Consider the following 54801-nt stretch of genomic DNA (forward strand, 5'->3'; position numbering starts at 1 on the left):
CGCGCAGCGACCAGCGCAGCGAACTGGTCGTCTTCATCACGCCGACGGTCGTCGGCGCACGTTGCGACCCCGCCGTGACGAGCGACGCCGATCCGGCACAAACGGGGCCGGAAGCCGACGGCGCAGGCTCGACAAGGCGGCCGCTTTGCCAGTAAGCTGCGCCACACACCAGCAAGATTCAAGCAGAGGAAGCCGTTGCAAGCGCGGGACCCACACGCAAACGTATTTTTCGTCGGCCTTATGGGAGCGGGTAAGACCACCGTGGGCCGTGCGGTCGCGCGCCGGCTCGACAGGACGTTCTTCGACTCCGACCACGAAATCGAGGCCCGCACGGGCGCCCGCATCCCGGTGATCTTCGAGATGGAGGGCGAGGCCGGCTTTCGCGACCGCGAATCGCAGGTGATCGCCGAGCTGACGCAGCGCGAGAACATCGTGCTGGCGACCGGCGGCGGCGCGGTGCTGCGCGCCGAAAATCGCGAATGCCTCAAAAACCACGGCATCGTCATCTATCTGCGCGCCAATCCGCACGATCTGTGGCTGCGCACGCGCAAGGACAAGAACCGCCCGCTGTTGCAGACCGACGATCCGAAAGCCCGCCTCGAAGCGCTGTACGAAGCGCGCGACCCGCTGTACCGCGAATGCGCGGATTTCATCATCGAGACGGGCCGCCCGTCGGTCAACGGCCTCGTCAACATGGTGCTGATGCAACTCGAACTCGCAGGCGTCATCGCCAAGCCGCTACAAGCATGATTACCGTCAACGTCGATCTGGGCGACCGCGCCTACCCGATTCACATTGGTGCCGGCCTGATTGGCCGCACCGAGCTGTTCGCTCCTCACATCAACGGTTCGTCGGTGACGATCGTCACGAACACGACCGTCGATCCGCTGTACGGCGATGCGCTGCGCGCCGCGCTCGCGCCGCTCGGCAAGCGCGTGTCCACCGTCGTCCTGCCGGACGGCGAGGCCTACAAGAACTGGGAAACGCTCAACCTGATCTTCGACGGGCTGCTCACCGAGCGTGCCGATCGCAAGACGACGCTGATCGCACTCGGCGGCGGCGTGATCGGTGACATGACCGGTTTCGCGGCTGCCTGCTACATGCGCGGCGTGCCGTTCATCCAGGTGCCCACGACGCTGCTGTCGCAGGTCGATTCGTCGGTCGGCGGCAAGACGGGCATCAATCATCCGCTCGGCAAGAACATGATCGGCGCGTTCTACCAGCCGCAGGCGGTCGTCGCCGATATCGGCGCGCTGGCGACGCTGCCCGATCGCGAGCTGGCGGCCGGCGTCGCCGAGGTCATCAAGACCGGCGCGATCGCCGATGCCGAATTCTTCGACTGGATCGAGGCCAACGTCGACGCGCTGAACCGCCGCGAGCCGGCCGCGCTCGTGCATGCGGTGAAGCGCTCGTGCGAGATCAAGGCGAGCGTGGTCGCCGCCGACGAGCGCGAAGGCGGCCTGCGCGCGATCCTGAACTTCGGCCATACGTTCGGTCATGCGATCGAGGCCGGGCTCGGCTACGGCGAATGGCTGCACGGCGAGGCGGTCGGCTGCGGGATGGTGATGGCGGGCGATCTGTCCGTGCGGCTCGGCCTGCTCGACGAAGCATCGCGGCAGCGGCTCGATGCGGTGATCGCCGCGGCCCGTCTGCCGGTGAGCGGGCCGGCGCTCGGCGAGGCGCGCTATATGGACCTGATGCGCGTCGACAAGAAGGCCGAGGCCGGCGCGATCAAGTTCATCCTGCTGAAGCGATTCGGCGATACGCTGATCGCGCCGGCACCCGACGAAGCCGTGTTCGCCACGCTGGCGAAGACCACCCGGTAACGGCGCTCCGGATGGCCCGGCGCCCCTGACATGGAGCACACGTGAGCGAGACATCCAGCAGCAAACCGATCGAAGCCGGCCGCGCATCCGTCGCGGCGCCGGCCGAGCCGCCGACGCTGGCGGCGCTGGAAGCCCATCTCGCTCCGTATGCCGCTCATGCGTCGCAGTCGCGTGGGCGCCGTCATGCCGAACAGCCGCCGGCGGCCCGCACCGAGTTCCAGCGCGACCGCGACCGCATCGTTCACTCGACCGCGTTCCGCCGGCTCGAATACAAGACCCAGGTGTTCGTCAATCACGAAGGCGACCTGTTCCGCACCCGTCTCACGCACAGCCTGGAAGTCGCGCAGATCGCGCGTTCGGTGGCGCGCAACCTGCGCCTGAACGAGGATCTCGTCGAAGCGATTTCGCTCGCGCACGATCTCGGCCATACGCCGTTCGGCCATGCCGGGCAGGACGCATTGAACGCGTGCATGCGCGAGCACGGCGGCTTCGAGCACAATCTGCAGAGCCTGGCCGTCGTCGACGAGCTCGAGGAACACTATGGCGCGTTCAACGGCCTGAACCTGTGCTTCGAGACGCGCGAAGGCATCCTCAAGCACTGCTCGCGCGAGAACGCGCGCAAACTCGGCGCGCTTGGCGAGCGCTTCCTGCAAGGCCGCCAGCCGTCGCTCGAAGCGCAGCTCGCGAACATCGCCGACGAAATCGCGTACAACAATCACGACGTCGACGACGGCCTGCGCTCCGGGCTGATCACGATCGAGCAGCTCGCCGAAGTCGAGCTGTGGCAGCGCCACTACGACGCCGCGCTCGCCGAGTTCCCGCATCTCGAAGGCCGCCGCCTCGTGCACGAGACGGTGCGCCGCATCATCAACACGCTGATCGTCGACCTGATCGACGAGACCACGCGCAATCTCGCCCGCGTCGCACCGGCCTCGCTCGACGACGTGCGCGCGGCGCCGCAGCTCGTCGCGCACAGCGAGCCCGTCGCCGCGCAGGCCGCCGCGCTCAAGCGCTTCCTGTTCAAGAACCTGTACCGCCACTACAAGGTGATGCGCATGGCCAACAAGGCGCAGCGCGTCGTCACCGGGCTGTTCGACGCGTTCATCGACGATCCGCGCCTGCTGCCGCCGCCGTACCAGTCGGACGATCCCGCGCAGCAGCCGCGGCTCGTCGCACACTACATCGCCGGCATGACCGACCGCTTCGCGCTGAAGGAATATCAGCGCCTGTTCGTCGTCAACGACAACTGACTGTCACAAACGATCACTAGACTTCGCCGGTTCAATGGCGATGGGAATGTTGCACACGCTGTTGGTAACGTTTTCATAGGAGAGAGGTCGATGAATAAGAAGCCTGCGGGGACCCTGGTTCGCTCGATCGCGCTCGGCGGCGCGTTGATGTTCGGGATGCAGCACGCGGCATGGGCCGCGACGGAAATCCAGTTCTGGCATGCGATGGAGTCGGCGCTCGGCGAGCGCGTGAACGAGCTCGCCGCGCAGTTCAACGCATCGCAGAGCGACTACAAGATCGTGCCGGTCTTCAAGGGCACCTACGACCAGGCGCTCGCGGCCGGCATCGCCGCGTATCGCAGCGGCAACGCGCCGGCGATCCTCCAGGTCTATGAAGTCGGTACCGCGACGATGATGCAGGCGAAGAAGGCCGTCGTGCCCGTCTACGACGTGTTCAAGCAGGCCGGCGTGCCGCTCGACGAAAAGGCGTTCGTGCCGACCATCGCCAGCTACTACAGCGACGCGAAGACGGGCCATCTGGTGTCGATGCCGTTCAACAGCTCGACGCCGGTGCTGTACTACAACAAGGACGCGTTCAAGAAGGCCGGGCTCGATCCGAACCAGCCGCCGAAGACCTGGGCCGACGTGCAGGCCGACGCGGAGAAGCTGCGCAAGTCCGGGATGTCCTGCGGCTTCACGACCGGCTGGCAGGGCTGGATCCAGCTCGAGAACTACAGCGCGTGGCATGCGCTGCCGTACGCGAGCCGCAACAACGGCTTCGACGGCGCCGACGCGGTGCTCGAATTCAACAAGCCGCAGCAGATCGCTCACATCGCGTTCCTGCAGCAGATGGTGAAGGACGGCACGTTCACGTATGCGGGCCGCAAGGACGAAGCGTCCGCGAAGTTCTACAGCGGCGACTGCGGGATCCTGACGACGTCGTCGGGCGCGCTCGCCAACGTGCAGAAGTTCGCCAAGTTCAACTACGGCACCGGCATGATGCCGTACGACGCGAACGTGAAGGGCGCGCCGCAGAACGCGATCATCGGCGGCGCGAGCCTGTGGGTGCTGGGCGGCAAGGACGCGGCCACCTACAAGGGCGTCGCGAAATTTCTCGCGTTCCTCGCGTCGCCGCCGATCGCCGCGAAGTGGCATCAGGAAACCGGCTATCTGCCGGTGACGACCGCCGCGTACGAGCTCACGCGCCAGCAGGGCTTCTATGCGAAGAACCCGAGCGCGGAAACGGCGATCAAGCAGATGATGAACAAGCCGCCGCTGCCTTACACGAAGGGGCTGCGGCTCGGCAACATGCCGCAGATCCGCACCGTCGTCGACGAGGAGCTCGAGCAGGTCTGGGCGCAGAAGAAGTCGCCGAAGGACGCGCTCGACTCGGCCGCATCGCGCGGCGACGAGCTGCTGCGCCGCTTCGAGAAGTCGGGCGGCTGAGCCCGCGTCGCGTTCGTGTCGCCGGCCGGCGCGTCGCAGTGGCGCGCGCGGGCGGCGGCACGGCCTCCTTTCCGCTTTGCCTGACCGGATCTCCGCGATGCAATCCCGTTCCAGTTTCGGCGCGAGCCTGCTGCCGTACCTGCTGATCGCGCCGCAGCTCGCGATCACCGCCGTATTCTTCCTGTGGCCGGCAGGCGTCGCGCTGTGGCAGTCGACGCAGATGCAGGACGCCTTCGGCACGTCGAGCGAATTCGTCGGCTTCGCGAATTTCACGCGTCTGTTCGCCGATCCGCTCTACGTCGACTCGTTCCGCACGACGCTGGTGTTCAGCACGCTCGTCACGGTGAGCGGGCTCGTCGTGTCGCTGCTGCTCGCCGCGTGCGCCGACCGCGTGATCCGCGGCGCGCGCGTGTACCGGACGCTGCTGATCTGGCCGTACGCCGTCGCGCCGACGATCGCGGCCGTGCTGTGGGCGTTCCTGTTCAATCCGAGCATCGGCCTCGTCACCTATGCGCTCGCCAAGGGCGGCATCGTCTGGAACCACGCGCTGAACGGCGGCCAGGCGATGTTCCTGGTCGTGCTCGCATCGGTGTGGAAGCAGGTCAGCTACAACTTCCTGTTCTTCTACGCGGGCCTGCAGGCGATTCCGCGCTCGCTGATCGAGGCGGCCGCGATCGACGGCGCCGGGCCGGTGCGGCGCTTCTTCAACATCGTGCTGCCGCTGCTGTCGCCGACCAGCTTCTTCCTGCTGGTCGTCAATCTCGTGTACGCGTTCTTCGACACGTTCCCGGTGATCGACGCGGCCACCGGCGGCGGCCCCGCGCAAAGCACGAAGACACTGATCTACAAGATCTTCACGGAAGGCTTCCAGGGCCTCGACATCGGCAGCTCGGGCGCGCAGTCGGTCGTGCTGATGATCATCGTCGTCGGCCTGACGGTGATCCAGTTCCGCTTCGTCGAACGCAGGGTGCAATACGCATGATCGAAAATCGCAAGGGCTTCGACCTGTTCTGCCACGCGGTGCTGCTCGCGGGCGTCGTCGTGATCGTGTTCCCGGTGTACGTCGCGTTCTGCGCGGCGACGATGAATGCGCAGGAAGTGTTCACGATCCCGCTGTCGCTGGTGCCGAGCACGCATCTGCTGGAGAACGTCGCGTACATCTGGAGCCACGGCAGCGGCGGCACGACCGCGCCGTTCGGCCGGCTGCTGGTGAACAGCTTCGTGATGGCGCTCGGGATCGCGGTCGGCAAGATCGCGGTGTCGATCCTGTCCGCGTACGCCATCGTCTATTTCCGCTTTCCGCTGCGCAACACCGCGTTCTGGCTGATCTTCGTCACGCTGATGCTGCCGGTCGAGGTGCGGATCTTCCCGACCGTGCAGGTCGTGTCGACGCTGCACCTGACCAACACCTACGCGGGGCTGTCGCTGCCGCTGATCGCGTCGGCGACCGCGACGTTCCTGTTCCGCCAGTTCTTCATGACGCTGCCCGACGAGCTGATGGACGCCGCGCGCATCGACGGCGCGGGGCCGCTGCGGTTTTTCTGGGACGTCGTGCTGCCGCTGTCGAAGACGAGCATCGCCGCGCTGTTCGTGATCACGTTCATCTACGGCTGGAACCAGTATCTGTGGCCGATCCTGATCACGACGGAGGCGTCGCTGTCGACGGCGGTGGTCGGCATCAAGACGATGATCGCGAGCGGCGACGCCGCAACCGAATGGCAATACGTGATGGCGGCGACGCTGCTGGCGATGATTCCGCCGCTCGTCGTCGTGCTGGCGATGCAGCGCTGGTTCGTGCGCGGCCTCGTCGATTCCGAAAAATGATCAACCTCCGGTAACCGGGAGAAGGACCAGGTATGGCTGCGCTGAGCTTGAAGGGCGTCAGGAAATCCTACGACGGCAAGCAGCACGTGCTGCACGGCATCGACGTGGAGATCGCCGACGGCGAATTCATCGTGCTGGTCGGCCCGTCGGGCTGCGGCAAGTCGACGCTGCTGCGGATGATCGCGGGGCTCGAGACGGTGACGGACGGCGAAATCGCGATCGGCGATCGCGTGGTCAACGCGCTGGAGCCGAAGGATCGCGACATCGCGATGGTGTTCCAGAACTACGCGCTGTATCCGCACATGACGGTCGCGCAGAACATGGGCTACGGGCTGAAGATTCGCGGCGTCGAGCGCGCGACGATCGACGAGCGGGTGGCCGCGGCGGCGAAGATCCTCGAGCTCGAGCCGCTGCTCGCGCGGCGGCCGCGCGAGCTGTCGGGCGGCCAGCGCCAGCGCGTCGCGATGGGGCGTGCGATCGTGCGCGAGCCGTCGGTGTTCCTGTTCGACGAGCCGCTGTCGAACCTCGACGCGAAGCTGCGCGTGCAGATGCGCCTGGAGATCCAGCGGCTGCATGCGCGGCTCGCGACCACGAGCGTGTACGTGACGCACGACCAGATCGAGGCGATGACGCTGGCGCAGCGCGTGATCGTGATGAACCGCGGCTACGCGGAGCAGATCGGCGCGCCGGTCGACGTGTACGAGAAGCCGGCGACGGTGTTCGTCGCCGGCTTCATCGGCTCGCCGGCGATGAATCTGATGCACGGCGCGCTGTCGGCGGACGGCGCGACGTTCACGGTCGCGGGCGGCGGCCCGGCGCTGCCGGTGGCCGGCGCACCGGGCGTCGGCACGACGATCGCCACCGGTCGCGACTGGGTGCTCGGCGTGCGGCCGGAGCATATGACGCCGCAGCCGGGCGTCGCCCAGGCGACGTTGCCGGTCGATTCGTGCGAGCTGCTCGGCGCGGACAACCTCGCGCACGGCCGCTGGGGCAACCACGACGTCGCGGTGCGGCTGCCGCACGCGGACCGTCCGGCGCGCGGCACCGCGCTGGCTGCGTCGCTGCCCGCGCATCGGCTGCACTTCTTTGATCCCGAAACCGGCCGGCGCGCCGGCTGACCCGACGAACCTCCGAACGAGCGACGAGGCTGACGATGACTTCCCGACCCGACTGGCCCTATCCGCGCGTCGTCGCCCATCGCGGCGGCGGCACGCTCGCGCCGGAGAACACGCTTGCCGCGCTCGACGAGGGCGCGCGGCGCGGCCACCGGATGGTCGAATTCGACGCGAAGCTGTCCGGCGACGACGTGACCTTCCTGCTGCACGACGACACGGTCGATCGCACGTCCGACGGAAGCGGGCCGGCGGCGGGCATGCGCTATGCGGCGCTGGCCGCGCTCGACGCCGGCGCGTGGTTCGACGCGCGCTTTGCCGGCGAGCGGATGCCGACGCTCGAGGCGGCGGCGGCGCGCTGCATGACGCTCGGGCTGGCCGCGAACGTCGAGATCAAGCCGTGCCCCGGCCGAGAAGCGGGCACCGGGCGGCGAGTGGCCGCCGATGCGGCGGCGTACTGGCACGGCGCCGCCGTGCCGCCGCTGCTGTCGTCGTTCTCGTTCGATGCACTGCGGCACGCGCGCGACGCGGCGCCCGCGCTGCCGCGCGGCATGCTGTACGAGCGCGTGCCCGACGACTGGCACGCGCAGGCCGTCGGCGCGCTCGACTGCACGTCGTTGCATGCGGACCACACGCAATTGAATGAGCCGCTCGTGCGGGCGATCAAGGCGGCCGGCCTGCGCATCCTGGTTTACACGGTGAACGACCTGGGCAGGGCGCGCGAGCTCGTGCGCTGGGGCGTCGACGCGATCTGCACCGACCGCATCGACCTGATCGGCCCGACGGCGCTCGACGACATCGTGTAAGCCCGCGCGAGCCGAATTCGTTTCGCGTTTCGCCAGCGTGCCTGACGCGAAAAAACGACGCCCCGGCGGTTTCCCGCCGGGGCGTTTTGCATCGTGGAGACGTTACGCTCGGAAAAATCCGCTACAAATTGCAGCAGGATTAACCATTCCCCAAATATTCGACTACGCTTAGAAGCGGTAGCCGACGTTCACGTACGTGACGATCGGGTTCAGCGCGATGCGAGCCTTCGACGTCTCGGTCAGCGTGCCGACCTGGGTGCGGCGGGCGGTCGTGAAGGTGGCGGTGACGCTCACCGGCACGTACGAGATCGACAGCCCGGCGAACCAGTGCTTCGTGAAGTTGTACGAGAAGCCGGCGTTGAACACGGGCGCCCACTGGTTGCTCGTGGTGGCGCTGGTCGGGCCGCCGAGCACGCCGTTCTCGAAGGTGCTGTTGGTGATCTTCGCGCCGGTGAACCAGACGTAGGTAGCGCCGACGCCGACGTACGGCCGGAACTTCGCGTTGGCGTCGTTGAAGTGGTAGCGCAGCAACACCGCCGGACTCCACTGGTATGCCCGGCCGAGCACGCCGAAGCGCGAGAACTGACCCTTGCCGGTGATGTCGAACTTCGGCGGTATGCCGAGAACGAATTCGGTGGAGATGTGGTCGGTAAGGAAGTAGCCGGATGCGAAGCCGAGCGTATCGGCGTCGTTGATGCCGGCGCCGGTGTTGGGAACGGATTGATTGACGGGCGTGCCGCCGACGCCGTACACGAACAGCGGGTCGCTGCTGTCTTGCGGTGACAGGTGGAACCAGCCGGTGCTGACGTAGAAATCACCTGCGGATTGTGCGTGTGCCGTGCCGCCTGCGGCCGCGAATGCGAGCGCAGCGGCCCCCGTAATGGCCAGTTTTCGTTTCATTGTGTCTCCTCCGATCAAAGGCGTGCTCATTATGACGACTGCGTTTAAAACCAAACAAGCTCGTAAGTTAGAGCTTTCTCCCTAGGATCCGCACGACCGTACGCTTTCGCGCCCCGCAGGGACAGGCATTCTACGCAAATGCGTAATTCGGACCCCAGGGTATTTCCTAACGCGTTCAAACGGACATTCAGCATGGCACGGTTAGCACGACTCTATGTTCCCGACCAGCCTCAGCACGTGATATTGCGCGGGCTGGATCAGCAACCCGCGTTCGTCGACGACCAGGACTACGAACTCTTCATCGATTGTCTGAAGGCGGCGGCACGCGATCACCATCTTTCGGTGCACGCGTACGTGCTGCTGCCGCGTCAGGTGCAGTTGCTCGTCACGCCGAGCGACGAGGCGAGCCTGCCGAAGGCGATGCAGGCCGTCGGCCGCCGCTACGTCGCGCACTTCAACCGGCGCTACTCGCGTCGCGGCACGTTGTGGGAAGGCCGCTACCGCGCGACGGTGATCGAAGGCGAGCGCTATTTCCTGCTCGCGAGCCGCGTGGTCGAGATGAGCCCGGTGCGCTCGCAGCTGGTGGCGACGGCCGACGCGTATCGATGGTCGAGCTACCGGCACCACGTGGGCCTGACCGTCGACAGCCTGATTACCGACCACCCGCTCTACTGGGCGCTCGGCAACACGCCGTTCGACCGTCAGCGCGCGTACAAGGAGCTGTGCGAACAACCGCTCGACGAGCGGCAGGCCGATCAGCTTCAGCAGGCGACGCTGAAAGGCTGGGTGCTCGGCGGCGACAACTACCGCGAGTGGGCCGCCCGCACCGCGAACCGGCGCGTGTCGCCGCTGCCGCGCGGACGCCCCAGAAAGGTGCGCGAAAACACGCCGCCGGCCCAGCAGTAGCGCCGGGGAGGCGGGCGGGGAGCGGCGCTGCGCGCGCCGCTTCTTTTTGCACCAAATCGTTACGGCCCCAATAAATAGGCACCACATCTGAGCATCTGTTTAATTGGGGTTCGATCATCCGGTTTTTGTTGCTATTCCCTTGATTCGTCGCGTATATTCCGAATTCCGGTGGCCCGGGCGCATGCAGCATGCCCAACCACCGTCGGCCGTGCCGTCTCCTGCCGGAGCGGGATCGACGGCAACAGAAAAATGGTTCAACGGCCCTCGAGGCCCCTTTACGACGGTGTCCCCATGAACGACCACCAGAAGCCGCTCGCCGCGGTGCCCGCCGCACAAGGTCTGTACGACCCGCAAAACGAACACGACGCCTGTGGCGTCGGCTTCGTCGCTCACATCAAGGGCAAGAAGAGCCACGAGATCATTCAGCAGGGCCTGAAGATCCTCGAGAACCTCGATCACCGGGGCGCCGTCGGCGCCGATCCGCTGATGGGCGACGGCGCGGGCATCCTGATCCAGATCCCGGACGCGTTCTATCGCGAGGAAATGTCGAAGCAGGGCGTGACGCTGCCGCCGGCCGGCGAATACGGGGTCGGCATGATCTTCCTGCCGAAGGAAAACGCGTCGCGCCTCGCCTGCGAGCAGGAGCTCGAGCGCACCGTGCGCGCCGAAGGCCAGGTCGTGCTCGGCTGGCGCGACGTGCCGGTCGACCATGCGATGCCGATCTCGCCGACCGTGAAGGCGAGCGAGCCGCTGATCCGCCAGATCTTCATCGGCCGCGGCAAGGACATCATGGTGACGGATGCGCTGGAGCGTAAGCTGTACGTGATCCGCAAGACCGCCAGCCACCGCATCCAGGCGCTGAAGCTCAAGCACGGCAAGGAATATTTCGTGCCGTCGATGTCGGCGCGCACCATCGTGTACAAGGGGCTGCTGCTCGCGGGCCAGGTCGGCGTGTATTACCGCGACCTGCAGGACGCGCGCGTCGTGTCGGCGCTCGCGCTCGTGCACCAGCGCTTCTCGACCAACACGTTCCCGGCCTGGGAACTCGCTCACCCGTACCGGATGATCGCGCACAACGGCGAGATCAACACCGTGAAGGGCAACGTGAACTGGCTGAACGCACGTACCGGCGCGATCGCGTCGCACGTGCTCGGCGACGATCTGCCGAAGCTGTGGCCGCTGATCTATCCGGGCCAGTCCGACACCGCATCGTTCGACAACTGTCTCGAACTGCTCGTGATGGCCGGCTATCCGCTCGTGCACGCAGTGATGATGATGATCCCGGAAGCATGGGAGCAGCACACGCTGATGGACGAGAACCGCCGCGCGTTCTACGAATACCACGCCGCGATGATGGAGCCGTGGGACGGCCCGGCCGCGATCGCGTTCACCGACGGCCGCCAGATCGGCGCGACGCTCGACCGCAACGGCCTGCGCCCGGCGCGCTACATCGTGACCGACGACGATCTCGTGATCATGGCGTCGGAAGCCGGCACGCTGCCGATCCCCGAATCGAAGATCGTCAAGAAGTGGCGCCTGCAGCCGGGCAAGATGTTCCTGATCGACATGGAGCACGGCCGCATCATCGACGACAAGGAGCTCAAGGACAACCTCGCGAACGCGAAGCCGTACAAGAGCTGGATCGACGCCGTGCGCATCAAGCTCGACGAAATCGAGCCGAAGGCCGAGGACGTGGCGGCCGGCCGCACGCAGGGCGCCGCGCTGCTCGACCGTCAGCAGGCGTTCGGCTATACGCAGGAAGACCTGAAGTTCCTGATGGCGCCGATGGCGGCGCAGGGTGAGGAAGCCGTCGGCTCGATGGGCAACGACTCGCCGCTCGCGGTGATGTCGAACAAGAACAAGACGCTCTATCACTACTTCAAGCAGCTGTTCGCGCAGGTCACGAACCCGCCGATCGATCCGATCCGCGAGAACATGGTGATGTCGCTCGTGTCGTTCATCGGCCCGAAGCCGAACCTGCTCGACACCAACAACATCAACCCGCCGATGCGTCTCGAAGTGTCGCAGCCGGTGCTCGACTTCAAGGACATCGCGAAGATCCGCGCGATCGACCAGTACACGGGCGGCAAGTTCAGCGCGTACGAGCTGAACATCTGCTATCCGGTCGCATGGGGCAAGGAAGGCATCGAGGCGCGTCTCGCGTCGCTTTGCGCCGAAGCCGTCGACGCGGTGAAGTCCGGCTACAACATGCTGATCGTGTCGGACCGCAAGACCGATGCCGACCACGTCGCGATTCCGGCGCTGCTCGCCACGTCGGCGATCCACACGCACCTCGTCCAGCAAGGGCTGCGCACGAGCACGGGCCTCGTCGTCGAGACGGGTTCCGCGCGCGAGACGCATCACTTCGCGCTGCTCGCCGGCTACGGCGCGGAAGCCGTGCACCCGTACCTCGCGATGGAAACGCTCGCGAAGATGGCCGAAGGCCTGCCGGGCGACCTGTCGCCGGAGAAGGCGATCTACAACTTCACGAAGGCGGTCGGCAAGGGCCTGCAGAAAGTGATGTCGAAGATGGGCATCTCGACGTACATGTCGTACACGGGCGCGCAGATCTTCGAAGCGCTCGGCCTGTCGAGCGACCTCGTCGAGAAGTACTTCAAGGGCACGGCATCGAAGGTCGGCGGCATCGGCCTGTTCGAAGTCGCGGAAGAAGCGATCCGCCTGCACCGCGATGCGTTCGGCGACAACCCGGTACTGCGCGACATGCTCGACGCGGGCGGCGAGTACGCCTACCGCGTGCGCGGCGAAGACCACATGTGGACGCCGGATTCGATCGCGAAGCTCCAGCACGCGACGCGCAGCAACTCGTACCAGACGTACAAGGAATACGCGCACCTGATCAACGACCAGACCAAGCGCCACATGACGTTGCGCGGCCTGTTCGAGTTCAAGGTCGACCCGACCCGTGCGATCCCGATCGACGACGTTGAGCCGGCGAAGGAAATCGTCAAGCGCTTCGCGACGGGCGCGATGTCGCTCGGCTCGATCAGCACCGAAGCGCACGCGACGCTCGCGATCGCGATGAACCGGATCGGCGGCAAGTCGAACACCGGCGAAGGCGGCGAGGACGACAAGCGCTACCGCAACGAACTGCGCGGCATTCCGATCAAGGCGGGCGAGACGCTGAAGTCGGTGATCGGCGACGAGATCGTCAGCGACATTCCGCTGAAGGACGGCGATTCGCTGCGCTCGAAGATCAAGCAGGTCGCGTCGGGCCGCTTCGGTGTCACCGCCGAGTACCTCGCGTCGGCCGACCAGATCCAGATCAAGATGGCGCAGGGCGCGAAGCCGGGCGAAGGCGGCCAGCTGCCGGGCCACAAGGTGTCCGAGTACATCGGCAAGCTGCGTTATTCGGTGCCGGGCGTCGGCCTGATCTCGCCGCCGCCGCACCACGACATCTACTCGATCGAGGATCTGGCGCAGCTGATCCACGACCTGAAGAACGTCAACCCGAGCTCGAGCATCTCGGTGAAGCTGGTGTCGGAAGTGGGCGTCGGCACGGTTGCGGCCGGTGTCGCGAAGGCGAAGGCCGACCACGTCGTGATCGCCGGCCATGACGGCGGCACCGGCGCGTCGCCGCTGTCGTCGGTCAAGCATGCGGGCACGCCGTGGGAACTCGGCCTCGCCGAAACGCAGCAGACGCTGGTGCTGAACCGCCTGCGCGGCCGCATCCGCGTGCAGGCCGACGGCCAGATGAAGACGGGCCGTGACGTCGTGATCGGCGCGCTGCTCGGTGCGGACGAATTCGGCTTCGCGACGGCGCCGCTGGTCGTCGAAGGCTGCATCATGATGCGCAAGTGCCATCTGAACACGTGCCCGGTCGGCGTCGCGACGCAGGATCCGGTGCTGCGCGCGAAGTTCAAGGGCCAGCCCGAGCACGTCGTGAACTACTTCTTCTTCGTCGCCGAGGAAGTGCGCGAGATCATGGCGCAGCTCGGCATCGCGAAGTTCGACGACCTGATCGGCCGCCCCGACCTGCTCGACACCCGCAAGGGCATCGAGCACTGGAAGGCGAAGGGCCTCGACTTCTCGCGCGTGTTCTATCAGCCGGAAGGCTGCGAGGACGTCGCTCGCCGCCACGTCGAAGGGCAGGACCACGGCCTCGAGCGCGCGCTCGACCACGTGCTGATCGAGAAGGCGAAGGCCGCGATCGAGAACGGCGAGCATGTGTCGTTCATCCAGCCGGTGCGCAACGTGAACCGGACGGTCGGCGCGATGCTGTCGGGCGTGATCGCGAAGAAGCACGGCCACGACGGCCTCGCCGACGATGCGGTGCACATCCAGCTGAAAGGCACGGCCGGCCAGAGCTTCGGCGCGTTCCTCGCGAAGGGCGTGACGCTCGACCTCGTCGGCGACGGCAACGACTACGTCGGCAAGGGCCTGTCGGGCGGCCGGATCATCATCCGTCCGACCAACGACTTCCGCGGCAAGTCCGAAGAGAACATCATCTGCGGCAACACGGTGATGTACGGCGCGCTCGAAGGCGAGGCATTCTTCCGCGGCGTCGCGGGCGAGCGCTTCTGCGTGCGCAACTCGGGCGCGACGGCGGTCGTCGAAGGCACGGGCGACCACGGCTGCGAATACATGACGGGCGGCACGGTGGTCGTGCTCGGCGAAACCGGGCGCAACTTCGCGGCCGGCATGTCGGGCGGCGTCGCGTACATCTACGATCCGGAAGGCACGTTCGCGGCGAAGTGCAACAAGGCGATGGTCGCGCTCGATCCGGTGCTGCAGCAGGCCGAGCAGGAGCGCACGGTCGATCGCGCGCTCTGGCACGCGGACACGACGGACGAAGCGCTGCTCAAGGGGCTCGTCGAGCGTCATTTCCAGTTCACGGGTTCGCCGCGCGCGAAGTCGCTGCTGGAAAACTGGGACGCGGCGCGCCGCCAGTTCGTGAAGGTGTTCCCGAACGAATACAAGCGCGCGCTGGGCGAGATCGGTGCGAAGAAGGCGGCGAAGCAAGCGCTGGCCGCCTGAGCGACGAACGACATAGCGAATGCCGCGCGCGCCTGACGGCTGCGCGCGGCTCCCCCACCCGATACACCGAACAGAAGAGCACCTTATGGGCAAGGCAACCGGTTTTCTGGAGTTCGAACGCCGCCACGAGGCGTACGAAGCACCGCTCACGCGCGTGAAGCACTACAAGGAATTCGTCGCGGCGCTGACCGACGCGGACGCGAAGGTCCAGGGCGCGCGCTGCATGGATTGCGGCATCCCGTTCTGCAACAACGGCTGCCCGGTCAACAACGTCATTCCGGACTTCAACGATCTCGTGTACCGCCAGGACTGGCAGCAGGCGATCGAAGTCCTGCATTCGACCAACAACTTCCCGGAGTTCACGGGCCGGATCTGCCCGGCGCCGTGCGAGGCGGCGTGCACGCTGGGGATCAACAACGATCCGGTCGGCATCAAGTCGATCGAGCACGCGATCATCGACAAGGCCTGGGCCGAAGGCTGGGTGAAGCCGCAGCCGGCCGAGCACAAGACGGGCAAGAAGGTCGCGGTCGTCGGCTCGGGCCCCGCGGGCCTCGCGGCCGCGCAGCAGCTCGCGCGCGCCGGCCATGACGTAACGGTGTTCGAGAAGAACGATCGCGTCGGCGGGCTGCTGCGTTACGGGATCCCCGACTTCAAGTTGGAGAAGTGGCTGATCGACCGCCGCATGCGCCAGATGGAAGCCGAAGGCGTGACGTTCCGCACCAGCGTGTTCATCGGCAAGGAGCCGCTGCCCGAGTCGATCGGCAACCTCGCGAAGGAAACCATTTCGCCGGACACGCTGAAGGAAGAATTCGACGCGGTCGTGATCGCGGGCGGTTCGGAAACGCCGCGCGACCTGCCGGTGCCGGGCCGCGAGCTCGCCGGCGTCCATTTCGCGATGGACTTCCTGCCGCAGCAGAACCGCGTGAACGCCGGCGACAAGCTCACCGACCAGCTGCTCGCGAAGGGCAAGCACGTGATCGTGATCGGCGGCGGCGATACGGGTTCGGACTGCGTCGGCACGTCGAACCGTCACGGCGCGAAGCAGGTCACGCAGTTCGAACTGCTGCCGCAGCCGCCGGAAGAGGAGAACAAGCCGCTCGTGTGGCCGTACTGGCCGATCAAGCTGCGCACGTCGTCGTCGCACGAGGAAGGCTGCGAGCGCGATTGGGCGGTCGCGACGAAGCGCCTCGAAGGCAAGAACGGCAAGGTCGAGAAGCTGATCGCGGTGCGCGTCGAGTGGAAGGACGGCAAGATGCAGGAAGTGCCGGGCTCCGAGTTCGAGATGAAGGCCGACCTCGTGCTGCTCGCAATGGGCTTCACGCAGCCGGCGGCGCCGGTGCTCGACGCGTTCGGCGTCGCGAAGGACGCGCGCGGCAATGCGCGTGCTGCCACCGAAGGCGAGCGCTCGTACTACACGTCGGTCGACAAGGTGTTCGCGGCCGGCGACATGCGCCGCGGCCAGTCGCTCGTCGTGTGGGCGATCCGCGAAGGCCGCCAGTGCGCGCGCTCGGTCGATGCGTACCTGATGGGGCATTCGGAACTGCCGCGCTGATTTCGGCCGCGAGCAGGTTTCGACGAGACGGGCGTCCGCGAGGGCGCCCGTTTTTTTATGGCAGCCGACCGCCCGTGGTGCGCGGTCGCATCGTGCGCGTCGACGCATCTTCGCGATGCGTCGCCTAATCTGATCACATCGGGTCGCGATGTCATGCGAGCGCCGATCGTTTCCGTTTGCGGTTTTCGGGCGGGCTGCCCGATCCGATCATGTCGTCCCGACGGCGGCGTTCGCGCGGCCGGCGCATATGACCGAGCCCTGTAGAAGGATTGAGGATGAGCGCATCCGTGCCTGGTCTGTTCAACGCCGCCTACGGGATCGTGCCGGCGATGGCGGTCGTCAACTTCGTTGCGAGCCTCGCGCCCGGCAAGCATGCGCGTGCCGCGTGGGGAGACTATCGCCGGCAGCGCATCGCTAAGCCGGCGTTCGCGCGCCACACGATCCCGGCACGCGCATGCGTGCTGCCGGCCGGCGCCGATGCGCTGGCCGACCCGCGCGTCGCGGCGCGCGAATCATGAACGGCGACCGGCTCCGTGCATTCGTCGCGCTGATGCCCGATCGGGCATCGAGCGACGCGCTGCATGCGTTGCCGGTCACGCGCGGCGCACGCCGCACGCCGGCGGCCCAACTTCACGTGACGCTTGCATTCATCGGCGCGATCGAGCGCCCGCGGTGCGACCTGCTGGCCGCGCGTCTGCCGGCGCTCGCGGCCGCCCACGCGCTGCCGCTGCAGCCGGTCGAGCGGATCGCATGGTGGCCGAGCCTGCCGCGCGCCAGGCTGATCGTGGCCGAACTCGCGGCCGATCCCGCGTGCGCGGCGCTGAACGCGGCGTTGTCTGCGGTGTTGCGCGAGCTCGGCGTGCCGGCCGATCACCGGCCGTTCCGGCCGCACGTGACGCTCGCACGGCTGCCGCGCGACGCGGACGGGCAGCCCGCGCATGGCGGCGCGATCGGCCGGCCGCTCGCGCTGCGCTTCGACGCGCTGACGTTGTTCGAAAGCCGGTTGTCGCACGAAGGCGTGTCGCATGTGCCGATCGTGTCGGCGCCGATCGCGGCTGCGGGCGGGTAGGGCAGAAGGGACGGCGAGCCGGTGCAGCGCGCCGGCTCGTTGCTTCGCTGCATAACGAGTGCAGCGCTAGTCAGGAATGCCGCGCCATGCAGGAGCGCAGCGTTACAGGGCGCTACGCGGCAACCTTGTCGTCGTCGTTCACGCGCTCGACGTTGATCGTGCCGACGTGGAACTCAGCCAGCGCCTCGCGATGCGCGATGCTGACGATCGCCGCTTTCGGCAGCCGTTCGGCGAACAAGTGATAGAGCCGCGCTTCGTTGTCGGCGTCGAGCGCGCTCGTCGCTTCGTCGAGGAACAGGAAGTCGGGCTTGTGCAGCAGCACGCGCGCACCCGCGAGCCGCTGCTGTTCGCCCGGCGACAGCACGCGCGTCCAGTGGCCGGTTTCGTCCAGACGGTCGACGTAGCCTTCGAGGTGGCACGCGCGCAGCGCGTCGCGGCATGCGTCGTCGGTGAAGGCATCGGGCGCGGCCGGATAGGTGAGTGCGGCCTTCAGCGTGCCGATCGGCAGATAGCTCGTCTGCGGCACGAACATCATCCGCGCGCCGACCGGCGCGTCGATCGCGCCGTCGCCGAACGGCCAAAGGCCCGCGAGCGCGCGCATGAAGGTGCTCTTGCCGGAACCCGACTTGCCGACCACCAGCCAGCGCGAGCCCGGCTCGATCGTCACGTTGCCGATGTTCGCGAGCGCGGTGCCGTTCGGCAGCGCGAGCTTCAGCGACGACGTCGACAGCTTCGCCGCATCGACGTAGTGCAGGTTGATGCCGCCATGCTCGGTCGCGGGCGACAGGCTTTCCTTCAGATGCGACGTGCCCATCACGCGCTTGAATTCGCGCAGACGGTTGACGGTCGCGCGCCATTCGACGAGGGTGCCGTAGCTGTTGATGAACCACGAGAACGAATCGCTGACGGTGTTGAACGCGGACGAGATCTGCATCAGCACGCCGAACGAGAAGGCACCCGCGAAATAGCGCGGCGCCGCGACGACGAGCGGGAAAATCATCGCGATCTGCCCGTAGAAGCTCAGCACGAACGTGAGGCGCTTCGTGTATTTCATCACGCGCCACCAGTTGTCGCGAATGCGCATGAACAGGCCCTGCGCATTGGCGGTCTCGGTTTTTTCGCCGTCGTAGAACGCGATCTGCTCGGCGTTCTCGCGCACGCGGATCAGCCCGAAGCGGAAGTCGGCCTCGACGCGCTGCTGCTGGTAGTTGATCGACACGAGCGGGTGACCGACCTTCTGGATGATCACCGAGCCGACCACTGCGTACAGTGCGGCCGCCCACACCATGTAGCCGGGAATCGTGATCGGCGTCGCGCCGAGCGAGACGCTCAACGCGCCGGCAAGCGACCACAGGATCGTGATGAACGACACGAGCGTGACGACCGTCGACAGCAGGTCGAGCGACAGCGCGAGCGTCGTCGTCGCGAACGACTGGAGGTCGTCGGTGATCCGCTGGTCGGGGTTGTCGGCGAGGTGGTCGCGCTCGATCCGGTAGAACGCGCGATCGCCGAGCCACTGGCCCAGAATGCGGTCGGTGAGCCATTGGCGCCAGCGGAAGCCGAGCATCTGGCGCAGGTAGCGGCCGTACACCGCAAGGATGATGAAGCCGAACGCGAGCGCGGAGAACTGCATCAGCAGGTTCGGGAATTCGTGGACGTCCTTCGACTGCAGCGCGTTGTAGAACTGCGCGTTCCACTTGTTCAGTTTGACGTTGATCCAGACCACGCAGAGGTTGATCGCGACGATCGTGATCAACAGCCCCCACGCGACCTTCCATTCGGACGACACCCAGTAGGGCTTGATGAGGCTCCACGCGGATACCGGGCGCTCGTCCTGCGGCGCGGCGTCGGAGCGGACGGGATCGATCGATTGGGTCATGTGCTTCCTGGTGAGTGGCCGGCGCGCGGGCCGGGCGGACCGGACGCGCGCCGCGATACGAGATGCCGGCGACGAGGTGCCGACCGACAGCGGGCGTCGGGATGGTCGCCCGCGCGCCTTAAACGGCACTTAAGGCCGGCGGTGACGCGGCAACCGGCCGCTCGCGCAGCCGGCCTGCGGGCATTGTGCCAGAGCGGCGCGCTGCGACGGGCGAATTTGCCGCACGGGGACAGTTTGCGGCGCTTTCCGCTTTTATGGTCTAATGGCCGACGACGAAACAGGGGTGCTTCGAGTGCGGCCATGGGTAGTTCCGGGCAACGCTGCGAGGCTGAGAAAGACCCTTCGCACCCGATCCGGGTAATACCGGCGAGGGAAGTTTCTGATCCCGCCGGGCCGCGCTGGCCGCCATCCCACATGGTCAGCGTCCGAGTCCCGCCCGGCCGGCCTTTGCTGCCGGTTTCGTCCTTTTGGGTACGCGCATCGCGCGTTACGGAAGGAATGATGACCGCTCAATCTTCAGTCTTTTTCGCTGTTCCCGATCCGCTGCCGCGTGCGTCTGCACGAGGCGGCGCGCACGCGCCTGCGTCGGCCGTTCAGGCCCGCGCGCTTCGCATGGAGGGCGCACGATGAATCTCCGCACGTCGAACCTCGGCGCGTCGCGCCCGGATTTCGCGGTACTCGGCGGCGGCCTCGTCGGCCGCCTGGTCGCCTGGCGACTCGCCGGCGACGGGCATCGCGTCGCCCTGTACGAGCGCGGCGGCCCCGGCGGCGAGCAGTCGGCCGCATGGATCGCCGCCGCGATGCTCGCGCCCGTCGCCGAGGCGGCGAGCGCCGAGCTGCTGATCACCGAGCTCGGTGTCGCGTCGCTCGCGCGCTGGCCGCAATGGCTCGCCGAGTTGCCGGAACCCGTGTTCTTCCAGCATCGCGGCACGCTGGTCGTCTGGCATCACGCCGATCGCGCGGAAGCGCCGCTGTTCGAGCGCCGCGTGCGCGCGAACGCGCCGGCCGAGCTGTTCGACGGCGGCTTCGTGGCGCTGGCCGGCGCGCTGGTGGATGCGGCCGAGCCCGCGCTCGCCGGCCGCTTCGCGCGCGGCCTGATGCTGCCGCGCGAAGGGCAGCTCGACAACCGGCAGGCGCTGCACGCGCTGGCGGCCGGCCTCGCGCAACGCAGCGTCGAGCTGCACTGGCACGCGACGATCGACGACGCGAACCGTCCCGACGCGCATTTCACGATCGATTGCCGCGGGCTCGGCGCGAAACCGGCGCTGCCGGCGCTGCGCGGCATCCGCGGCGAAGTCGCGCGCGTGCATGCGCCCGGCATCGGCCTCACGCGGCCGGTGCGGCTGCTGCATCCGCGCTATCCGCTGTACATCGCGCCGAAGCAGGACGACCTGTACGTGATCGGCGCGACCGAGGTGGAAGGCGAGGACATGTCGCCCGTCAGCGTGCGCTCGGCGCTCGAGCTGCTGAGCGCGGCGTTCTCCGTGCACCCGGCGTTCGGCGAGGCGCGCATCCTCGAACTGAATTCGCAGTGCCGCCCGACGCTGCCCGATCACCGCCCTGCGGTGATCTGGGACGGCGCGACGACGCTCGCGGTCAACGGCCTGTACCGGCACGGCTTCATGATCGCGCCGGAAGTCGCGCAGGCGGCCGCTGCGCTCGCGCAGGCGGCGCTCGGCGGCGCGTTCGCCGATGCCGACGCGTTTGCCGCGTGGCGCGACGCCGCGCGCTGGCCGACGCTCCTTCATCACCGCGACGACGCGCGCCAGCCGGCCTGACGCGCGCCGCCGACCGAATCCGACCGAGCCTCATGGATATCCAGATCAACCAGCAGACCCTGACGCTGCCCGACGGCGCGACCGTCGCCGATGCGCTCGCCGCGTACGGCGCGCGCCCGCCGTACGCGGTCGCGCTGAACGGCACGTTCGTCGCGCGCACGCAACATGCGGCGCGCGCACTCGCGGCGGGCGACAAGCTCGACGTGGTGCATCCCGTCGCAGGCGGCTGAGCGTCGCCGCGTTGCCCCCGCTCTTCCAGGAAAACGACATGACGTCCCACACTTCCGCCGACGCACTCACGCTCTACGGCGCAACCTTCGCAAGCCGCGTACTGCTCGGCACGTCGCGCTATCCGTCGCTGCAGTCGCTGTCCGATTCGATCGACGCGTCGCGCCCCGGGATGGTGACCGTCGCGCTGCGCCGGCAGATGACGGGCGGCACAGCCGAGGCCGGCTTCTTCGATCTGCTCAAGCGCCACGCGGTGCCGCTGCTGCCGAACACGGCCGGCTGCCAGACCGTCGCCGAGGCCGTGACGACCGCGCACATGGCGCGCGAGGTGTTCGACACCGACTGGATCAAGCTGGAGCTGATCGGCGACGACTACACGCTGCAGCCCGACCCGGTCGGGCTGATCGAGGCAGCCGCGCAACTGGTCAAGGACGGCTTCAAGGTGCTTCCGTACTGCACCGAGGATCTCGTGATCGGCCGCCGCCTGCTCGACGTCGGCTGCGAGGCGCTGATGCCGTGGGGCGCGCCGATCGGCACCGGCAAGGGCGTCGTGAACCCGTACGGGCTGCGCGTGCTGCGCGAACGGCTGCCCGACGTGCCGCTGATCGTCGACGCCGGGCTCGGCGTGCCGTCGCATGCGTGCCAGGTGATGGAGTGGGGCTTCGACGGCGTGCTGCTGAACACGGCCGTGTCGCAGGCCACGCATCCGGAGATCATGGCGCGTGCTTTCGCCCAGGGCGTCGAAGCCGGCCGCGCCGCATACCTGGCCGGCCCGATGGACGCGCGCGAGACCGCGCATGCGAGCACGCCGGTCGTCGGCATGCCGTTCTGGCACCAGGACGGAGGCGGCGCATGAGCGCGCGCTTCGCCGACGCGTTCTGGCCGCCGGCCGACGAACTGGCCGAGGCGGCCGAGCGGATTCGCGCGCGCCTGGGCGACTGGCCGGCCGCGGCGACGCCGTGGCGCATCTGCGTCGCCGCGCCGGACGTGCCGGCCGACGGCGACGTGCTGATCGTGTCGGCCGGCGACCGGGCGGCCCAGGTGCGCGCGTCGGCCGCATCGCGCCCGGCGTCCGCCGACGCGGTCGCGATCGAATTCGACGAGCGCGGCGCGGTGCTGCATGCCGCCGGCGCGCGCCATGCGCTCGAAGGTGCCCATCCGCTCGCCGACGACTGGATCGCCGCGCTCGCGGCGTTCCTCGATTGCGGCTTCGCGCCGCTCGACGCGCTGGTGCTCGCGCTGGCGTGGCGCGACGGCGACGAAACCGGCGACGCGGACCCCTGGCCCGTCGACCCGGCACGATTCCCGCGCGTAGCCGGCCTGCCGGCCGCGCCGGAGCCCGCGTTCCCGCCGTGTCCGGCGCAACTGGGCCTGTATCCGGTGGTGCCCGACGCCGAATGGGTCGAACGCCTGCTCGATTGCGGCGTGCGCACCGTGCAGCTGCGGGTCAAGGGCGCGACTCCGGACGCGCTGCGCCGCGAGATCGCGCGCGCGGTGGCGGCAGGCCGGCGCTATCCGGATGCGCGCGTGTTCATCAACGATCACTGGCAGATCGCCGTAGAAGAAGGCGCGTACGGCGTACATCTGGGCCAGGAAGACCTCGACACGGCCGATCTCGCGACCATCGCGCGGGCCGGCCTGCGGCTCGGACTGTCGAGCCACGGTTATTACGAGATGTTGCGCGCGTTGCACGAGCGCCCGAGCTATCTGGCGCTCGGTCCCGTGTTCGCGACCGCGACCAAGGCGGTCGCCGCGCCGCCGCAGGGCCTCGCGCGGATCGCGCGCTATGCGCGCTTCGCGGCGGCGCGTGCGCCGCTGGTGGCGATTGGCGGCGTCAGCCTGGACGTGCTGCCGGACGTGCTGGCGACGGGCGTCGGCAGCGTCGCGGTGGTCAGCGCCATCACGGGCGCGGCCGATTATCGGGCGGCGGTTATTGCGTTGCAGCAATGGTTTGCCCGACAATTTGACAATCGTTGACCGCAGGGCTCGAAACGCCGTCGCGACATCATTCCGATGCAGGCCCTATAATTCGGCGTTCTGCGTAAAAGGACTGTCAGCTCCGTGAGCCCCACTCCTCCCGACACACTGCTGGAACTTCGCGACGTCGACTTCGGCTACGGCGACCGCCTCGTGCTGTCGAACCTGAACATGCGCTTCGGGCGCGGCCGGGTCGTGGCCGTGATGGGCGGGTCGGGTTGCGGCAAGACGACCGTGCTGCGGCTGATCGGCGGCCTGGTGCGCGCGAGCCGCGGCCAGGTGCTGTTCGACGGCGCCGACGTCGGCGCCCAGACGCGCGACGGCCTGTACGCGCTGCGCCGCAAGATGGGCATGCTGTTCCAGTTCGGCGCGCTGTTTACCGACATGTCGGTGTTCGAGAACGTCGCGTTCGCGCTGCGTGAGCACACCGACCTGCCCGACGACCTGATCCGCGATCTCGTGCTGATGAAGCTGAACGCGGTCGGGCTGCGCGGCGCCCGCGACCTGATGCCGTCCGAGGTATCGGGCGGGATGGCGCGACGCATCGCGCTCGCGCGCGCGATCGCGCTCGATCCCGAGCTGATCATGTACGACGAGCCGTTCGCCGGCCTCGATCCGATCTCGCTCGGCATCACTGCGAACCTGATCCGCACGCTGAACGAGGCGCTCGGCGCGACGTCGATCCTCGTCACGCACGACGTGCCCGAATCGTTCGCGATCGCCGACTACGTGTACTTCCTGGCCAATGGCGGCGTGCTCGCGCAGGGCACGCCGGCCGAGCTGCGCGCATCGACCGATCCGAGCGTGCGCCAGTTCATCGACGGCGCGCCGGACGGCCCGTACAAATTTCATTACACGAGCGCGCCGCTGGCGGCGGATTTCGGGCTCGGCGGAGGACGCGCATGATCAGCGCGATCGGACGTTACGTCATCGGCGGCCTCGAGCGCGCGGGCTACGGCACGCGGTTGTTCGTGCGCCTCGTGCTGGAATTCTTCCCGCTGCTGCGCCGGCCTCGGCTCGTCACCAAGCAGATCCACTTCCTCGGCAACTACTCGTTCGTGATCATCGCCGTGTCGGGGCTGTTCGTCGGCTTCGTGCTCGGGCTGCAGGGCTACTACACGCTGAATCGCTACGGGTCCGAGCAGGCACTCGGGCTGCTCGTCGCGCTGTCGCTGGTGCGCGAGCTGGGGCCGGTCGTGACCGCGCTGCTGTTCGCGGGCCGCGCCGGCACGTCGCTGACCGCCGAAATCGGCCTGATGAAGGCCGGCGAACAGCTGACCGCGCTCGAGATGATGGCCGTCGACCCGCTGAAGACGGTGATCGCGCCTCGCCTGTGGGCCGGCATCATCGCGATGCCGCTGCTCGCGGCGATCTTCAACGCGGTCGGCGTGCTCGGCGGCTATTTCGTCGGCGTGGTGCTGATCGGCGTCGATCCGGGCGCGTTCTGGTCGCAGATGCAGGGCGGCGTCGAGGTCTGGGCCGACGTCGGCAACGGCGTGATCAAGAGCATCGTGTTCGGATTCGCCGTCACCTTCATTGCGCTGTTTCAGGGGTATGAAGCGAAGCCCACGCCCGAGGGCGTGTCGCGCGCGACGACCAAGACGGTCGTGTTCGCGTCGCTCGCCGTACTCGGCCTCGATTTCCTGCTGACCGCGCTGATGTTCAGCTAAGCCTCAGCCAAGCCAAATTTTGGAATGACGATGAAAAAGACTGCTCTCGACTTCTGGGTCGGCCTGTTCGTGGTGGTGGGCTTCCTTGCCGTGCTGTTCCTTGCGCTCAAGGTCGGCAACATGAGCTCGCTGTCGTTTCAGCCGACCTACTCGGTGCGGATGAAATTCGACAACATCGGCGGGCTGAAGCCGCGCGCGGCCGTGAAGAGCGCGGGCGTCGTGGTCGGCCGCGTGAAGTCGGTCGGCTTCGACACCAACACGTACCAGGCGGTCGTGACGATCGACGTCGACGGCCAATACCAGTTCCCGAAGGATTCGTCGGCGAAGATCCTGACGTCCGGGCTGCTCGGCGAGCAGTACATCGGCCTCGATCCGGGCGGCGACACGGAAATGTTGAAGTCGGGCGATACGATCACGATGACGCAGTCGGCGATCGTGCTCGAGAACCTGATCGGCCAGTTCCTGTACAGCAAGGCGGCCGACGCGGGCGGCGCGAAGCCCGCCGCCGCGGCGCCGGCTGCACCGGCCGCGCCCGCACCGGTGGCGGTGCCGGCCTCCGCGGTGTCCGGCTCGGCCGCCCAATAACCACACGAGAACAAGAGAAGAGGGTAATGACCATGCAGACGATCCGCATCAGACATGCCGCGCTGGCCGTGGCGGCAGTCGCCGCGTTGAGCGGTTGCGCGACCGTGCAGACGCCGACCAAGGGCGATCCGCTCGAGGGCTTCAACCGGTCGATGTACAAGTTCAACGACACCGTCGACACGTACGCGCTGAAGCCGGTGGCGAAGGGCTATCAATACGTGGTGCCGCAGCCGGTGCGCGACAGCGTGACCAACTTCTTCTCGAACATCGGCGACGTCTACATCGCCGCGAACAACATCGTGCAGTTGCGCATCGCCGACGGGGTGGGCGACATCATGCGGGTCGTGATCAACACGGTGTTCGGCGTCGGCGGCCTGTTCGACGTCGCGACGGTCGCGAAACTGCCGAAGCACACGGCCGACTTCGGCGTCACGATGGGCCGCTACGGCGTGCCGGCCGGCCCGTACCTGGTGCTGCCGCTGCTCGGCCCGAGCACGCTGCGCGACACGGCCGGCCTCGGCGTCGACTACATCGGCAACCCGCTCACCTACGTGAAGCCGGACGGATTGAGCTGGGGCCTGTTCGGCGTGAACCTCGTGAACACGCGTGCGAACCTGCTCGGCGCAGGCGACGTGCTCGACGCGGCCGCGCTCGACAAGTATTCGTTCGTCCGCAACGCGTATCTGCAGCGCCGCCAGATGCTGATCAACAACGCTCGCGGCGAAGCCGCCACGGCGTCGGGCAGCGATGCGCTGCCGAAGTACGACCTGCCGGACGACGGCGCGGCTCCGGCTACCGCCGGCGCCGCAGCCGTCGGCGGCGCGACCGCGCCGGCCGGTGCGTCGGGCGCGGCGATTGCGGCACCGGCATCCGGCGCCGCCGAGGCGCCGAACCCGGCGAGCGCGACGAACGTGCCGGCGATGCAGATGACGCCGCCGTCGCCGGGCGGCTTCCGCTTCCCGAGCATCAAGCTGCACTGAGAAGCTGCACTGAGCCGCTTACATTCGTTACAGCCGGAAACGATTCAGTCGGTGGCGCGCGCGAACTTGCGCGTAAGCTACCGGCTCAAAGCTTTGCCTCGACTCATTCACGCAGGTCATTACGATGAAAAAACTGTTCCTGATCCCCGTATTCGCGACGTTGTTCTCGTTCGGCAGCGCGGCGCACGCGCAAGTCGACCAGTCGAATCCGCAGGGTTTGATCAAGACGGCGACGCAGCAGGTGCTCGATGAAGTCAAGCAGCAGACGATCAAGCAGGGCGACACCAACCGCATCATCACGATCGTCAACAAGGACATCCTGCCGTACACCGATTTCCGCCGCACCACGCAGCTCGCGATGGGCCGCAACTGGCGCGCCGCGACGGCCGAGCAGCAGCAGCAGGTTCAGGAGCAGTTCAAGCTGCTGCTGATCCGCACGTACTCGGGCGCGCTCGCGCAGCTCAAGCCCGACCAGCAGATCCAGTACCCGCCGTTCCGCGCCGATCCGGCCGACACCGACGTCGTCGTGAAGACGGTCGCGATGAACAACGGCCAGCCGGTGCAGATCGACTACCGCCTGTACAAGACGGCCAACGGCTGGAAGGTGTACGACCTGAACGTGCTCGGCGCGTGGCTGATCCAGACGTATCAGCAGCAGTTCAACGAGAAGATCCAGCAAAGCGGCGTGGACGGCCTGATCAAGTTCCTCACGCAGCGCAACCAGGAGCTTGCCGCCGGCAAGCAGGCGTCGTGAGCGGCTTCCAAGCCGGCTCCTCGATGACCGTCGCGAGCGCGAAGGCCGCGCTCGCGGACGGTCTTGCGCGCATCGACGCGGGCGCGAGCGCCGTCGATTGCGCGACGCTGACGCAGTTCGATTCGTCGGCGCTCGCCGTGCTGCTCGCCTGGCAACGTGCCGCCCAAGCGCGCGGCACGACGCTCGACATCGTCAACCTCCCTCCCAAGCTCGCGAGCCTCGCGCGCGCGTATGGCGTCGACGCCCTGCTCGACGGCACCGGCCGACATTGACGCTGCCCGATCGAAGCCTGCCGCGCCAGCCGGCGCGCGCACGCTTCGGGCCGCGCGCCGTCGGCGCCGGCTCCACCAGCCGGTTTGCCCTATAATCAAGCGTTTTGCGGGGCTGCCAATCGGCGTCCGGCCCCGTTTTCATTCGCAGCAAGCACAGAATAGGCGTCGCGGCCGTTGCGCCGCGCACAGTCATGTCAGCCATAGAAATCCGTCACGTCAAGAAGCGCTACAAGTCGCTTCAGGCGCTCAAGGGCGTCAGCCTGTCGGTCGAGGAAGGCGAGTTTTTCGGTCTGCTCGGCCCCAACGGCGCAGGCAAGACCACGCTCATCAGCATCCTCGCCGGGCTCGCCCGGGCCGATGAAGGCAGCATTTCGGTGCGCGGCCACGACGTCGTCAAGGATTTCCGCGGCGCGCGCCGCGCGCTCGGCGTGGTGCCGCAGGAGCTCGTGTTCGATCCGTTCTTCACCGTGCGCGAGACGCTGCGGATCCAGTCCGGCTATTTCGGGCTGCGCCGCAACGACGACTGGATCGACGAGGTGATGGCCAATCTCGACCTCACCGAGAAGGCCGATGCGAACATGCGCGCGCTGTCGGGCGGGATGAAGCGCCGCGTGCTGGTCGCGCAGGCGCTCGTGCATCGGCCGCCCGTGATCGTGCTCGACGAGCCGACCGCCGGCGTCGACGTCGAACTGCGCCAGACGCTGTGGAAGTTCATCTCGCGGCTGAACCGCGAGGGCCACACGATCGTCCTCACGACCCATTACCTCGAGGAAGCCGAGTCGCTGTGCGACCGCATCGCAATGCTGCGTCGCGGCGAAGTGGTCGCGCTCGACCGCACCGACGCGCTGCTGCGCCGCTTCGCGGGGCTGCAGCTGTATCTGCGGCTCGCGACCGGCGCGCTGCCCGCCGAGCTGCGCGGGCTGGAGACCGATCCGGCCGCGCGCGCGCCGGGCGAGCATCTGCTGCGCCTCACCAACTACGACGATGTCGAACGCATCCTCGCGCAATGCCGCGCGGCCGGCTGCACGTTCGACGAGATCGAGATCCGCAAGGCGGATCTCGAGGATGTGTTCGTCCAGGTGATGAACGGGGCCGAGGTCATCGAGGGTTTGGCATGAGCGGGTTTCAAACGCTGTTCTACAAGGAACTGCTGCGCTTCTGGAAGGTGTCGTTCCAGACGGTCTGTGCGCCGATCGTCACGGCGCTGCTGTACCTGACGATCTTCGGCCACGCGCTGTCGGGCCGCATCGAGGTGTACCCGGGCGTCGAATACGTGAGCTTTCTGGTGCCGGGCCTCGTGATGATGAGCGTGCTGCAGAACGCATTCGCGAACAGCTCGTCGTCGCTGATCCAGTCGAAGATCACCGGCAACCTCGTGTTCATGCTGCTGCCGCCGCTGTCCTACAAGGACATCTTCGGCGCGTACGTGCTCGCCTCGGTCGTGCGCGGGCTCGCGGTCGGCACCGGCGTGTTCGTCGTGACGATCTGGTTTATCCCGATGCATTTCGCGGCGCCGTTGTTCATCATCGCGTTCGCGCTGCTCGGATCCGCGATCCTCGGCACGCTCGGGCTGATCGCCGGGATCTGGGCCGAGAAGTTCGACCAGCTCGCCGCGTTCCAGAACTTCCTGATCATGCCGCTGACGTTCCTGTCCGGCGTGTTCTATTCGACGCACTCGCTGCCGCCCGTGTGGCGCGAGATCTCGCGTCTCAACCCGTTTTTCTACATGATCGACGGCTTCCGTTACGGGTTCTTCGGCGCGTCCGACATCAACCCGCTCGAGAGCCTCGCGATCGTCACCGGTTTCTTCGTGCTGCTCGCGATGTTCGCGATGCGGCTGCTCGCGACCGGCTACAAACTGCGTCATTGATATCGACAGGCAGCGGCCGCCGCGGGCGGCGCGCGCCGACAGGAGCCCCTCATGTTGCCGACTCCCGAACAGGTCAAGCAATACATCGCCGGCGGTCTCGCCTGCACCCATCTGGAAGTCGAAGGCGACGGCCAGCATTTCTTCGCGACGATCGTGTCGGCGGCCTTCGAAGGCAAGCGACCGATCCAGCGGCACCAGCTCGTCTATGCGGCGCTCGGCGATCGCATGAAGCAGGAAATCCACGCGCTCAGCATGAAGACGCTGACGCCCGCCGAATGGCAGAACGCATAACCGGAACCACTGAGTGCAAGTCACCGCCAACGAGCGCGACGCCGTCGAGAGCGTCGCCACGGCACACCCGGCCGCCAACGGGGAATCGCAGGGACACGGGATGGACAAGCTGGTGATCGAAGGCGGCCGCCGGCTGTCCGGCGAGATCGTCGTGTCGGGCGCGAAGAATGCGGCGCTGCCGATTCTCTGTGCGGGCCTGCTCAGCGCCGAGCCCGTCGAGCTCGACAACGTGCCGAACCTGAAGGACGTGTGCACCACGCTGAAGGTCCTGAACCAGATGGGCGTGCAGAGCGAAACGGACGGCTGCCGCGTGCGGCTCGACGCGTCGCGCGTCGACAACCTGGTCGCGCCGTACGAGCTCGTCAAGACGATGCGCGCGTCGATCCTCGTGCTGGGGCCGCTGCTCGCGCGCTTCGGCGAGGCGAAGGTGTCGCTGCCGGGCGGCTGCGCGATCGGCGCGCGCCCGGTCGACCAGCACATCAAGGGCCTGCAGGCGATGGGCGCCGAGATCAGCATCGAGCACGGCTTCATCGAGGCGCGCGCGAAGCGGCTGAAAGGCGCCCGCATCGTCACCGACATGATCACGGTCACGGGGACGGAAAACCTGCTGATGGCCGCGACGCTCGCCGACGGCGAAACGGTGATCGAGAACGCGGCGCGCGAGCCCGAAGTGAGCGATCTCGCACACTTGCTGGTCGCGATGGGCGCGAAAATCGACGGCATCGGCACCGACCGTCTCGTGATCCAGGGCGTCGAGCGCCTGCACGGCGCGCGCCATTCGGTGATCCCCGACCGCATCGAGGCCGGCACGTTCCTGTGCGCGGTCGCGGCGGCCGGCGGCGACGTGATGCTGACGGGCGTGCGCCCGCACATCCTCGACGCGGTGATCGACAAGCTGCGCGAGGCAGGCGTGTCGATCGACGAAGGCGACAGCTGGCTGCGCGTGCGGATGGACCGCCGCCCGTCGGCCGTGACGATCCGCACGTCCGAATATCCGGCGTTCCCGACCGACATGCAGGCGCAGTTCATGGCCCTCAATACGGTGGCGTCGGGCACGGCGCAGGTCGTGGAGACCATCTTCGAGAACCGCTTCATGCACGTGCAGGAACTGAACCGGCTCGGCGCGAACATCACGATCGACGGCAACACCGCGCTCGTGACGGGCGTCGACAAGCTGTCCGGCGCGAACGTGATGGCGACCGACCTGCGCGCGTCGGCGAGCCTCGTGATCGCCGGGCTGCGCGCGGAAGGCGAGACGCTCGTCGACCGCATCTATCATCTGGACCGCGGCTACGACCGCATGGAAACGAAATTGACCGCCGTCGGCGCCAACGTGCGCCGCCTCTCCGGGAGCCAAGCATGAGCGCGCCGTTGACCCTCGCCCTGTCGAAGGGCCGGATTTTCGAGGAAACCCTGCCGCTGCTGGCAGCCGCCGGCGTGCAGGTGGCCGAGGACCCTGAAACGTCGCGCAAGCTGATCCTGCCGACGACCGACCCGAACCTGCGCGTGATCATCGTGCGCGCGAGCGACGTGCCGACCTACGTCGAATACGGCGCGGCCGATTTCGGCGTGGCCGGCAAGGACGTGCTGGTCGAGCACGGCGGCTCGGGCCTGTATCAACCGATCGATCTGAACATTGCCCGCTGCCGGATGTCGGTGGCGGTGCCGGCCGGTTTCGACTACGCGAACGCGGTGCGCCAGGGCGCGCGCCTGCGGGTTGCGACCAAGTACGTCGAGACGGCCCGCGAACACTTCGCCGCGAAGGGCGTGCACGTCGACCTCATCAAGCTGTACGGCTCGATGGAGCTCGCGCCGCTCGTCGGGCTGGCCGACGCGATCGTCGACCTGGTCAGCTCGGGCGGCACGCTGAAGGCGAACAATCTGGTCGAGGTCGAGGAGATCATGTCGATCTCGTCGCGCCTCGTCGTGAACCAGGCTGCGCTGAAGTTGAAGCGCACGGCGCTCAAGCCGTTCCTCGACGCGTTCGAACGCGCGTCGCAGAATGGCAACTGAGCGCATCACCGTAACGGAACTCCCATGGCCATCACCATCCGCAAACTCGATTCGACGCGCGACGGCTTCGACGCCGAGCTGCGTACGTTGCTCGCCTTCGAGGCGAGCGAGGACGAAGCGATCGAGCAGTCGGTCGCGAAGATCCTCGCCGACGTGAAATCGCGCGGCGACGCCGCGGTGCTCGAATACACGAACCGCTTCGACCGGCTGGACGCGGACAGCGTCGCCGCGCTCGAACTGCCGCAGGACGCGCTGCAGGCCGCGCTCGACGGCCTCGCGCCGAAGGCGCGCGCGGCGCTCGAAGCCGCGGCCGCACGCGTGCGTGCGTACCACGAGAAGCAGAAGATCGAGTGCGGCACGCACAGCTGGCAGTACACGGAAAGCGACGGCACGGTGCTCGGCCAGAAGATCACGCCGCTCGACCGCGTCGGGCTCTACGTGCCGGGCGGCAAGGCCGCCTATCCGTCGTCGGTGCTGATGAACGCGATTCCGGCGCGCGTGGCGGGCGTCGGCGAGATCGTGATGGTCGTACCGACCCCCGACGGCGTGAAGAACGACCTCGTGCTGGCCGCCGCGCTGCTCGGCGGCGTCGATCGCGTGTTCACGATCGGCGGCGCGCAGGCGGTCGGCGCGCTCGCGTACGGCACGGCCACGGTGCCGCCGGTCGACAAGATCTGCGGCCCGGGCAATGCGTACGTCGCATCGGCGAAGCGCCGCGTGTTCGGCACGGTCGGCATCGACATGATCGCCGGCCCGTCGGAAATCCTCGTGCTGTGCGACGGCACGACCGATCCGAGCTGGGTTGCGATGGACCTGTTCTCGCAGGCCGAGCACGACGAGCTCGCGCAGTCGATCCTGCTGTGCCCGGACGGCGCGTTCCTCGAGCGCGTCGAGAAGGCGATCGACGAGCTGCTGCCGACGATGCCGCGTCAGGACGTGATCCGCGCGTCGCTCGAAGGGCGCGGCGCGCTGATCAAGGTGCGCGACATGGCCGAAGCGTGCCGGATCGCGAACGACATCGCGCCCGAGCACCTCGAAATTTCCGCGCTCGAGCCGCAGCAATGGGGCCAGCAGATCCGCCATGCCGGCGCGATCTTCCTCGGCCGCTACACGAGCGAGAGCCTCGGCGATTACTGCGCCGGCCCGAACCACGTGCTGCCGACCTCGCGCACCGCGCGCTTCTCGTCGCCGCTCGGCGTGTACGACTTCATCAAGCGCTCGAGCGTGATCGAAGTCAGCGCCGAAGGCGCGCAGACGCTCGGCGAGATCGCCTCCGAGCTCGCCTACGGCGAAGGGCTGCAGGCGCACGCGCGCAGCGCCGAACTGCGGATGAGGGGATGACGCGCGCCGGCGCCGACGCGAACGCATCGGCGCCGCAGCGTGAGGAGACTCCGTGCAGGGCGGCAGCCGCCGCCTTGCCGACCATTTGATGCCGGCGCGACGCACGCCGGCTGGACACCATGACCACGCCACAAGACATCATCCGCCGCGACGTGCTCGCGATGACGAGCTACCCGGTGCCCGACGCGAGCGGCTTCGTGAAGCTCGACGCGATGGAAAACCCGTATCCGCTGCCCGCGCCGCTCGCCGCCGCGCTCGGCGAGCGCCTCGCGCAGGTCGCGCTGAACCGCTATCCGGCGCCGCGCCCCGGTGCGCTGCTGGACAAGCTGCGCCGCACGATGGGCGTGCCGGCCGCGTGCGACGTGCTGCTCGGCAACGGCTCCGACGAGATCATCAGCATGATGTCGGTCGCCTGCGCGAAGCCGGGCGCGAAGGTGCTCGCGCCGGTGCCGGGCTTCGTGATGTACGAGCTGTCGGCGAAGTTCGCGCAGCTCGAGTTCGTCGGCGTGCCGCTGAAGGCCGACCTGACGCTCGACGCAGACGCAATGATCGCGGCGATCGCCGAGCACCGGCCGGCGCTCGTCTATCTGGCGTACCCGAACAATCCGACCGGCACGCTGTACGACGCAGCCGACGTCGAGCGGATCATCGCGGCTGCGCGGCACAGCCTCGTCGTGATCGACGAGGCGTACCAGCCGTTCGCGCAGCACTCGTGGCTGCCGCGCGCGGCCGAGTTCGACAACGTCGTCGTGATGCGCACGGTGTCGAAGCTCGGGCTCGCCGGGATCCGCCTCGGCTATCTCGCCGGGCTGCCCGCGTGGCTGACCGAATTCGACAAGGTGCGCCCGCCGTACAACATCAACGTGCTGACGCAGGCGACCGTGGATTTCCTGCTCGACCACCTCGACGTGCTCGACGCGCAGGCAGCCGAGCTGCGTGCGGAACGCACGCGCGTCGCGCAGGCGGTCGCCGCGCTGCCGGGCGTGACCGTGTTCCCGAGCGCCGGCAATTTCCTGCTGGTGCGCGTGCCCGATGCGGCCGCCGTGTTCGATGCATTGCTCACCGAGCGGGTGTTGATCAAAAACGTGAGTAAAATGCACCCATTGTTGGCCGAATGCGTGCGACTGACCGTCGGTTCCCCGGACGAAAACGCACGCCTCCTGGCTGCGCTGAAACTCGCACTGCCCGGTTGAGCCGGGCGCGCGGCGCGCATCGATCAACCCCCATTTACATCAGACTCATTCAAGGAATTGCCATGCGTGTGGCGGAAGTCGTTCGCAATACCAGCGAAACGCAGATCCGTGTGAAGCTCGACCTCGACGGTACGGGCCGGCAGAAGCTGGCCACCGGCGTGCCGTTTCTCGACCATATGCTCGACCAGATCGCGCGCCATGGTCTGATCGATCTCGAGGTCGAAGCGCATGGCGACACGCATATCGACGACCACCATACCGTCGAAGACGTCGGCATCACCCTCGGCCAGGCGGTCGCGAAGGCCGTGGGCGACAAGAAGGGCATCCGGCGCTACGGCCATTCGTACGTGCCGCTCGACGAGGCGCTGTCGCGCGTCGTGATCGACTTTTCGGGCCGGCCGGGCCTCGAATTCCACGTGCCGTTCACGCGCGCGCGCATCGGCACCTTCGACGTCGACCTGTCGATCGAATTCTTCCGCGGGTTCGTGAACCACGCGGGCGTCACGCTGCACATCGACAACCTGCGCGGGATCAACGCGCACCATCAGCTCGAAACGGTGTTCAAGGCCTTCGGTCGCGCGCTGCGTGCGGCGGTCGAGCTCGACGAGCGCGCGGCGGGGCAGATTCCGTCGACGAAGGGCAGCCTCTAACTTCCGGACGGACAGGACGCCAACGACAACCTGACGGCTTCGGCGCGCCGCGCCGGTTCGCGATGGATCTGCTCAAATCGTTCATTTCGCTGCTTGCGCTGATCAATCCGGTCGGCGCGGTGCCGTTCTTCCTGAGCCTGACCGCGCAGCAGACGGAGCACGAGCGGCGCCGCACGATCCGGATCGCGTCGGTGTCGGTGTTCTGCGTGATGACGATCACGACGCTGCTCGGCCAGCAGATCATCGATTTCTTCGGCATTTCGGTCGGCTCGCTCGAAGTGGGCGGCGGGATCATCATGCTGCTGATGGCGATCAACATGCTGAACGCGCAGATCGGCAATACGCGATCGACGCCCGAGGAACGCGACGAGGCCGAGCTGAAGGACAACATCGCGGTCGTGCCGCTGGCGATTCCGCTGCTGACGGGCCCCGGCTCGATCAGCACGGCGATCATCTATGCGGCGAACTCGCATCACTGGTATGAACGGGCGGGGCTCGTCGCGATCGGCGCGGTCCTCGCTCTGCTGTGTTTCCTCGCGATGCGGCTTGCCGAGCCGATCGCGAACTGGATCGGCCGCACCGGCATCAACATCGCCACGCGGCTGATGGGTCTGATGCTGTCGGCGCTGGCGGTGGAATTCATCGTCAATGGACTGAGGGCGCTACTGCCTGCACTGAGATGAAAACTTCGATTGCGATTGTGGATTATGGGATGGGCAACCTGCGCTCGGTGGCACAGGCGCTCAAGAAGGCCGAACCGGCCGCCGACGTGGCGATCGTCGACACGCCGGCCGCGATTCGCGCGGCCGACCGCGTCGTGCTGCCCGGCCAGGGCGCGATGCCCGACTGCATGCGCTGCCTCGGCGAATCGGGGCTGCAGGAGGCGGTGATCGAGGCGTCGCGCACGAAGCCGCTGCTCGGCGTGTGCGTGGGCGAACAGATGCTGTTCGACTGGAGCGCGGAAGGCGACACGAAGGGCCTCGGCCTGTTGCCGGGCAAGGTTCTGCGCTTCGAGCTCGAAGGCCGGCTGCAGGACGACGGCTCGCGCTTCAAGGTGCCGCAGATGGGCTGGAACCGCGTGCATCAGTCGCGCTCGCACCCGCTGTGGGAAGGCGTGCCCGACGACGCGTATTTCTACTTCGTGCACAGCTACTACGTGAGCCCGGAGAACCCGCAGCACACGGTGGGCGAGACGGCTTACGGCGCGCCGTTTACGTCCGCGGTCGCGCGCGACAACATCTTCGCGACCCAATTCCATCCGGAGAAAAGCGCGGAGGTCGGCTTGCGTCTGTATCGCAACTTCGTGCACTGGCAGCCGTGAACGTCGCGTCCGAGCCACAGTGGGCGGGCGGCAAACGCCCGTCGCGCGGGGCTCGCACGCGTCTGCACCGAAAGAGTTGTACTAAACTAGCGAGACGGCGCGGCACCGGTTTGGCCGGTACGCGCCCGATTCTTTTCATCTTCCACGACGACACCCGATTGCTATGCTGCTGATTCCGGCCATCGATCTCAAAGACGGTCAGTGTGTGCGCCTCAAACAGGGCGATATGGACCAGGCCACGATTTTCTCCGAGGACCCGGCGGCGATGGCCCGCAAGTGGGTCGATCTCGGCGCCCGGCGGCTTCACCTGGTCGACCTGAACGGCGCATTCGCCGGCAAGCCGAAGAATCTCGAGGCGATCGAAGCGATCCTCGAAGAGGTCGGCGACGAAATCCCCGTGCAGCTGGGCGGCGGCATCCGCAGCCTGGAGACGATCGAGAAGTATCTCGACGCCGGCCTGTCGTACGTGATCATCGGCACCGCCGCCGTGAAGAATCCGGGCTTCCTGCAGGACGCGTGCACCGCGTTCTCGGGCAGCATCATCGTCGGGCTGGACGCGAAGGACGGCAAGGTCGCGACCGACGGCTGGAGCAAGCTGACGGGCCACGAAGTGATCGATCTCGCGCGCAAGTTCGAGGATTACGGCGTCGAATCGATCGTCTACACCGATATCGGCCGCGACGGGATGCTTCAGGGCATCAACATCGACGCGACCGTGAAGCTCGCGCAGGCGGTCGGCATTCCGGTGATCGCAAGCGGCGGCCTGTCGAACCTGACCGACATCGAGAATCTCTGCGAAGTGGAAGAGCACGGCGTCGAAGGCGTGATCTGCGGCCGTGCGATCTACTCCGGCGATCTCGATTTCGCGGCCGCGCAGAAACGCGCGGACGAACTGAACGGCGAACTCGACGACGCGTAAGCGCGCCCGTCCCGTTCGCCGGGGCCGCCACCGGGCGGCCCCGATCGGGCGTCTCGCGCGAGACGCTCGCAACCGGCCGTCCCACCGCGGCCAATGGCGCAACATCATGGCTCTAGCTAAACGCATCATCCCCTGCCTGGACGTGACTGCCGGGCGTGTCGTCAAGGGCGTCAACTTCGTCGAGCTGCGCGATGCCGGCGATCCCGTCGAAATCGCGCGCCGCTACGACGAGCAGGGCGCCGACGAACTGACGTTCCTCGACATCACCGCGACCTCCGACCAGCGCGACCTGATCCTGCCGATCATCGAAGCGGTCGCGTCGCAGGTGTTCATTCCGCTGACCGTCGGCGGCGGCGTGCGCGCCGTCGAGGACGTGCGGCGCCTGCTGAACGCGGGTGCGGACAAGGTCAGCATGAATTCGTCGGCCGTCGCCAATCCGCAGCTCGTGCGCGACGCGGCCGACAAGTACGGCTCGCAGTGCATCGTCGTCGCGATCGACGCGAAGCGCGTGTCCGCGCCTAACGAAGCGCCGCGCTGGGAAGTCTTCACGCACGGCGGCCGCAAGGCCACCGGCCTCGACGCGATCGAATGGGCGCGCAAGATGGCGGAGCTCGGCGCGGGCGAGATCCTGCTCACGAGCATGGACCGCGACGGCACGAAGTCGGGCTTCGACCTCGCGCTCACGCGCGCGGTGTCGGACGCGGTGCCGGTGCCGGTGATCGCGTCGGGCGGTGTCGGCTGCCTGCAGGATCTCGCGGACGGCATCAAGCAAGGCCACGCCGACGCGGTGCTGGCGGCGAGCATCTTCCACTATGGCGAGCACACGGTCGGCGAGGCGAAGCACTTCATGGCCGACCAGGGCATCGCGGTGAGGCTGTGATGACGACCGACACGCAATCCCTGCCTGCATGGCTGGACAAGGTCCGCTGGGACGACAACGGCCTCGTGCCGGTGATCGCGCAGGAAGCGGCGACCAACGACGTGCTGATGTTCGCGTGGATGAACCGCGAAGCGCTGGCGAAGACGATCGAGACGCAGCGGGCCGTCTACTATTCGCGCTCGCGCAAGCGCCTGTGGTTCAAGGGCGAGGAGTCGGGCCACGTGCAGCACGTGCACGAGGTGCGGCTCGACTGCGACGAGGACGTCGTGCTGCTGAAGGTCGAGCAGGTGTCGGGCATCGCCTGCCACACCGGCCGGCATTCATGCTTCTTCCAGAAATTCGAAGGCACCGTCGAGAACGGCGACTGGGTCGCGGTCGAGCCGGTGCTGAAAGACCCCGAACACATCTACAAATGACGCAATCGACCGAAGACACGCTGCTGCGCCTCGCGGCCGTGATCGATAGCCGCAAGGGCGGCGACCCCGAGCAATCTTATGTATCGCGCCTGTTCCACAAGGGCGACGACGCGGTGCTGAAGAAGATCGGCGAAGAGGCGACCGAAGTCGTGCTGGCCGCGAAGGACGTGCGCCAGGGCGGCGCGCCGACGGCGCTGGTCGGCGAAGTGGCCGATCTGTGGTTCCACTGCCTCGTGATGCTGTCGCATTTCGACCTGAGCCCGGCCGACGTGATCGCCGAGCTGGAGCGTCGCGAAGGCCTGTCGGGCATCGAGGAAAAGGCGCTGCGCAAGCGCCGCGAGCGCGAGGCGAACGGCGGCTGACGGCGGCTGACGATTCGCGGCGTGCCGCGCATGCAGCCGTGCGGTAAGCTGTAAGAATTGTCATCTGACGGGGGTAGCATCATGACCGATACGCCGAGCCAGTTTCCGACACCGTCGGTGCCGGACGCAGCGCAAGCCGAGCGCCTGAACGGCCTGCGCACGTTGACGCACGTGCTGTACGGCCTCTACGCGTTTCATTGGCTGACCGGCGGCGTGACCGGCATCATCGCGATCATCATCAACTACGTGAAGCGCGACGACGTGGCCGGCACGCCGTACGCCGATCACTTCGAGTGGCAGATCCGCACGTTCTGGCGCGCGCTCATCGCGTACGTGATCGGCTTCGCGCTGATGTTTGTCGTGGTGGGGTTTGCCGTCATGTTTGTCACGTGGATCTGGACGCTGTACCGTATCATCAAAGGTTGGCTGTACCTGAACGACAACAAGACGCTCGATCCGCAGGCCTGGCTCTGACGGTGCGCGGGCGTTTCGCAGGAGCAACATGAGTCACGATCCGAATTGCCTGTTCTGCAAGATCGCGGCGGGCGAGATCCCGAGCACGAAAGTGCACGAGGACGACGAATTCGTCGCGTTCCGCGACATCCGCCCGGCAGCCGACACACACGTGCTGGTGATTCCGCGCCGGCACCTGCCGACGCTGTCGGCGGCGAACGAAGCCGATGCGCCGATGCTCGGCCGGCTGATGCTGCTGGTCGCGCGTCTGGCCGATCAGCTGGGCGTCGCGTACACGGGCGGCGAGACGGGGTTTCGCACGGTGATCAATACGGGCCCGGGCGGCGGGCAGGAGGTCTACCACCTGCACGCGCACATTCTGGCCGGCCCGCGCCCGTGGCAGCGGATGGGTTGACGTCGCGGGGCGTTTTCCCCGCATCGATAGTCGAAGCCGGCGCGCCGCCGGCGATTTGTGCCGCGACGCGGCGTGGTTGAGGAGAGGTTTGATCATGGGTGGATTGAGCATTTGGCACTGGCTGATCGTGCTGCTGATCGTCGCGCTGGTTTTCGGTACCAAGAAGCTGCGCAATATCGGCAACGACCTCGGTAGTGCCGTGAAGGGTTTCAAGGACGGCATGAAGGAAGGCGAAACGCCGGCCGACGCGCAGCAACTGCCGCGCACGGGCACGGTCGACGTCAACGCGAAGGAAACGACGCGTTCCGACTCGAACAAGGCGTAACGCCGGCACGCTGACAGGCATTCGCGATGCTGGATCTCGGTCTTTCGAAGATGGCGCTGATCGGCGTCGTCGCACTCGTGGTGCTCGGCCCCGAGCGCCTGCCGCGCGTCGCACGCACGGCGGGCGCGCTGTTCGGCCGCGCGCAGCGGTACATCAACGACGTGAAGGCCGAGGTCTCGCGCGAAATCGAACTCGACGCGCTGCGGACGATGAAGACCGATTTCGAGGCGGCCGCGCGCAATGTCGAGACGACCATTCACGACAACCTGCGCGAGCACGAGAAGGAGCTGAACGACACGTGGAATTCCGCGGTCGGCGGTCTTCATGAAGGCTCGGTCGATGCCGGCACGTCGGGCACCGATTCGCCCGCCGCGCCGTCGTCGTGGCGCGCCAGCACGATCGCGCTGGCGCGCAAGCGCCGCAACTGGCGTGTGAAGCAGGCGAGCACGCCGGTCTGGTACAAGCGCGCGACGGCCCGCCGCACGCACGTGCAGTCGGGCGCCGCGCGAGTCGCGCGCCATCAGCCGGCCAGCCTGCGCCGGCCGACGCGTTTCTTCTGAGCCGAGCGCATGCTCGCTCGTCAATCCTACCGAGGGCCGGCGTGAGCGACCCGCAGCAGAATCCGGGCGACGCCCCGGAAGAAACCTTCATTTCCCATCTCGTCGAGCTTCGCGATCGCATCATTCGCGCGGGGCTGGCCGTGATCGTCGTGTTCCTCGGGCTCGTGTACTGGGCGCCCGACATCTTCCGGCTGCTCGCGCGGCCGCTGATGGAGAACCTGCCGAAGGGCGGCAGGATGATCGTCACCGACGTCACCGGCTCGTTCTTCGTGCCGATGAAGGTCACGATGCTCGTCGCGCTCGTGATCGCGCTGCCGATCGTGCTGTACCAGATCTGGGCGTTCGTCGCGCCGGGCCTGTACCAGCACGAGAAGAAGCTCGTCGTGCCGCTCGTCGGCAGCAGCTACGTGCTGTTCCTGTGCGGGATGGCGTTCGCGTACTTCCTCGTGTTCCCGACCATCTTCCGCGTGATGGCGCACTACAACGCGCCGCTCGGCGCCGAGATGTCGACCGATATCGACAACTATCTGAGCTTCGTGCTCGGGATGTTCATCGCGTTCGGTGTCACGTTCGAGGTGCCGATCGTCGTCGTGCTGCTCGTGCGGATGGGCGTGCTGTCGCTGCAGAAGCTGAAGGAAATGCGGCCGTACGTGATCGTCGGCGCCTTCGTCGTCTCGGCGGTCGTCACGCCGCCGGACGTGTTCTCGCAGCTGATGCTCGCGCTGCCGCTCGTCGTGCTGTTCGAGATCGGGCTGCTGGCGGCGCGCTTCTTCGTGCCGAAGCCCGGCGAGGAACCGGAAGCGGAAAACGGTACGGCTACCTGAGCCGCGGCGCGGGCGCCAAGCGCCCGCCGAATGCGGTTTCAGGACGACGAATCCACGTCGATACAAAGCAAAAAGGGCAGCCGCTGGCTGCCCTTCGTCGTTTACCGCTGCTGCGGGCCGCAGGCTGCGACCCGCCAGCGCGCGTTCATTCGCTGTCGCTGTCCTGCTCGTCGACGGTCTGCTTCGGCGGCGGCGGGCGCTTGCCGATCACGACGTTCACGTCGAACTCCTTGCCCTTGCGCACCACGTGCACCTTGGTCGCCGTGCCGGGCTTGATCTGCGCGACGGTATTCAGCAGCTTGGTCGTGTCGGTGATGTCGTCGCCGTTCACGCTGACCAGGATGTCGCCCGGCTTGATGCCGGCCTTGTCGGCCGGGCCGCCCTGCAGCACGCCCGCGACGATCGCGCCCGACTTCTGCTGGAGCCCGAACGATTCGGCGATCTCCGGCGTGACGTCCTGCGGCTCGACGCCGATCCAGCCGCGCGTGACCGAGCCGGTCGTGATGATGCTTTCGAGCACCGTGCGGGCCGTCGACACGGGGATCGCGAAGCCGATGCCGAGCGAGCCGCCCGAGCGCGAGTAGATCGCGGTGTTGATGCCGAGCAGGTTGCCGTTCACGTCGACGAGCGCGCCGCCCGAGTTGCCGGGGTTGATCGGCGCGTCGGTCTGGATGAAGTTTTCGAACGTGTTGATGCCGAGGTGATTGCGGCCGAGCGCGCTGATGATGCCCATCGTGACCGTCTGGCCGACGCCGAACGGGTTGCCGATCGCCAGCACGACGTCGCCGACGCGCGAGCGGTCCGAACGGCCGAGCGTGATGGTCGGCAGGTCCGTCATGTTGATCTTCAGCACGGCGAGATCGGTTTCCGGATCGCTGCCGATCACCTTCGCGGTGGCCGTGCGGCCGTCGGCGAGCGCGACTTCGATCTGGTCGGCACCATCGACGACGTGCTGGTTCGTTAGAATGTAACCTTCCGGGCTCACGATAACGCCGGAGCCGAGGTTGGCGGCCGGTTCGTCCTGCTGCTTGCGGGCGTTGTTGCGATCGCCGAAGAAATAGCGGAACAGCGGATCCTTCGCGCGCGGATCGGGCGGCAACGAGCCGTCCTTGCTGGAGAACACGTTGACGACGGCGGGCATCGCCTTTTGCGCGGCTTCCGCGTACGACGTGGTCGCCGGCCCGCCGCCGATGCCCGGCGCAACTTCCCGCAGCGCGACGATCGGCGTGGCGAGCTGCTTGCCGAGCTGTCCTTGCCGTTGCAGCCATTGCGGCTTGAGCGTCACGACGATGAACATCAGCGCGAGCAGTACGGTCACCGCCTGCGCGAAGAACAGCCAGAAGCGTCTAAGCATCTGAATAGATTAGAGGTTTATATGGATCGGATCGAACTTGAATTGTACTTGAACAATACCCTTGAAACCGCGCGCTTCAAGGACTATTGCCCGAACGGCCTCCAGGTCGAGGGGCGGCGCAAGATCGAGAAGATCGCCACCGGCGTGACGGCCTCGGTCGCCTTGCTCGAAGCCGCGCTCGAATGGGGCGCCGACGCCGTGCTGGTCCATCACGGCTACTTCTGGCGCAACGAGGCGCCGCAGATCACCGGCCGCAAGTACCGGCGGCTGAAGCTGCTGCTCGCGAACGACCTGAACCTGTTCGCGTTCCACCTGCCGCTCGACGCGCACCCGCTGTTCGGCAACAACGCGCAGCTCGGCGAGAAGCTCGGGCTGATCGGCGACCAGCGTTTCGGCGACGGCGAGCTCGGCTGGATGGCCACGCTGCCGATGCCCGTCACGCTCGAGCACTTCGTCGCGAAGGTCGAGAACACGCTCGGACGCACGCCGCTCGTGCTCGGCGATTCCGACATGCAGGTGCGCCGTGTCGCGTGGTGCACCGGCGGCGCGCAGAGCTATTTCGACGCGGCGATCGACGCGGGCGCCGACGTGTTCCTGACCGGCGAGGTGTCGGAATCGACCACGCACGCGGCCGCCGAGAGCGGCGTCGCGTTCGTTGCGGCGGGGCACCATGCGACCGAGCGCTACGGCGTCCAGGCGCTGGGCCGCCACTTGTCGGAGGAATTCGATATCGAGCACCTTTTTATCGATATTCATAATCCGGTTTGAATCGCGGATTTTGCGGCGGTGCATCGAATTTTCACAATGAAGCAGGCGCTTAAAAGTGAAATGATTTAATTGCTCCGATAGTGGGGGAAAACCCTTAACTATCAATTACTTCGAAGGGATTTTCGTCTCCGGGCCTTGTAAATGGCGACTCCATTCGCGCACACTAGCGGCGGAATGCAAAGTCGTGACGGAAAATCCAACTCAGAAGTGGGGCGTGTGATGCGAGACAAGGAAGACAAACGCGTCGACAGCGGCCGCCGTACCTGGCTGATTGCGACATCCGTAGCAGGTGGCGTGGGAGGCGTAGCCACCGTCATACCTTTCGCGGCGTCGCTTGCGCCGTCCGCGAAAGCGAAAGCGGCCGGCGCGCCGGTCGAGGTCGACATCAGCAACCTGAAGCCCGGCGAGATGGTCACCGTGCCGTGGCGCGGCAAGCCGGTGTGGATCCTGAACCGCACCGACGACATGCTGGCCGACGTCGTCAAGGCCGACAAGGAAGTGGCCGACCCGACCTCGAAATCCCCCTATTCGATGCCGCTGCCCGCGTATTGTGCGAACGAGTATCGCGCGCGGGCCGATCGCAAGAACATTCTCGTCGTGATGGCCGTGTGTACGCACCTCGGCTGCACGCCAAGCCAACGCTTCACGCCCGGTCCGCAGCCGAACCTGCCGGACGACTGGCCGGGCGGCTTCCTCTGCCCGTGTCACGGTTCGACCTACGACCTCGCCGGCCGCGTGTTCAAGAACAAGCCGGCGCCTCAGAATCTCGACATCCCGCCCTATATGTTCACGTCGGCGACGACCCTCGTGATCGGCAAGGACGAGAAAGGAGAAGCGTGATGGCTGCCGACAACAACGAAGTGTCCACGACAGGTGTCACCGGCTGGATCGACCAGCGCTTCCCGCTCACGTCCACCTGGAAGAAGCACGTTTCCGAGTACTACGCGCCGAAGAACTTCAACTTCTGGTACTTCTTCGGCTCGCTCGCGCTGCTGGTGCTCGTCAACCAGATCGTCACGGGCATCTTCCTGACGATGAACTACAAGCCCGACTCGATGCTGGCGTTCGCGTCGGTCGAGTACATCATGCGTGAAGTGCCGTGGGGCTGGCTGATCCGCTACATGCACTCGACCGGCGCGTCGATGTTCTTCGTCGTCGTGTACCTGCACATGTTCCGCGGGCTGATGTACGGGTCGTATCGCAAGCCGCGCGAGCTCGTGTGGATCTTCGGCTGCGCGATCTTCCTGTGCCTGATGGCCGAGGCGTTCTTCGGCTATCTGCTGCCGTGGGGCCAGATGTCGTTCTGGGGCGCGCAGGTGATCGTGAACCTGTTCTCGGCGATCCCGTTCGTCGGCCCGGACCTGTCGCTGTGGATCCGCGGCGATTATGTGGTGTCCGACGTCACGCTGAACCGCTTCTTCGCATTCCACGTGATTGCGATTCCGCTCGTGCTGGTGGGCCTCGTCGTCGCGCACCTCGTCGCGCTGCATGAGGTCGGGTCCAACAATCCGGACGGCATCGAGATCAAGGCGAAGAAGGACGAAAACGGCATTCCGCTCGACGGCATCCCGTTCCATCCGTATTACTCGGTGCACGATTTCTTCGGCGTCTGCGTGTTCCTGATGGTGTTCGCGCTGATCGTGTTCTTCGCGCCGGAGATGGGCGGCTACTTCCTGGAGTCGAACAACTTCGTCCCCGCGAACCCGCTGCAGACGCCGCCGGAGATCGCGCCGGTCTGGTACTTCACCGCGTTCTACGCGATGCTGCGCGCGACCACCGACCCGTTCAAGATCGTGCTGATGATCGTGATCGCGCTGCTCGGCGTGCTCGCGCTGGTGCGCGCGCGCGGCAAGTGGAAGCTCGGCCTGCCGGTGCTGGCCGCGGCGATCGTCGTGTTCATGTTCCTGACCGAATCGAAGTTCTGGGGCGTCGTCGTGATGGGTTCGGCGGTGATCACGCTGTTCTTCCTGCCGTGGCTCGACCGCAGCCCGGTGAAGTCGATCCGCTACCGGCCGCTGTTCCACAAGGTGTTCCTCGGGATCTTCGTCGCGGCGTTCCTGACGCTGGCGTTCCTCGGCACGCGGCCGCCGTCGCCGGCCGCGACGCTGATTGCGCAGGGCTGCGCGCTGATCTACTTCGCGTTCTTCCTCGGCATGCCGGTCTGGACGCCGCTTGGCACGTTCAAGCAGCCGCCGGAACGGGTGCGCTTCAAGCCCCATTAACGTGAGCGAGGAGAGAACGACATGAAGAAACTGCTTTCGACGCTCGCGCTGATCGGTGCGACGGCCGTGGCGCTGCTTGCGGCGCCGGCCGTGCGCGCGGAAGGTAATTTTCCGCTCGACCGGGCGCCCGATAACACGGAAAATCTCGTTTCGCTTCAGCACGGCGCGCAATTGTTTGTAAACTATTGCCTGAACTGCCACAGCGCGAACCTGATGCGCTACAACCGTCTGACGGATCTGGGCATATCCCAGAAGGAGATCGAAAAGAATCTCCTGTTCACGACCGACAAGGTCGGGAACACGATGTCCGTCGCGATGCGGCCCGAAGACGCGAAGAACTGGCTCGGCACCATGCCGCCCGACCTGTCTGTCGAGGAGCGGGCGCGCGGCCGCGACTGGCTGTATACGTATCTGCGCAGTTTCTACCGCGACGATACGCGGCCGACCGGCTGGAACAACGCGGTGTTCGAGAACGTCGGCATGCCCCATGTGTTGTGGCAGCTGCAGGGGCAGCGCACTGCCAAATTCGAAGACAAGACGAACGAGGAGACGGGCGAGAAGGTCCATACGCTCGTCGGCTTCCAGCAAGTCACACCGGGGACACTGTCGTCGCCGGATTATGATGCTGCGGTGGCCGACCTGGTGGCGTATATGACGTGGATGTCCGAGCCGGCTCAGCAGACCCGCAAACGCCTCGGCGTGTGGGTGCTGATCTTTCTCGGCGTCCTGACTTTCCTGGCCTGGCGGCTCAATGCCGCGTATTGGAAAGATATCAAGTAAACACGCCTGACCGGCGTGGGGCCGGCGCAAGGCGGAACCCGTGAAAGGGGTTGCGCCGCGTGCCGGCCCTCGGCTTTTTTGAGGAAACGCAAATATGATGGTTCTGTATTCCGGCACAACTTGCCCGTTCTCCCAGCGTTGCCGGCTGGTGCTGTTCGAGAAGGGCATGGACTTCGAAATTCGTGACGTCGACCTGTTCAACAAGCCGGAAGACATCTCGGTGATGAACCCGTACGGTCAGGTGCCGATTCTGGTCGAGCGCGATCTGATCCTGTACGAATCGAACATCATCAACGAATACATCGACGAGCGCTTCCCGCATCCGCAACTGATGCCGGCCGACCCGGTGCAGCGCGCGCGTGCGCGCCTGTTCCTGCTGAACTTCGAGAAGGAACTGTTCGTTCACGTCAGCACGCTCGAGAACGAGAAGGGCAAGGCAGCGGAGAAGAATCACGAGAAGGCGCGTCTTGCGATCCGCGATCGCCTGACGCAGCTTGCGCCGATCTTCGTGAAGAACAAGTACATGCTCGGCGAGGAGTTCTCGATGCTCGACGTCGCGATCGCGCCGCTGCTGTGGCGTCTGGATCACTACGGCATCGAGCTGTCGAAGAACGCTGCGCCGCTGATGAAGTATGCCGAGCGGATCTTCAGCCGTCCCGCGTATATCGAAGCACTGACGCCGTCCGAAAAGGTCATGCGTCGCTGATGGTGCAATGAGTGCATGACGGAGCGGGCGGCGCGGCGTGCCGCGTGCCCGCTCCGGGTTCGAGGATTGTGATGCAAGAGATTTCAACGAAGCCGTATCTGTTGCGCGCGCTTTACGAGTGGTGCACCGATAACGGATACACGCCGCATATCGCGGTGAGGGTCGACCAGTCGACGCGCGTGCCGCGCCAGTTCGTGCGTGACGGCGAGATCGTGCTCAACATCAGCTTCGAGGCCACGAGCCAGTTGCAGATGGGTAACGAGTGGATCGAGTTCACCGCCCGGTTTTCCGGGAAGGCGCACAAGATCGAGATTCCGGTGGCCAACGTGCTCGCGATCTATGCGCGGGAAAACGGGCAGGGGATGGCGTTCCAGGTCGATGCGGTGGCGGGTGAGGGCGAGGATTCGGGCGTGGCCGAAGACGAGGGCATGCCGAGCGACGATGCTGCGTCGCCGTTGACGCCGGTCGCTGAAAGCGGGGCGAACGAGGAGCCGTCCGAAGGCGCCGACGAGCCGCCGAACACCGACGGCGACGGCTCGAAAGGCGGTAGCAGACCTCGCCTCAAGATCGTGAAATGAGGTAGAATCGCGGGCTTACGCCGGCTTAGCTCATCTGGTAGAGCAGTTGATTTGTAATCATCAGGTGGCGGGTTCGAGTCCTGCAGCCGGCACCAAACACTAGTTTCAAGTAGTACCCGGAAGTCCCAAAACCCGCGTCCAGTCTAGCGCTGACGCGGGTTTTTTGTTTCAGGACGTCCCGTGAGAGGCCGGGGCATCCCCAAAATTTGGGGGTAAGATTCGGGGTATGACTTCCGGGATTTGGGGGTATGCCGTACCCCCGACGAACAATGAAAACCAAACCTCTTACCGACGCCAAGTGTCGCAACGCTAGATTCGATGAGGCCGGGGGAAACAAACTCTTCGACGGCGGTGGCCTGTATCTCGATCTGCGCTCCAGTGGTTCGAAGAAATGGCGGCTCAAATACCGGTTCAATGGCAAAGAAAACCTGCTGACGTTCGGCGACTATCCCGCGACGTCGCTCGCCGATGCTCGGTCGAGGCGTGACGAAGCGAAGCGGCTGTTAGCGGAAGGGAAGAACCCTGCGTTCGAGCGTGACGTCGAGAAGCAGACTCGCGCCATTGCCGCACAGAACACCTTCGAGGCCGTCGCGCTGGAGTGGTACGAGGCGCAGCAAGCGACATGGAGCGCTTCGCACGCGAACCGAGTCAAGAAACAGCTCGATCGCGAGGTGTTTCCCCTGATCGGCCAGCGCCCGATTTCTTCGATCGGCGCCCCGGATTTGCTCGCGGTCATTCGACGAATCGAAGGACGAGAGGCGTTCGAGACGGCGCGCAAGACGTTGCAGACATGCGGCCAAGTCTTTCGCTATGCCGTTGCAACGAGCCGTGCCGAGCGAGATCCGTCGCCGGACCTGCGAGGCGCATTGAAGGCGGTGCCCGTCAAGCATATGGCGCGAGTCGGCGAAAGCGAGCTGCCGGAGTTGCTTCGCTCGATCGCTTCCTATGAAGGCGAGCCCGAGACCCGGCTCGCTTTGCGATTCCTGGCATTGACGTTCGTTCGCACCATCGAGCTGCGGCAGGCCGAGTGGACGGAGATCGACTTGGAGCGCCGAGAGTGGCGCATTCCGGCCGAGAAGATGAAGATGCGCCGCGTGCATATCGTGCCGCTCGCCGAGCAGACGATCGCGCTGCTTTCCGAGCTACGCGCGCTGACGGGCCACCGTCGCTGGCTGTTCCCGAACAGCCGCAGACCGTTGCAGCAGATGAGCGAGAACACGATCCTGTACGCGCTATACCGGATGGGCTATCGCAGTCGCATGACCGGGCACGGATTCCGTGGTCTTGCCTCAACGATCTTGAACGAGAAGGGCTTCAATTCCGACTGGATCGAGCGTCAGCTCGCGCACTCCGAACAGGACGGTGTGCGGGCGGCATACAACCACGCCGAGTATCTGTCCGAGCGCCATCGCATGATGCAGTGGTGGGCGGACTATCTCGACAAACAGGGTGGGGCGAAGATCATCCCGATCGCGGCGGCAAGATAGACCCGTGCTGCCACGCGTATGACCCCCTTGCGGCGCGCCTCCCACCGATTTTTCAGAGTTGGCACCGCACTGTCGGTCCCCTGCACGTTGGTATGAATATGACCCCCCTTAGGCGGGCCGGAAGTAGGAAAAACACGCGGGTGTGAGCCCCCGCGTCTTTGCCCTAGACGCAGGGTCCCCCGCTTTCCCGCCACCCCGACACTTGCGACCGGCGCAACAATGCCCGATCGGGGCGCGTCGCGGACACCCCCTCGAAAACACGTCATCGACGCCCTTCGAATCCCGGAGAGCCGCGCCCCGTCTGGCTTCGCGGTCGACGCAGACGGTCGACGCCTGTCCGCTCAGTGCAAAACGAGTTGGAGATTTGGAGATAAACGCCCGAATCGGCCGCAAAGCCTTATGGGGTAAGGCTTCGTGTGTCTCCAAACGATTTGGAGAACGCTGGAGATACTGGAGATAAACCGGGCTGGATTGTTACATCCCCAGCAAGAGTCGAGGCAACCGCCGACCCGGTTCCATCTGGAGCGTATCGCTCAAAGTAACTTTGACGCACGGGCCAAAAGTGCCGCGCAAAGGGATGCCCGCCACCGCCCTCCCGGACGGCGGCGGTGCAGCTTAGATTTCGAGTGAGAAGATGGACGGCAGGACGCGATAGACCATGAGGCGCTTTGTCATGCCGGGGATATGTTCTTGTCGATACGGACGCCCATCGCTACGCAGCATCAGCACACCCCGCTTCATCAAAGCCTTCTCGACGATCCTATGGTCGTAACCGGCGCATACTTCCTTGCGAAACACGGTTAACTCGATCAGGTATTCCGTCTCGACGCTTTCCGCGTCTTCGGCGCTCATCTTCTCGCCGAACTCAGCGTAATACGCTTGATCCGACTCGATGGCGATGCTGCTCTTATCGTGTTTCACGAGTCGCTTCCAGCCCGCACGGTGCGGCGCGTTCGGTCGATGGTCGTCCTGCGCCCGGTTCATCCAAACGAAACGGTTGTCGCCGTGCGCGACGAGGAAGTGCAGCACCTGCCGCACCGCATCCGCCTCGTCGGAATTACCCGTGCCGCCGCGCAGTTCGAGCCAGCCTTCGAAGCAGCGACGCGCGGCCTCGACCGCTTCGCCCTGCGGCCAGCCCGTTAGCCCGTGCGCCGTCGCCAGCTCGCCGGCCACCGCGACGAGGCAGAACCGCTTGGCGACGCGCGCGACCTGCGAATGCGAGCCGTCCGGCACCCATTGCCCGACCAGCTCATCGACGCGCATGCGCAGATGCTCGGCCAGCTCGTCGGCCTGCGACGACGCCCATTCGATAAACGCGGGGCCGGCCGTGCCGTAGTGCCGGCCGGCGTGCCGCTCTAGATGCTTGATCAGCGCGGCCGGCGTCGGGAAGCCGTGCAGGTTTTCTACGACGCCCATTTCGCCAACCTCGGCGGGAATCGCGGGCAAGCGCACCTCGATACCGCCTTTCATCGGCTTGTTGCCTTCGGCCATCAGCGCGGACACGCTCTTTTCGCCGTTCGACAGGAACAGCAGCCGCCACGTGAGAACCGGCTTTGCCGAGCCGCTACGCGACGCACGGGCCTTGCCCGACTCGTTCGCAAGCATGTAGATCACATCGCCAACCAAGCGCGGCTCGACCTGTCCGATTTCGTCGAGGATCAGCAGCGCGTCGCTATGCTGCGTGGCGACCGCTTCGAGCGCGTTGTCGGTCGCCTTCCAGCTCCGCACATAGTCCGGCGAGCCGAACACGGACGCGGCGATGACGCCGCCCGTCGACTTGCCCTTGGACGTCGTGCCGAGCAGGTGGAAGCCGCCCGACTGAAGCCCGGAGAAGTGCAGCAACGGACCAGCGAAGGCGGTAGCGACGCAGAACAGCAGCCGGCTATTGCCGACGCAGTAGGCTGCGACCTCGCGTTGCCAGTCGTCCAGCGTGCCACGCTCCTTGAACTGGCTCTGGATCGGCGTGTCGGCCTGATAGATCAGCGCCTCTTTGCCGGTGCCGATGACGCGATCGGGCAGCACGAACGCGCCGTGATGCCAGCCGACGCGCGGCACGCAGCGCACGCGCTCGTCCGGCTGCGCCATCTGCACATAGTTCGCGATCTGCGTGCGGGCGATCTGCGTCACTCCAAGCTTTACGCCCATATCGAGCAGCATGCGGCGCAGCTCCGTGCCGTCGCCGGCAAAGAGGCCGGCCGGCACCGCCCACCGTTTCAGGATGCCGTCGCGATCGGTGAATTCGAGCAGGTAGCCCCACTCGCTGTTCATCTCGTTGCGCGTCTCCGCAATCACGTCGATACGCGTGCTGACCCAATGCGGCGGGAGCGGGTCGCCCTGATTGTTGAAGCCGTGAAACCACACGCCCTTGTCGTCGACGACGAACCGCGACTTGCCGTCCTGCGCGCGGGCCGTTTTCGGGCGCTTGGCGGGCTTCGCGGCGGGCAGTGCAGCCTTGTCCTTGCCGGGATCCGCCGAGCCGGCTGGAGCGAGCGCAGCGTGCACGGCGGCGGCCACCGCATCGGGGCCGAGGTGCGTAGCCAGGTCGTTGAAGTCGGTGCCGGCCGCCGGGCGATTCGGACCGAAGTCGGGCACCGCGACGATGCCGGCGACGGCCTCGGCCGCCGCGCGGGCCTTCGTCACGCCCGGATTGCCCTTCGTCGTGTGGTCGTCATCGGCGCAAACGACGATCCGGGCGTCCGGATACTGGCCGCGCAGCGCCGTCGCGACCGCGTGCAGGTTGCCGGCGTCGAACGCAACGGCGGCCGGATAGCCGGTCGCGGCCGCGAGCGTCGCGCACGTGGCGTAACCCTCGCCAATCAGTACCGTCGACGGCGCGGAAGATAGCGTGCCGCCGATCAGCGAGAAGCAGCCCGCCTTGCGGCCGTTCGGCAGATAGCGTTTCTGGCCGTCCGTCAGGACGAACTCCAGCGTCCACAGCTTCCCGTCCGCGTCACGGGCTGGGATGACGAGTGCGCCGTCGCACGCGGCCGTGCCGATGCACAAGCCGCCGCGATAGACGCGCAGCGCGTCGACCGGGATGCGCTTGCGAACGAGATAGGGGTGATCGGCCGGCGCTGGCTCGGCCGCCGACCAGATCGATTCGGCGAGCGCCGACGCGGCTTGCTGCTTCTCGGTCAGTTCGGCCAGCTCGGCCGCTTCGCGGGCCGCGCGCTCGGCCTTCTGCCGCTCACGCTCCGCTGGATCGACCGGCTTCGCCCGATGCGCACGCGGATCGAAACCGCCTTGTTTGGCGAGGTGAAACAGCGTGTTGATGGTGATCTTGCCGCCCTTGAACGACTTCCACACATCGCGCGTGTCCTTGCCTTTGTAGTTCTGCGCGCCTTGGCTCCATTCGTTCCAGAGAGCGAAGCCCTCTTCGCCAAACTCGGCCTTAAGCGCCATCCCCACCTGACTCCACGTGTCGCGGTCGTCGGGCGGAACATAGCCGAGCGCGACTCTCGCCCGCTCGAATTCGGACATGGGTGCGTTACTCATAGGTTTCCACTGGACGCGCGTCGGTCGGCTTCCGATTAGTAGTCCATATCGGGTAAGCAGCTACCCGACGCGCGAAGAATTGAATGATGCGGCGATGCCTAGCGGCGAAGCGTCAACCGGCTGCGCGAGGCACCGACAGAACTGCTCCGCCGGCCGTGACGTCGTTGCTGTAGACGTAGCGGCCGAGCCGCGACTCGCCAAGGGCGTCGTTGGCCGCCTCCAGCGCCGCGCCGATCGACGGCAGGGACGCGCGGAACAGGCTCAGCACAAGCCAGTAGTCGTCATCGGACATAGCCTTGTCGGCCGCCCAATGCAGGCTGTCCAGCAGTTCCATGGCGTCACTGATCCGCGTGCCGATGCGGTTACGGTCAGGACGGTTCACCTCGGCCACAAAGTGCGACGCGAACGGTTGCACGGCATTCTTGTTCGTCTTTGCCATGACCGCCCCTCAGTGCGTCGTGCGCGGTTCGCGCGTGACAAGGCCGAGCGCAGCAAACAGGTGCTGCTGCACGCGCCCCATCAGGCCGGCCGCGAACGCCTGACGGCTGATCGTCACGCGGTGCGCGTCGACGTCGCCTGCGTCCTGCATGGCAGCTTCCATGCCGCGTGCGAACGCAGCGGCTTGATGCGCCGCGTAGTCGTGCAGCCGCACGTCGCCTTTCAGGTCGAGCCATGCGTCGGCGCAGATCGCGCCAAGGTCGACAGCGAATTGCAGCTCGATCGGTGCGCCGGTATCCAGCGGCGGTGCGTTGTCGAATCCGTCGACAACCGCGGTTCGGATGCGCTGGTCAGTCATGACACACCTCCGGTTGCGCGGTGCGGCGCATTTCGGCCGAATACCGGCTCGCGACGCTCTGCCCCATGTCGACGAGCGCTCGCTCGTAGGTGCCCTCCGCAAGATGCGAACGGACAGCATCGAACAGGGCTTCGAGCTGGGCGAACTGATGGGCCGCACACATGGCGATCATCGTGACTTCGTTCGGCAGGCGATATTTAGACATGGCGCACCTCCAGAATCGACGCGAGGAGTTGCCCGACATCGATCGCACAATCCAGCTCCGCTTCGCCGCGAATCGGCGTGAGGTTCCAGTCGTAGACGGCCGCGTGCGTGAATTCGCCGAACCGCCGGTCGTAGGCGCTGCGCCCCGAGACGGGGCCGCCCAAGATCCGCACGCGCCAATCGTGATCGGGCGTCGGGCGAGCTGATGCCACCTCGACCAGCATGCCGATGCGTGAACGCGCATCGCATTGCGTGACGATCGCCAGATCGCCAATCTTGCAGCGCAGGTCAGCCATGACGCACCTCCGCACGGACGAGCGCGGCGATGGCCGCCAATGCTGCGCCGGTTGCATCGAGCGCGTCCTGATACGTGTTGGCGGTTGCCGCGTCGCGCAGAGCTGCGCGGACAATGGATTGAATGAGGTGGGATTGCTGCCCGGTACGGGCGTGCGACGACTGGCGCATTGGGTGCGACCTCCTTTTGCTGAGTTCGGAACCCGGCCCCCAACGCCAATTGGGGTGGCCGAGCACATGACGGAGTTGGCGTACCGGCGCAAAAGGAAACCGGCGTGCCCGAAGGCACCCCCGCCAAGGCCCGACCATTGAAGGCGCTTAGCGTGCGGACGTAAAAAAACCGCGCTGCGGCGGTTGTCCGCCTTTTGCATGTTCCGGACGCCAATCCGGGTCGCTGTTGTCTCAACGACGTGCACAGGATACTGCGCACCGCCGCGATGTGCAAATCGGGGAGGGACGGGCCAGCGGCGGCCGCATGAGGCGGCCGACTCGCCGC

58 protein-coding genes, 1 tRNA gene, 1 pseudogene and 1 riboswitch (1 of these 61 running past the window's edge) are annotated in these 54801 nt (G+C 66.5%); of the genes and pseudogenes, 51 read left to right on the forward strand and 9 right to left on the reverse strand.

Annotated features, from left to right (window positions below; translation table 11 throughout):
- From pilQ to ugpQ, 9 genes are all read left to right on the forward strand, one after another.
- Positions 1–155, forward strand: the 3' end of a protein-coding gene (pilQ, locus tag C3Y15_RS06395) for a type IV pilus secretin PilQ (RefSeq protein ID WP_060091958.1). The gene continues 1510 nt to the left of window position 1, outside the view; only the last 155 of its 1665 coding nucleotides appear in the window; the start codon falls outside the window, past its left edge; it ends in the stop codon at positions 153–155.
- A 40-nt stretch (positions 156–195) separates the two neighbouring features.
- Positions 196–750, forward strand: a complete 555-nt coding sequence (locus tag C3Y15_RS06400; RefSeq protein WP_011883025.1) for a shikimate kinase — start codon at positions 196–198, stop codon at positions 748–750.
- Positions 747–1826 (forward strand): 3-dehydroquinate synthase, encoded by a 1080-nt coding sequence (gene aroB, locus C3Y15_RS06405; RefSeq protein WP_034194005.1) that lies wholly within the window; start codon positions 747–749, stop codon positions 1824–1826. Before C3Y15_RS06400 ends, aroB begins: the two co-directional genes overlap by 4 nt.
- Positions 1827–1867: 41 nt before the next feature.
- Entirely contained in the window at positions 1868–3076 is a 1209-nt protein-coding gene (locus tag C3Y15_RS06410; protein WP_011883027.1) for a deoxyguanosinetriphosphate triphosphohydrolase, read from the forward strand.
- Between the two features lie 90 nt (positions 3077–3166).
- Positions 3167–4501, forward strand: a complete 1335-nt coding sequence (gene ugpB / locus C3Y15_RS06415) for a sn-glycerol-3-phosphate ABC transporter substrate-binding protein UgpB (protein ID WP_011883028.1) — start codon at positions 3167–3169, stop codon at positions 4499–4501.
- A 97-nt stretch (positions 4502–4598) separates the two neighbouring features.
- Complete coding sequence (ugpA, locus tag C3Y15_RS06420) at positions 4599–5483, forward strand: sn-glycerol-3-phosphate ABC transporter permease UgpA (protein ID WP_011883029.1); 885 nt, start codon at positions 4599–4601, stop codon at positions 5481–5483.
- Positions 5480–6325, forward strand: coding sequence for a sn-glycerol-3-phosphate ABC transporter permease UgpE (gene ugpE / locus C3Y15_RS06425; RefSeq protein ID WP_011883030.1), 846 nt, complete (start codon positions 5480–5482; stop codon positions 6323–6325). Before ugpA ends, ugpE begins: the two co-directional genes overlap by 4 nt.
- Before the next feature lie 32 nt (positions 6326–6357).
- Positions 6358–7443 (forward strand): sn-glycerol-3-phosphate import ATP-binding protein UgpC, encoded by a 1086-nt coding sequence (locus C3Y15_RS06430; RefSeq protein WP_011883031.1) that lies wholly within the window; start codon positions 6358–6360, stop codon positions 7441–7443.
- Positions 7444–7478: 35 nt separating this feature from the next.
- On the forward strand, positions 7479–8243 hold the full coding sequence (gene ugpQ / locus C3Y15_RS06435; RefSeq protein WP_059696173.1) for a glycerophosphodiester phosphodiesterase: 765 nt from the start codon (positions 7479–7481) through the stop codon (positions 8241–8243).
- 168 nt (positions 8244–8411) lie between these two features.
- On the opposite strand, the gene C3Y15_RS06440 is transcribed toward ugpQ, so the two are convergent.
- Complete coding sequence (locus C3Y15_RS06440) at positions 8412–9143, reverse strand: OmpW family outer membrane protein (RefSeq protein WP_011883033.1); 732 nt, start codon at positions 9141–9143, stop codon at positions 8412–8414.
- A 192-nt stretch (positions 9144–9335) separates the two neighbouring features.
- On the opposite strand from C3Y15_RS06440, the gene C3Y15_RS06445 reads away from it, so the two are divergent.
- The 5 genes and pseudogenes from C3Y15_RS06445 (at position 9336) to thpR (ending at position 17665) form a co-directional block, all read left to right on the forward strand.
- Positions 9336–10049: a transposase gene (locus C3Y15_RS06445; RefSeq protein WP_034194003.1), complete on the forward strand. Its 714-nt coding sequence runs from the start codon at positions 9336–9338 to the stop codon at positions 10047–10049.
- A 291-nt stretch (positions 10050–10340) separates the two neighbouring features.
- Positions 10341–15044: a glutamate synthase-related protein gene (locus C3Y15_RS06450; RefSeq protein WP_060091963.1), complete on the forward strand. Its 4704-nt coding sequence runs from the start codon at positions 10341–10343 to the stop codon at positions 15042–15044.
- An 85-nt stretch (positions 15045–15129) separates the two neighbouring features.
- The gene (locus C3Y15_RS06455; protein ID WP_011883036.1) at positions 15130–16596 is read left to right on the forward strand and encodes a glutamate synthase subunit beta; all 1467 of its coding nucleotides are present in this window, start codon (positions 15130–15132) and stop codon (positions 16594–16596) included.
- Between the two features lie 329 nt (positions 16597–16925).
- Positions 16926–17114, forward strand: a pseudogene (locus C3Y15_RS06460) (sodium:alanine symporter family protein); the annotation flags it as partial.
- A complete protein-coding gene (gene thpR / locus C3Y15_RS06465; protein WP_034194001.1) occupies positions 17111–17665 on the forward strand; it encodes an RNA 2',3'-cyclic phosphodiesterase in 555 nt (184 codons plus the stop codon). The pseudogene C3Y15_RS06460 and the gene thpR, both read left to right, overlap by 4 nt.
- Before the next feature lie 112 nt (positions 17666–17777).
- On the opposite strand, the gene C3Y15_RS06470 is transcribed toward thpR, so the two are convergent.
- Positions 17778–19544, reverse strand: coding sequence for an ABC transporter ATP-binding protein/permease (locus tag C3Y15_RS06470; RefSeq protein WP_059463948.1), 1767 nt, complete (start codon positions 19542–19544; stop codon positions 17778–17780).
- 269 nt (positions 19545–19813) lie between these two features.
- Positions 19814–19936, forward strand: a riboswitch (TPP riboswitch).
- 234 nt (positions 19937–20170) lie between these two features.
- Here C3Y15_RS06470 and C3Y15_RS06480 point away from each other — a divergent pair.
- The 29 genes from C3Y15_RS06480 (at position 20171) to tatC (ending at position 41621) form a co-directional block, all read left to right on the forward strand.
- Positions 20171–21322 (forward strand): FAD-dependent oxidoreductase, encoded by a 1152-nt coding sequence (locus C3Y15_RS06480; RefSeq protein ID WP_069246121.1) that lies wholly within the window; start codon positions 20171–20173, stop codon positions 21320–21322.
- A gap of 32 nt (positions 21323–21354) precedes the next feature.
- Positions 21355–21552 (forward strand): sulfur carrier protein ThiS, encoded by a 198-nt coding sequence (thiS, locus tag C3Y15_RS06485; RefSeq protein WP_011883040.1) that lies wholly within the window; start codon positions 21355–21357, stop codon positions 21550–21552.
- A 38-nt stretch (positions 21553–21590) separates the two neighbouring features.
- Positions 21591–22406, forward strand: a complete 816-nt coding sequence (locus C3Y15_RS06490; protein ID WP_011883041.1) for a thiazole synthase — start codon at positions 21591–21593, stop codon at positions 22404–22406.
- The gene (thiE, locus tag C3Y15_RS06495; RefSeq protein WP_034193999.1) at positions 22403–23527 is read left to right on the forward strand and encodes a thiamine phosphate synthase; all 1125 of its coding nucleotides are present in this window, start codon (positions 22403–22405) and stop codon (positions 23525–23527) included. The genes C3Y15_RS06490 and thiE overlap by 4 nt, the downstream gene beginning before the upstream one ends.
- A gap of 84 nt (positions 23528–23611) precedes the next feature.
- A complete protein-coding gene (locus tag C3Y15_RS06500; RefSeq protein ID WP_011883043.1) occupies positions 23612–24433 on the forward strand; it encodes an ABC transporter ATP-binding protein in 822 nt (273 codons plus the stop codon).
- Positions 24430–25197: a lipid asymmetry maintenance ABC transporter permease subunit MlaE gene (gene mlaE / locus C3Y15_RS06505; RefSeq protein ID WP_011883044.1), complete on the forward strand. Its 768-nt coding sequence runs from the start codon at positions 24430–24432 to the stop codon at positions 25195–25197. The genes C3Y15_RS06500 and mlaE overlap by 4 nt, the downstream gene beginning before the upstream one ends.
- 24 nt (positions 25198–25221) lie before the next feature.
- Positions 25222–25782, forward strand: coding sequence for an outer membrane lipid asymmetry maintenance protein MlaD (gene mlaD, locus C3Y15_RS06510; RefSeq protein WP_059475049.1), 561 nt, complete (start codon positions 25222–25224; stop codon positions 25780–25782).
- Positions 25783–25814: 32 nt separating this feature from the next.
- Positions 25815–26762, forward strand: coding sequence for a VacJ family lipoprotein (locus C3Y15_RS06515; protein WP_011883046.1), 948 nt, complete (start codon positions 25815–25817; stop codon positions 26760–26762).
- Between the two features lie 124 nt (positions 26763–26886).
- A complete protein-coding gene (locus C3Y15_RS06520; RefSeq protein WP_011883047.1) occupies positions 26887–27516 on the forward strand; it encodes an ABC transporter substrate-binding protein in 630 nt (209 codons plus the stop codon).
- Entirely contained in the window at positions 27513–27788 is a 276-nt protein-coding gene (locus C3Y15_RS06525; RefSeq protein ID WP_034193997.1) for an STAS domain-containing protein, read from the forward strand. The genes C3Y15_RS06520 and C3Y15_RS06525 overlap by 4 nt, the downstream gene beginning before the upstream one ends.
- Positions 27789–27979: 191 nt before the next feature.
- Positions 27980–28906 (forward strand): ABC transporter ATP-binding protein, encoded by a 927-nt coding sequence (locus tag C3Y15_RS06530; RefSeq protein WP_011883049.1) that lies wholly within the window; start codon positions 27980–27982, stop codon positions 28904–28906.
- Positions 28903–29658 (forward strand): ABC transporter permease, encoded by a 756-nt coding sequence (locus C3Y15_RS06535; RefSeq protein WP_034193996.1) that lies wholly within the window; start codon positions 28903–28905, stop codon positions 29656–29658. The genes C3Y15_RS06530 and C3Y15_RS06535 overlap by 4 nt, the downstream gene beginning before the upstream one ends.
- A 51-nt stretch (positions 29659–29709) precedes the next feature.
- Positions 29710–29949: a BolA family protein gene (locus tag C3Y15_RS06540; RefSeq protein ID WP_006477131.1), complete on the forward strand. Its 240-nt coding sequence runs from the start codon at positions 29710–29712 to the stop codon at positions 29947–29949.
- A gap of 13 nt (positions 29950–29962) precedes the next feature.
- A complete protein-coding gene (murA, locus tag C3Y15_RS06545; RefSeq protein ID WP_014722311.1) occupies positions 29963–31312 on the forward strand; it encodes a UDP-N-acetylglucosamine 1-carboxyvinyltransferase in 1350 nt (449 codons plus the stop codon).
- The gene (hisG, locus tag C3Y15_RS06550) at positions 31309–31962 is read left to right on the forward strand and encodes an ATP phosphoribosyltransferase (protein WP_011883052.1); all 654 of its coding nucleotides are present in this window, start codon (positions 31309–31311) and stop codon (positions 31960–31962) included. Before murA ends, hisG begins: the two co-directional genes overlap by 4 nt.
- Positions 31963–31986: 24 nt before the next feature.
- Positions 31987–33303 carry a histidinol dehydrogenase gene (gene hisD, locus C3Y15_RS06555; protein WP_011883053.1) on the forward strand — a complete coding sequence of 439 codons (1317 nt, stop codon included), beginning with the start codon at positions 31987–31989 and terminating at the stop codon, positions 33301–33303.
- 119 nt (positions 33304–33422) lie between these two features.
- Positions 33423–34496 carry a histidinol-phosphate transaminase gene (hisC, locus tag C3Y15_RS06560; RefSeq protein ID WP_011883054.1) on the forward strand — a complete coding sequence of 358 codons (1074 nt, stop codon included), beginning with the start codon at positions 33423–33425 and terminating at the stop codon, positions 34494–34496.
- A gap of 62 nt (positions 34497–34558) precedes the next feature.
- Complete coding sequence (gene hisB / locus C3Y15_RS06565; RefSeq protein WP_006765368.1) at positions 34559–35146, forward strand: imidazoleglycerol-phosphate dehydratase HisB; 588 nt, start codon at positions 34559–34561, stop codon at positions 35144–35146.
- A 62-nt stretch (positions 35147–35208) separates the two neighbouring features.
- Positions 35209–35829: a YchE family NAAT transporter gene (locus C3Y15_RS06570; RefSeq protein WP_011883055.1), complete on the forward strand. Its 621-nt coding sequence runs from the start codon at positions 35209–35211 to the stop codon at positions 35827–35829.
- A complete protein-coding gene (gene hisH / locus C3Y15_RS06575) occupies positions 35826–36467 on the forward strand; it encodes an imidazole glycerol phosphate synthase subunit HisH (RefSeq protein WP_046426785.1) in 642 nt (213 codons plus the stop codon). The genes C3Y15_RS06570 and hisH overlap by 4 nt, the downstream gene beginning before the upstream one ends.
- 163 nt (positions 36468–36630) lie before the next feature.
- Positions 36631–37386 carry a 1-(5-phosphoribosyl)-5-[(5-phosphoribosylamino)methylideneamino]imidazole-4-carboxamide isomerase gene (hisA, locus tag C3Y15_RS06580; RefSeq protein ID WP_011883057.1) on the forward strand — a complete coding sequence of 252 codons (756 nt, stop codon included), beginning with the start codon at positions 36631–36633 and terminating at the stop codon, positions 37384–37386.
- A gap of 106 nt (positions 37387–37492) precedes the next feature.
- A complete protein-coding gene (gene hisF / locus C3Y15_RS06585) occupies positions 37493–38266 on the forward strand; it encodes an imidazole glycerol phosphate synthase subunit HisF (RefSeq protein WP_011883058.1) in 774 nt (257 codons plus the stop codon).
- Positions 38266–38682: a phosphoribosyl-AMP cyclohydrolase gene (gene hisI / locus C3Y15_RS06590; RefSeq protein WP_011883059.1), complete on the forward strand. Its 417-nt coding sequence runs from the start codon at positions 38266–38268 to the stop codon at positions 38680–38682. The genes hisF and hisI overlap by 1 nt, the downstream gene beginning before the upstream one ends.
- Positions 38679–39044: a phosphoribosyl-ATP diphosphatase gene (locus C3Y15_RS06595; protein ID WP_011883060.1), complete on the forward strand. Its 366-nt coding sequence runs from the start codon at positions 38679–38681 to the stop codon at positions 39042–39044. Before hisI ends, C3Y15_RS06595 begins: the two co-directional genes overlap by 4 nt.
- Positions 39045–39125: 81 nt before the next feature.
- Positions 39126–39518 carry a membrane protein gene (locus tag C3Y15_RS06600; RefSeq protein WP_011883061.1) on the forward strand — a complete coding sequence of 131 codons (393 nt, stop codon included), beginning with the start codon at positions 39126–39128 and terminating at the stop codon, positions 39516–39518.
- Between the two features lie 28 nt (positions 39519–39546).
- Positions 39547–39912, forward strand: coding sequence for a histidine triad nucleotide-binding protein (locus tag C3Y15_RS06605; RefSeq protein ID WP_045578581.1), 366 nt, complete (start codon positions 39547–39549; stop codon positions 39910–39912).
- A 94-nt stretch (positions 39913–40006) separates the two neighbouring features.
- The gene (tatA, locus tag C3Y15_RS06610) at positions 40007–40237 is read left to right on the forward strand and encodes a Sec-independent protein translocase subunit TatA (protein WP_006751795.1); all 231 of its coding nucleotides are present in this window, start codon (positions 40007–40009) and stop codon (positions 40235–40237) included.
- Positions 40238–40263: 26 nt separating this feature from the next.
- Positions 40264–40797 carry a Sec-independent protein translocase protein TatB gene (gene tatB, locus C3Y15_RS06615; protein WP_059463945.1) on the forward strand — a complete coding sequence of 178 codons (534 nt, stop codon included), beginning with the start codon at positions 40264–40266 and terminating at the stop codon, positions 40795–40797.
- 41 nt (positions 40798–40838) lie between these two features.
- The gene (gene tatC, locus C3Y15_RS06620) at positions 40839–41621 is read left to right on the forward strand and encodes a twin-arginine translocase subunit TatC (RefSeq protein ID WP_011883064.1); all 783 of its coding nucleotides are present in this window, start codon (positions 40839–40841) and stop codon (positions 41619–41621) included.
- A 145-nt stretch (positions 41622–41766) separates the two neighbouring features.
- Here the strand turns inward: tatC and C3Y15_RS06625 are convergent, their stop codons facing one another.
- Positions 41767–42975: a Do family serine endopeptidase gene (locus C3Y15_RS06625; RefSeq protein ID WP_011883065.1), complete on the reverse strand. Its 1209-nt coding sequence runs from the start codon at positions 42973–42975 to the stop codon at positions 41767–41769.
- 21 nt (positions 42976–42996) lie between these two features.
- Here C3Y15_RS06625 and C3Y15_RS06630 point away from each other — a divergent pair, with 21 nt between their 5' ends.
- The 8 genes from C3Y15_RS06630 (at position 42997) to C3Y15_RS06670 (ending at position 49516) form a co-directional block, all read left to right on the forward strand.
- Positions 42997–43743, forward strand: a complete 747-nt coding sequence (locus C3Y15_RS06630) for a Nif3-like dinuclear metal center hexameric protein (protein WP_011883066.1) — start codon at positions 42997–42999, stop codon at positions 43741–43743.
- A 219-nt stretch (positions 43744–43962) separates the two neighbouring features.
- Positions 43963–44583: a ubiquinol-cytochrome c reductase iron-sulfur subunit gene (gene petA, locus C3Y15_RS06635; RefSeq protein ID WP_011883067.1), complete on the forward strand. Its 621-nt coding sequence runs from the start codon at positions 43963–43965 to the stop codon at positions 44581–44583.
- The gene (locus C3Y15_RS06640) at positions 44583–45965 is read left to right on the forward strand and encodes a cytochrome bc complex cytochrome b subunit (protein ID WP_011883068.1); all 1383 of its coding nucleotides are present in this window, start codon (positions 44583–44585) and stop codon (positions 45963–45965) included. Before petA ends, C3Y15_RS06640 begins: the two co-directional genes overlap by 1 nt.
- A gap of 21 nt (positions 45966–45986) precedes the next feature.
- Positions 45987–46745, forward strand: a complete 759-nt coding sequence (locus tag C3Y15_RS06645; protein ID WP_011883069.1) for a cytochrome c1 — start codon at positions 45987–45989, stop codon at positions 46743–46745.
- Between the two features lie 94 nt (positions 46746–46839).
- Complete coding sequence (locus C3Y15_RS06650; RefSeq protein WP_006400565.1) at positions 46840–47451, forward strand: glutathione S-transferase N-terminal domain-containing protein; 612 nt, start codon at positions 46840–46842, stop codon at positions 47449–47451.
- 71 nt (positions 47452–47522) lie between these two features.
- Positions 47523–48029 (forward strand): ClpXP protease specificity-enhancing factor, encoded by a 507-nt coding sequence (locus C3Y15_RS06655; protein ID WP_014722317.1) that lies wholly within the window; start codon positions 47523–47525, stop codon positions 48027–48029.
- A 19-nt stretch (positions 48030–48048) separates the two neighbouring features.
- Positions 48049–48124 (forward strand) — tRNA-Thr (locus C3Y15_RS06660).
- 174 nt (positions 48125–48298) lie between these two features.
- Positions 48299–49516 (forward strand): integrase arm-type DNA-binding domain-containing protein, encoded by a 1218-nt coding sequence (locus tag C3Y15_RS06670; RefSeq protein WP_069239089.1) that lies wholly within the window; start codon positions 48299–48301, stop codon positions 49514–49516.
- Between the two features lie 615 nt (positions 49517–50131).
- On the opposite strand, the gene C3Y15_RS06680 is transcribed toward C3Y15_RS06670, so the two are convergent.
- The 6 genes from C3Y15_RS06680 to C3Y15_RS06705 form a co-directional block, all read right to left on the reverse strand.
- Positions 50132–52996: a DUF927 domain-containing protein gene (locus tag C3Y15_RS06680; protein WP_166677044.1), complete on the reverse strand. Its 2865-nt coding sequence runs from the start codon at positions 52994–52996 to the stop codon at positions 50132–50134.
- Between the two features lie 127 nt (positions 52997–53123).
- Complete coding sequence (locus C3Y15_RS06685) at positions 53124–53450, reverse strand: hypothetical protein (protein ID WP_069239087.1); 327 nt, start codon at positions 53448–53450, stop codon at positions 53124–53126.
- A gap of 9 nt (positions 53451–53459) precedes the next feature.
- Positions 53460–53807 (reverse strand): hypothetical protein, encoded by a 348-nt coding sequence (locus C3Y15_RS06690; RefSeq protein WP_009908645.1) that lies wholly within the window; start codon positions 53805–53807, stop codon positions 53460–53462.
- Positions 53800–54012 carry a hypothetical protein gene (locus tag C3Y15_RS06695; protein ID WP_006765346.1) on the reverse strand — a complete coding sequence of 71 codons (213 nt, stop codon included), beginning with the start codon at positions 54010–54012 and terminating at the stop codon, positions 53800–53802. The genes C3Y15_RS06690 and C3Y15_RS06695 overlap by 8 nt, the downstream gene beginning before the upstream one ends.
- Positions 54005–54307 carry a hypothetical protein gene (locus C3Y15_RS06700; protein WP_069239086.1) on the reverse strand — a complete coding sequence of 101 codons (303 nt, stop codon included), beginning with the start codon at positions 54305–54307 and terminating at the stop codon, positions 54005–54007. The genes C3Y15_RS06695 and C3Y15_RS06700 overlap by 8 nt, the downstream gene beginning before the upstream one ends.
- Positions 54300–54476 carry a hypothetical protein gene (locus C3Y15_RS06705; RefSeq protein ID WP_111442231.1) on the reverse strand — a complete coding sequence of 59 codons (177 nt, stop codon included), beginning with the start codon at positions 54474–54476 and terminating at the stop codon, positions 54300–54302. The genes C3Y15_RS06700 and C3Y15_RS06705 overlap by 8 nt, the downstream gene beginning before the upstream one ends.
- Between the last annotated feature and the right edge of the window lie 325 nt (positions 54477–54801).

It is taken from the genome of Burkholderia sp. B10 (assembly GCF_004368385.1).
In the GTDB taxonomy this organism is placed as follows: Bacteria; Pseudomonadota; Gammaproteobacteria; order Burkholderiales; family Burkholderiaceae; genus Burkholderia; species Burkholderia vietnamiensis.

What these genes read in the sequence shown, in the direction of transcription:
- C3Y15_RS06685 (WP_069239087.1), bottom strand. Translation starts at nt 53,450, where the DNA reads ATGGCAAAGACGAACAAGAATGCCGTGCAACCGTTCGCGTCGCACTTT.
- C3Y15_RS06480 (WP_069246121.1), top strand. Translation starts at nt 20,171, where the DNA reads ATGAATCTCCGCACGTCGAACCTCGGCGCGTCGCGCCCGGATTTCGCG.
- thiS (WP_011883040.1), top strand. Translation starts at nt 21,355, where the DNA reads ATGGATATCCAGATCAACCAGCAGACCCTGACGCTGCCCGACGGCGCG.
- C3Y15_RS06490 (WP_011883041.1), top strand. Translation starts at nt 21,591, where the DNA reads ATGACGTCCCACACTTCCGCCGACGCACTCACGCTCTACGGCGCAACC.
- C3Y15_RS06625 (WP_011883065.1), bottom strand. Translation starts at nt 42,975, where the DNA reads ATGCTTAGACGCTTCTGGCTGTTCTTCGCGCAGGCGGTGACCGTACTG.
- C3Y15_RS06605 (WP_045578581.1), top strand. Translation starts at nt 39,547, where the DNA reads ATGAGTCACGATCCGAATTGCCTGTTCTGCAAGATCGCGGCGGGCGAG.
- mlaD (WP_059475049.1), top strand. Translation starts at nt 25,222, where the DNA reads ATGACGATGAAAAAGACTGCTCTCGACTTCTGGGTCGGCCTGTTCGTG.
- C3Y15_RS06670 (WP_069239089.1), top strand. Translation starts at nt 48,299, where the DNA reads ATGAAAACCAAACCTCTTACCGACGCCAAGTGTCGCAACGCTAGATTC.
- C3Y15_RS06430 (WP_011883031.1), top strand. Translation starts at nt 6,358, where the DNA reads ATGGCTGCGCTGAGCTTGAAGGGCGTCAGGAAATCCTACGACGGCAAG.
- tatA (WP_006751795.1), top strand. Translation starts at nt 40,007, where the DNA reads ATGGGTGGATTGAGCATTTGGCACTGGCTGATCGTGCTGCTGATCGTC.
- C3Y15_RS06450 (WP_060091963.1), top strand. Translation starts at nt 10,341, where the DNA reads ATGAACGACCACCAGAAGCCGCTCGCCGCGGTGCCCGCCGCACAAGGT.
- C3Y15_RS06515 (WP_011883046.1), top strand. Translation starts at nt 25,815, where the DNA reads ATGCAGACGATCCGCATCAGACATGCCGCGCTGGCCGTGGCGGCAGTC.
- hisA (WP_011883057.1), top strand. Translation starts at nt 36,631, where the DNA reads ATGCTGCTGATTCCGGCCATCGATCTCAAAGACGGTCAGTGTGTGCGC.
- C3Y15_RS06440 (WP_011883033.1), bottom strand. Translation starts at nt 9,143, where the DNA reads ATGAAACGAAAACTGGCCATTACGGGGGCCGCTGCGCTCGCATTCGCG.
- petA (WP_011883067.1), top strand. Translation starts at nt 43,963, where the DNA reads ATGCGAGACAAGGAAGACAAACGCGTCGACAGCGGCCGCCGTACCTGG.
- C3Y15_RS06470 (WP_059463948.1), bottom strand. Translation starts at nt 19,544, where the DNA reads ATGACCCAATCGATCGATCCCGTCCGCTCCGACGCCGCGCCGCAGGAC.
- tatB (WP_059463945.1), top strand. Translation starts at nt 40,264, where the DNA reads ATGCTGGATCTCGGTCTTTCGAAGATGGCGCTGATCGGCGTCGTCGCA.
- C3Y15_RS06455 (WP_011883036.1), top strand. Translation starts at nt 15,130, where the DNA reads ATGGGCAAGGCAACCGGTTTTCTGGAGTTCGAACGCCGCCACGAGGCG.
- aroB (WP_034194005.1), top strand. Translation starts at nt 747, where the DNA reads ATGATTACCGTCAACGTCGATCTGGGCGACCGCGCCTACCCGATTCAC.
- C3Y15_RS06705 (WP_111442231.1), bottom strand. Translation starts at nt 54,476, where the DNA reads ATGCGCCAGTCGTCGCACGCCCGTACCGGGCAGCAATCCCACCTCATT.
- C3Y15_RS06650 (WP_006400565.1), top strand. Translation starts at nt 46,840, where the DNA reads ATGATGGTTCTGTATTCCGGCACAACTTGCCCGTTCTCCCAGCGTTGC.
- C3Y15_RS06655 (WP_014722317.1), top strand. Translation starts at nt 47,523, where the DNA reads ATGCAAGAGATTTCAACGAAGCCGTATCTGTTGCGCGCGCTTTACGAG.
- hisF (WP_011883058.1), top strand. Translation starts at nt 37,493, where the DNA reads ATGGCTCTAGCTAAACGCATCATCCCCTGCCTGGACGTGACTGCCGGG.
- C3Y15_RS06630 (WP_011883066.1), top strand. Translation starts at nt 42,997, where the DNA reads ATGGATCGGATCGAACTTGAATTGTACTTGAACAATACCCTTGAAACC.
- thiE (WP_034193999.1), top strand. Translation starts at nt 22,403, where the DNA reads ATGAGCGCGCGCTTCGCCGACGCGTTCTGGCCGCCGGCCGACGAACTG.
- C3Y15_RS06695 (WP_006765346.1), bottom strand. Translation starts at nt 54,012, where the DNA reads ATGTCTAAATATCGCCTGCCGAACGAAGTCACGATGATCGCCATGTGT.
- ugpE (WP_011883030.1), top strand. Translation starts at nt 5,480, where the DNA reads ATGATCGAAAATCGCAAGGGCTTCGACCTGTTCTGCCACGCGGTGCTG.
- C3Y15_RS06690 (WP_009908645.1), bottom strand. Translation starts at nt 53,807, where the DNA reads ATGACTGACCAGCGCATCCGAACCGCGGTTGTCGACGGATTCGACAAC.
- C3Y15_RS06530 (WP_011883049.1), top strand. Translation starts at nt 27,980, where the DNA reads ATGTCAGCCATAGAAATCCGTCACGTCAAGAAGCGCTACAAGTCGCTT.
- C3Y15_RS06680 (WP_166677044.1), bottom strand. Translation starts at nt 52,996, where the DNA reads ATGTCCGAATTCGAGCGGGCGAGAGTCGCGCTCGGCTATGTTCCGCCC.
- C3Y15_RS06535 (WP_034193996.1), top strand. Translation starts at nt 28,903, where the DNA reads ATGAGCGGGTTTCAAACGCTGTTCTACAAGGAACTGCTGCGCTTCTGG.
- C3Y15_RS06700 (WP_069239086.1), bottom strand. Translation starts at nt 54,307, where the DNA reads ATGGCTGACCTGCGCTGCAAGATTGGCGATCTGGCGATCGTCACGCAA.
- ugpA (WP_011883029.1), top strand. Translation starts at nt 4,599, where the DNA reads ATGCAATCCCGTTCCAGTTTCGGCGCGAGCCTGCTGCCGTACCTGCTG.
- hisD (WP_011883053.1), top strand. Translation starts at nt 31,987, where the DNA reads ATGGCCATCACCATCCGCAAACTCGATTCGACGCGCGACGGCTTCGAC.
- ugpB (WP_011883028.1), top strand. Translation starts at nt 3,167, where the DNA reads ATGAATAAGAAGCCTGCGGGGACCCTGGTTCGCTCGATCGCGCTCGGC.
- hisI (WP_011883059.1), top strand. Translation starts at nt 38,266, where the DNA reads ATGACGACCGACACGCAATCCCTGCCTGCATGGCTGGACAAGGTCCGC.
- C3Y15_RS06645 (WP_011883069.1), top strand. Translation starts at nt 45,987, where the DNA reads ATGAAGAAACTGCTTTCGACGCTCGCGCTGATCGGTGCGACGGCCGTG.
- mlaE (WP_011883044.1), top strand. Translation starts at nt 24,430, where the DNA reads ATGATCAGCGCGATCGGACGTTACGTCATCGGCGGCCTCGAGCGCGCG.
- C3Y15_RS06595 (WP_011883060.1), top strand. Translation starts at nt 38,679, where the DNA reads ATGACGCAATCGACCGAAGACACGCTGCTGCGCCTCGCGGCCGTGATC.
- thpR (WP_034194001.1), top strand. Translation starts at nt 17,111, where the DNA reads ATGAACGGCGACCGGCTCCGTGCATTCGTCGCGCTGATGCCCGATCGG.
- ugpQ (WP_059696173.1), top strand. Translation starts at nt 7,479, where the DNA reads ATGACTTCCCGACCCGACTGGCCCTATCCGCGCGTCGTCGCCCATCGC.
- hisH (WP_046426785.1), top strand. Translation starts at nt 35,826, where the DNA reads ATGAAAACTTCGATTGCGATTGTGGATTATGGGATGGGCAACCTGCGC.
- C3Y15_RS06520 (WP_011883047.1), top strand. Translation starts at nt 26,887, where the DNA reads ATGAAAAAACTGTTCCTGATCCCCGTATTCGCGACGTTGTTCTCGTTC.
- hisC (WP_011883054.1), top strand. Translation starts at nt 33,423, where the DNA reads ATGACCACGCCACAAGACATCATCCGCCGCGACGTGCTCGCGATGACG.
- hisB (WP_006765368.1), top strand. Translation starts at nt 34,559, where the DNA reads ATGCGTGTGGCGGAAGTCGTTCGCAATACCAGCGAAACGCAGATCCGT.
- C3Y15_RS06540 (WP_006477131.1), top strand. Translation starts at nt 29,710, where the DNA reads ATGTTGCCGACTCCCGAACAGGTCAAGCAATACATCGCCGGCGGTCTC.
- C3Y15_RS06640 (WP_011883068.1), top strand. Translation starts at nt 44,583, where the DNA reads ATGGCTGCCGACAACAACGAAGTGTCCACGACAGGTGTCACCGGCTGG.
- hisG (WP_011883052.1), top strand. Translation starts at nt 31,309, where the DNA reads ATGAGCGCGCCGTTGACCCTCGCCCTGTCGAAGGGCCGGATTTTCGAG.
- C3Y15_RS06570 (WP_011883055.1), top strand. Translation starts at nt 35,209, where the DNA reads ATGGATCTGCTCAAATCGTTCATTTCGCTGCTTGCGCTGATCAATCCG.
- C3Y15_RS06600 (WP_011883061.1), top strand. Translation starts at nt 39,126, where the DNA reads ATGACCGATACGCCGAGCCAGTTTCCGACACCGTCGGTGCCGGACGCA.
- C3Y15_RS06445 (WP_034194003.1), top strand. Translation starts at nt 9,336, where the DNA reads ATGGCACGGTTAGCACGACTCTATGTTCCCGACCAGCCTCAGCACGTG.